We start from the raw sequence: 57,479 nt of genomic DNA, 5'->3' as shown, positions 1-57,479 counted from the left end.
CCTGCGGCGAGTCTGAGGTCGCGAGTAGCCAGCAAGGCCGGTCGCCCCCGAAGGTGCGGTCTGAGATCGCTGATGCGCCCCCTGGCAGGGCGTGCGAGCCTCCTTCAAGGCCCTGACGCCGATGCTCGACTGGTATCACGTACCTTCAACGCTCCCGATGGAGCCAGAGATGCGAAAAGGGGCACATGTTCGAACGACGTCGCCGAACCGTTGACAGTCGGCCGATCTACCTGATTTCAGCCGCCGGACTGCCGAACTACGGCGATGAGATACTCACTCGCGTATGGCTGGACTGGTTGGCCAAGAACCACCCCGATGTCCCCGTCTGGCTCGACTGCCCAGAGCCCGGGCGAGCCAATCACCTCTTCGCGGGCGTACATCCGAGATTGACAACGACAAACACTCTGTGGCACCTCGCTTTCGGCCGTCACGGCATGCCTCTGGCCGACAGCGCTGAGTACGTGGCGCAGGTCGTGGTGGACTTAGGCTCACCGAGGCTGGATCTGGGACTTCTCCAGCTCCGTGAGATGCGATCCGTGCATCTGCTCGGAGGTGGCTACATGAACTCGGTATGGGAAAATCACCTGCTGCTTCTGCCCGCTCTTGTCGCGCTCAAGCAGCACTTTCAAGTGCCGATTTATGCAACAGGTCAGGGTGTGTTGCCGCTGAGCGCCGAGGCTCAGTCCGCCGTGCATGGGTGGGTGGCGGATTTCGACGTCTTCGAAACAAGGGACGTGCCTAGCGCAGAGGCTTCTGGCGGAACTCCAGGTGTCGACGATGCCTTCCTCGCGTTCACCAATGCGCGTGACCTGTACTCGAAGACGGAGACGCCGGACGTCATGCTGCTCATCCAGGGCGACTTCGTCGACGAAGATGCGACGGAGGGACTGGTCGATGCTGCCGAACAGTTCGTGCGCGCGCACGCACGCGGACCGATCGGGCTGGTGGAATCCATCCCTCCCGATGATTCGTGGATCCTGCCGCGTCTTCGAGAGCGCGGGCTCGAGGTGAACTTCTACCCGTTCACGCGGCTTTGGCTCGAAGGCCTCCCTGCGAGAGCTGGGCAGGTGTGGCTGACTACACGGTTCCATTTTCATCTTCTCGCTGCGGCTGCGGGCGCCCGCGGTGCGGTGATCGAGCTTGAGGCGGACTACTACGGAATCAAGCATGGCTCGCTCAGGGATCTAGGAACGGGCTGGTCCTCCACGAGCGATATCTCGACGTCCGGATCCCTTGAGCCAGGCCTGAACGAGAACTTTCCGAAGAGGAAGCAACAGCTGGCCCGTCGCAAGGCATCGCTGGCGCGGCGGATATATCCCGGCCACTGAGGATTCTCTTGCGGGGAGCGCAGCTGGTTCGGGTTGAGACGGCCGTTTACTAAGCTGAATGACCTGAGCGATCGTGTCTTTTCGCTCGGAGTTTGGAAGTAACCATGACCAAGCGGGCACTTATCACCGGTATCACCGGTCAGGATGGCTCGTACCTCGCTGAGCTGTTGCTGGCGAAGGGCTACGAGGTCCACGGCCTGATCCGCCGGGCATCGACCTTCAACACGTCGCGCATCGATCACCTTTACGTGGACCCGCATGACCCGAACGCGAAGCTGTTCCTGCATTACGGCGACCTGAGTGACGGTGTGCGTCTGGTGACGCTGATGGCCGAGATCAACCCTGATGAGGTTTATAACCTGGCCGCTCAGTCTCACGTGCGGGTGTCGTTCGATGAGCCGGAGCACACCGCCGACACCACCGGCACCGGTACGATTCGCCTGTTGGAGGCGGTCCGCCTCTCGGGTATCCGTACCCGGTTCTATCAGGCATCCTCCTCCGAACTCTACGGCGCTACGCAGCCGCCGCAGTCGGAGTCCACACCGTTTTATCCGCGGTCGCCTTATGCGGCGGCGAAGCTGTATAGCTACTGGATCACGAAGAACTATCGCGAGGCGTACGGCATGTTCGCGGTGAACGGGATCCTGTTCAACCACGAGTCCCCCCGGCGTGGCGAGACGTTCGTGACACGCAAGATCTCCCGCGCGGTCGCACGGATCAAGGCCGGGGTGCAGAAAGACATCTACCTCGGCAACCTTGACGCGGTCCGTGACTGGGGGTACGCGGCGGAGTACGTCGAGGGGATGTGGCGAATGCTGCAGGTCGACGAGCCGGAGGACTTCGTCCTCGCTACCGGGGTGGGTTTGACCATCCGCGATTTCTTGGAGACCTCTTTCGGTCATGTCGGGTTGGACTGGCAGGAGTTCGTGAAGTTCGACGAGCGGTACCTGCGCCCCACCGAGGTCGACGCGTTGATCGGCGACCCGTCCAAGGCGGCCGAGAAGCTCGGGTGGACGGCGACGATCGATGGGAACGAATTGGCGAAGCTGATGGTTGACGCCGACGTGGAAGCGCTGGAAAAGGGTCCCGAGTGGATCGATACCGTCACCCTCGGCTCCTGGAACTCCGAACCCGCCCTGGTACTGAAGTGACCACCGCTGTGGACGGGGTGCAGTACACCCCGGGGGAACTCGACCGGGACGCGACGTTCTATGTCGCCGGGCATCGTGGGCTTGTCGGCTCCGCGATCGTCCGCAAACTCGAAGCCTCGGGGTTTGAGAACATCGTCGGGAAACCGTCCGCGGAGCTGGATCTGAAGGACCGCGACGCGGTCTTCGGCTACATGGCGGAGATCAAACCGAAGTATGTGGTGCTCGCCGCGGCGAAGGTCGGCGGAATCCTGGCGAACAGCACCTACCCGGTCGATTTCCTCAGCGACAACATGCGCATCCAGGTCAACGTCCTCGACGCGGCCCTCGCCAACGACGTCGAACGGGTGCTGTTCCTGGGCTCGTCGTGCATCTACCCGAAGTTCGCTGCCCAGCCCATCCGTGAGGACTCGCTGTTGACGGGGCACCTGGAGGAGACCAACGACGCCTACGCGATCGCGAAGATCGCCGGTATCCTGCACACCCAAGCGGTGCGACGGCAGTACGGATTGCCGTGGATCTCGGCCATGCCGACCAACCTCTACGGCCCGAACGACAACTTCTCCCCGAAGGGCTCCCACGTCCTCCCAGCATTGATCCGCCGCTACGACGAAGCCGCCGCGTCCGGCGCACCCACCGTCACCAACTGGGGCACCGGCACCCCACGGCGCGAGTTCCTCCACGCCGACGACATGGCCGACGCATGCCTGCACCTGCTCGAACACTACGACGGACCCGACCAAGTCAACGTCGGCACCGGATCCGACGTCACCATCGCCGAAATCGCCGCCACCATCGCCACCGTCGTCGGATACCAGGGCCAGACCGAATGGGACACCTCCAAGCCCGACGGAACCCCGCAGAAACTCCTCGACGTCTCCAAACTCGCCGAAGCCGGCTGGACCTCCAAGATCACCCTTCAAGAGGGGCTCGAACGCACCGTCGCCTGGTACCGCCAACACGTCGGAACCTTGCGAGAGTAGAAGCGAGCCTCCGGGCTGCGGATGAAGCAGACAGCTGACGTGAACAGATCCATCGTCGTCGCGGTCGTGTGTACTGGGTTCCTCATCGGGACGATTGCGGGGTGTGCCGCTCCCGGCCAGGAAGGGATCGGGCACCTGGCTTCGCGGTCACCCGAAGCCGAGACATCCACGCCTTCTGCATCAACACAAGAGCGGACTCGTGTGGTCATCGTCGGCGATTCGAACTCCACCGGATTCCGCGGGACGCTGGGAGCAGGCATGGCAGAAGGCGCAGCGTGGGGCGCCCAGTTGCCGAGTGACCGGTTCACTGTGGTCGGAGGCTGGGCGGTCGACGGTGCAACAACCGCGTCGATGGCGGAGGGCGTGTCGCACGCCGCTGGCGCAGATCAACTTGTCATCATGGCGGGGACGAATGACTTGGCTGTGGGCGTGCCGATCGAAGAGATCAAGCGCAACGTGCTCGAGATCTCCAATCGGGTCAGCGCGCGCGACGTGCTTCTGGTCGCGATCCCCCCGTTGAACTTCCTTCCGGCCGAGGCGATGCAGTTCAATCAGTCGTTGTCCACCATGGCAGCAGAGCACGATTGGGGGTACGTCGACCCCTGGGTCGAGCTTCGCGAGACGGACGGAACCTGGTCTGCTCCGTTCCTGACCGACGGCGTTCACACGTCCGACGAGGGCTACGCGGCCGCCGGGCGAGCAATCGCGGGCCACCTCGAGGCTGTCCGGGCTGCGGGCTGATCCTGGAGGCTCACAGCGGCCGGTCCCGTGCGGAGGACTGACGAGGATGCGGCATAACGATCGCTCTCCGTCCCCCAAGTAGAATCGTTCCCGTGACCACAGCCGCCGTCGGCGCCCCCGGATCGCCCCGGCGCTACCTGCACTCGCTGTGGTTGCTGTCGGCGCGCGACCTGAAGGTCCGGTACTCGACGAGTGCGCTCGGCTACCTCTGGTCGGTCCTCGATCCGCTCGTCATGAGCGCGATCTACTGGTTCGTGTTCACCCAGATCTTCGAGCGCTCGGTGGGCCACGAGCCGTACATCGTCTTCTTGATCACGGCGCTGCTCCCCTGGGTGTGGTTCAACTCCGCCGTCTCCGACTTCACGCGGGCGTTCAACAAGGACGCTCGCCTCGTGCGTTCGACGGCCATCCCGCGATCGATCTGGGTGAATCGCATCGTGCTATCGAAGGGGATCGAGTTCCTTTGCTCCCTTCCCATCCTCGCTCTGTTCGTCACCGTCGCGGCCTTCGGCGGTACGCCGGTGCAACTCAACTGGGGTCTGCTGCTGTTCCCCGTCGCGATGCTGCTCCAGACAGTCCTTCTCATCGGCCTGGGTCTGCTTGTCGCCCCGCTCTGTGTCATCTGGACCGACCTCGAGCGGACCACCAAGCTGATCCTGCGGGCGCTGTTCTACGCCTCACCCGTGATCTACGGCGTGTCAGACCTCCCGGGTGCGGCCGAGACGCTCGCCGCGTTCAATCCGCTCGCCGGCATCTTCGCCCTCTACCGAGTGGGCTTCTTTCCGGAGGAGTTCGACCTCTGGGTGATAGCGATCGGCGCCGTCATGACCTTCGGGTTCCTCGCGGCAGGCATCCTCGTGTTCCGTCGCCTCGAGCGTCCGATGCTGAAGGAGCTGTGATGGGCGCCGAACTTGCGATCGAGGTCCGCGACCTCGGGGTGCGCTTCCGCCGCAACCGGCGAGGGCGACGCAGCGTGAAGGACCTCTTCTCCGATTCCTCCCGTCGATCCAAGCCCGACGAGTTCTGGGCGCTTCGCAACGTCAGCTTCGATGTGAAGCCCGGAGAATCGATCGGGGTCGTCGGCCGGAATGGTCAGGGCAAATCGACGCTGCTCAAACTCGTCGCCGGGGTGCTGCTCCCCGATGAGGGCAAGGTCACCGTCCACGGCGGGGTTGCTCCCCTGATCGAGATCACCGGCGGATTCGTCGGCGATCTCACCGTGCGCGAGAATGTGCGTCTCACGTCGGGACTGCATGGGATGTCGAAAGCCGAAGTGTCACGCCGGTTCGACGGCATCATCGACTTCGCCGAACTCGCTGACTTCGTCGATACCCCGTACAAGCATCTCAGCAACGGCATGAAGGTGCGACTCGCCTTCTCAGTGGTATCGCAGCTCGAGGAGCCGATCCTCCTCGTAGACGAGGTCCTAGCGGTCGGCGACAAGGCGTTCCGAGAGAAGTGCTATCGCCGCATCGACGAACTGCTGGCCGACGGGCGGACCCTGTTCTTCGTGTCGCACAGCGAGCGTGACCTGCGCAGGTTCTGCACCCGCGGCCTTTACCTCGACAAGCACCGACTCGCCATGGACGCGCCAATCGGCGAGGTGCTCGATCAGTACAATTCCGATCACCCTGCGGGGGTATGAGAGCGTTTCGTCTCGCTTCGCTCGCTCAACGACCGGGGAACCGGGCGCTCAACGACCGGTCGTCGCAACTTCGAGCGGCGGCATCGGCTGCCACGCAGCATCCTTCGCGATCTTCCGTCCGTCACGCAGACCGCGGAACAGGTTCGACGTGCCGCGCACCGTCCGCTCGACGAAGAGCAGGCGGATCAGCTCCTTGCCGAAAGTGAGTGCCGTGCCGAGGGCGAAAGGCACGCGCCGGTACACCCCGAGGGACTGGTAGTAGCGCTTGATGATCGCGCGGTTGCGCATGATGTAGTAGCGGTACGCGTTGCTCGACGCGTTCATGTGGCGGATGCCCATGTCCCACTGCTTGATCTCGCGCGTGCGGCGCAGCACGAACTCGTCGACGATCACCGACTGGGTCTTGCGCGAGGCGAGCCAGCCGTAGGTCTGGTCGTCCCAGTAGATGAAGAAGCGGGGATCGGGCAGGCCGATCTGCTTCACGATGTCGCGGTGGATGAACATGCCCTCGAAGCATCCCGAGTTCATCGGCTTGTAGCCGGAGGAATCGAAGGATGCCGGGGCGAAGGGGATCGGAATGCCCATGCGCTCGGCGATGCGGTACTGCCAGTAGAACTCGCTGCCGTCGTAGTCGTAGCGGCGGCCTTGGATGCTCTTGAACCGCGGCGCCCACTTGCCCATTTTCGCCAGGCCGTCGTCGATGACCTCGACGTCGTCGTCCATGAGCCAGATCCATTCGGAGCCGAGTTCATATGCGACCCGCATGCCCTCGCTGAATCCGCCCGAGCCGCCGGTGTTCGTCTCCATACGGCGGTAGACGAGTTCGGTGCTGCCGAGGCGCTCGCGATACGACTCGACGACATCGGTGGTGTCGTCGGTCGATGCGTTGTCGATCACCACGACGTGGCCGGGCTTCGGATCCATCACGACGATGCTGCCGAGCAGGCGCGTCAGCAGCCCCGAGCGGTTGTACGTGACGATCGCGATGGTGGCGGTCGCCGGGTCGAACTCGGCGTCGGATGGAACGTGTGTCACGGGGTGATCTCCGGGAACGGGGCAACGGGCGCCGAGGCGTCGGGCCGGAGAGTAGCCTACCCTGCCTCACCGTCCGGTCACTGGGATGCGCTTTGGGCGCGCAACGGAGCGCGGGGCACTTTTCAGATCGAGCCGATATCTTGTAGCACGAGCCGTCACCGGTCCGGTTTCCACTCTGTCGTAGCGGGATCGGGAGACCGTGGCAGTGAAACCGTGCCCCAGAGGAGGCCGCTGTGCGCAGAGTGCTTGTCACAGGGGGCGCCGGCTTCATGGGCTCGAACTTCGTACGCTATTTGATCGATCACACCGACGACCACGTCACGGTTCTCGACCGGCTCACGTACGCGGCGAACCGTGGCTCACTCGACGGCGTGCCCGACGAAAGGTTGATCTTCGTTCAGGGTGATGTCGGGGATGCCGCGGCCGTCGATGAGTTGTTCGCTGGTTCCGATGCCGTCGTCCACTTCGCCGCGGAGTCCCACAACGACAACTCCCTCAACGATCCACGCTCCTTCCTCGATACGAACGTCGTCGGCACATACACACTTCTCGAGGCAGCGCGAAGGCACGGGACGCGACTGCATCATGTCTCCACGGATGAGGTCTTCGGCGATCTTGAACTGAACGATGCGGCGAAGTTCACCGAGTCCAGCCCGTACAACCCCTCAAGCCCGTACTCCGCGACCAAAGCCAGTTCAGACCTTCTGGTGCGCGCGTGGAGACGGTCGTTCGGCGTCCGAGCAACGATCTCGAACTGCTCGAACAACTACGGGCCCTACCAACACGTTGAGAAGTTCATCCCGCGTCAGATCACCAATGTCCTCCGCGGACTCCGACCCAAGCTGTATGGCCGGGGTGAGAATGTGCGGGATTGGATCCATGTGGACGACCACTCGTCCGCGGTACTAAGGATCCTTGAGAATGGCGAGATTGGCGAGACCTACCTGATCGGCGCGGACGGTGAACGCAGTAACAGGGAGGTCGTAGAGATGATCTTGGAAGTGATGGGTCAGCCCCTGGACGCCTACGACCTTGTGAGCGATCGCGCCGGGCACGACCTCCGGTACGCGGTCGACTCGACGAAGCTGCGCGAGGAGTTCGACTGGGCGCCGAGGTATCGGGACTTCGAAGCCGGCCTCCGCGCGACGATCGATTGGTATCGCGACAACGAGTGGTGGTGGGCGCCTGCGAAGGACGCCACCGAAGCGCTCTACGCCGCCAGAGGCCAAGTATGACGGCCTTTGAGGCGTCGCTTCCATTCAACCCGGAGCCAGTTTCGGGGCAAGACCCGCGATCGCGCGTCCTCGCCTGAGCTAATCCGTGCCGCCGTCGGGTCCCTGAGCGCGAGGCGGCACGTCGCCGGGGCGCACGAAGCCCGGCACATGCGGCAAGCCGGGGCCACCGGCATCCGTTCGCCCTCCGATGCTCTCGCGCCACGACCGGGACTGTCCGGCGCGGACGGCGCACAGCACGAGCATCATCCAGCCGAGGCCTGCCAGGGTGAAGCTCTCGAACATCGAGTCGGCGAGCAGTGCGACAAGCATGAGCGGCGTCCACGCGTACACGACTGAGCGACGCTCGCTCGCGGCAAGCCACGAGCGCACCAGCGCGAGGCCCGCCAGCCCAACGAACAGCACGAGGCCGACCCACCCGAGCTGCAGCAGCACATCGAAGAACGCGTTCAGTCCGGTGGCGTGCGACGCGTCGAGCCAATAGTTGAGCGCGATGAAGGGGTAGTCGCGCGTCGACCACGGGCCGTACCATCCCCAACCCTGCAAGGGGCGCGGTCGTCCGAGATCGACCATCATGTTCCACAGGTCGACGCGCATCGACAGGTCGCTGCCGGCCCCGAGCAGGGCGATGATCGGATGCCGCGCCGCATAGCCGACGAACACCCCGACGACCACGACCCCGCCGAGCGCCAGCTGCAGTCCCGCCCTGCGCTCTGGGCGGGTGTGCCGTACCCACGCCAGCGCCGCGACGGCGAGGCCCACGCCGACCGCGAGGACGAAGACCGTGGGGGAGTCGCTGAAGGCCGCGAGCCCGCCCGCGAGCACGACCGAGGCCACCGACAGCCCCGGGCGCACGGACTGCGTCCGGTACTCGATGAGGAACGTGATCAGGGCCAGCACCGCGACGAACCCGAGCATGTTGCGGGTGCCGAAGATGCCCTGGATCGGACCGAGCTGCGCCAGGTTGCCCTGCACACCAAGAAAGCCGAAGGGCAAGTCCAGCAGGATGCCTGACAGGACCTCCACGCCGAGCGAGACCGCCAGCAGCACCCGGAGCACGTCGCCGAGGGCGCGCACGGTCTGCAGCGTGTCGCGGATGTGCCCGATCACGACGGCGAGGAAGGCGAGCGTGGCCGCGGAGACCCAGCTCCACCACGACGTCGCCGGGTCCTCGCTCCAGAAGACGCTCGCCAGTGCCCAGGCAAGGAAGGCGAGGACCGTGGTCGGCACGAGTCGCAGCAGCGAGATCTCCTGCCAGCGCGCCGCCAGTACCGCGAGGCCGAGCACGGCAAGACCCGCGACGACGGTGATGTAGGTCACGCGACCGGCGAGCTGCTCGATGGCGTACGACGAGAACACCGCCCCCAGGACGGCGAGCGTGTAGGCACGGGCGAACGATGCCGAGGCCAGCAGCGTGACCAGCCAGCCGTGGGGTGGGGTCTGGGCCTGCGAGCTCATGGCGCCTGCTTCGACGGTGTTTCGTCTCTCCCGGCGCGATCGCCGACGAGGTGCGGTTCGTCGACGGCAGACGACTGCTCTCCGAGCTCGATCGCGGCGCTCTGCTCGGCCGGCCCGACGCCGACATGAGGAGACTGCTTGATCTTGGCGCCGAGCATGACGACGAACAGCCACCCCCACAACAGCAGGGGGGTGGATTCGGCAAGGCCCTGCACGAGCAGGATCGCCCCGACGAGCGTCGGCAGCAGGGTCAGCGGAGAGTAGGGCCGGTCCGCCCGCAGATCCCAGCGAGGGCGGTCGACGGCGAAGAACCACGACCGCCACACGAAGGCGAGGTACACGGTGGCGATCAGTACGACGCCGATGATCCCCAGCTGCATCGACACGTCGATCCACATGTTGTGCGCCTGGAGCACCGTCTGCCCGTGATCGACGACCCAGCGGTCGAAGGCCGGGTCCCAGGGCGCCCAGGGCGTCGCGAAGCCCCATCCCACCCACGGGTGCTCGGCGGTGCGCCCGAGCACGGCCTGCCAGATCGCTTCGCGTCCGGTGAGGTCGGAGCTGCGCCCGAGCGCGGCGAAGATCGTGTCGCGCAACAGCCAGAGGCTGAGCAGTCCGCCGGCCCCGACCGCGGCGTACGCGATGTAGTACTTGGTGCGCTCGCCGGGCCGGCGTGCGCGCCGCATCAGCAGCACCGTGGCGAGCACGACCACCACGGCGGCAGCGGCGAGGATTGCCGTCGCGGACGACGCCCTCACGAAGAGGAAGGCCGACAGCGCGATCCAGGCGTACAGCAGCCCCGGCCGGGGCGCACGGGCGGCGATGCGGATACCGAACACGACGATCGCCAGCAATGCGACGGGTCCGAGCAGGTTCGCGTTGCCCATGACGCCCTGGATGCGCTCGGGCCAGTCGAACAGGTTGTCGCGCGACCAGTACTCGATCGGGTCGTGATCGGCGCCCTCCGCGGGCAGGACGAAGCCGGGGAGTAGCGGCCCTCGCACGAAAACCGACACCGCCAGCTCGAAGAGCAGCGACAGCGCCATGACCCACTTGAGGGCGGATGCCACAGCCCGGACGAGTTCGCGCCACGTCAGGACGGTCCCGATGAAGAGCGCCTGGATCGTGGTGAGGTACAGCAGCAGCAGAGTGATCGCCGTCGTGCTGGGCCACGCCGACCACAGAATCGACAGCGTCGCCCACACGACGTAGGTCACGGCGAACCATGGCAGACGGCGCCACTGCACGGGCGGGCGCAGGATGATCCACAGCACGACCGAGAGCACGCCGGCGCCGATGGTGATGGCGGCCGCGACGGGCGTGCCGAACGCGTGCACCCACGCGACGCCCGATAGCGACATGAACAGCACGAAGATGCACCAGCCGCGCAACAGCAGATGGCCGGTCTTCTCACGGACCGGGGGCGTGGGCGGTGCCGACGCCGGGTGCTTAGAGTGGACGGCCATCGCCATCAGGTTACCCCGGCAAGCCCCGGCAAACCGGGGTGAAGAGGCCGATGATCCACGGGCCGCGTCATTAGGCTGGGCGGATGCTGATCCCCCTTGCCAACGACCCTCGCGACTACGCGTGGGGCTCGACGTCGTTGATCGCGGAGCTGGAGGGCAGGGAGCCGTCCGGGCGCGCCGAGGCCGAGGTCTGGTTCGGAGACCACCCCGGCGATCCGGCCGAGACACCGGACGGCCGCACACTCGACCGGTGGATCGCCGACGATGGCGCCGAGGCGGGAGTCGCGGAACCGCTGCCGTACCTGCTGAAACTGCTCGCCGCGGCATCCGCTCTGTCGATCCAGGCTCATCCCTCCAAGGCGCAGGCTGAGGCGGGATTCGCCCGTGAAGAGGCGGCCGGCATCCCGCGCGATGCCGCTGACCGCACGTACCGGGACGCGAACCACAAGCCCGAGCTCATCGTCGCGCTGAGCGACACCTTCCGCGCGCTCGCGGGACTGCGCGACCTCGCCGCCACGCGGCGCCTCGTCGCCGAGCTGGGTTCGCGGGCACAGCCGCTCGCGGACCGGTTGGCAGGCCCAGCCTCGCTCGGCGCCGTGATCGAATGGCTCCTGTCGGACGGGACCGACACGGCCCGCGAGGTGATCGCAGCGGCGGTCGCGGCGGAGTCGGACGAGTTCGCCGCCGAGCTGGAGCTGACGCGCACGCTGGATGCCGCCTTCCCGGGCGATCCCGGCATCGTCGTCGCTCTGCTCATGAACCTCGTGACGCTGCGCCGTGGTGAAGGCCTGTTCGTACCGGCGGGTGTGCTGCACGCCTACCTCGAAGGACTCGGGGTCGAGCTGATGGCGGCGAGCGACAACGTGCTCCGGGGCGGCCTGACGCCGAAGCACGTCGACGCCGCCGAGCTCGTGGGTCTGCTCGACGACACCCCGGGCCTTCCGCCGCTGCTGACGGCGGCCGAGGTCGGCCCCGGCGTGGCACGCTACGACGTGCCGGTCTCGGACTTCGCGCTGCTTCGGGTGGATGCCCGGACGGATGCCACGGCCACGGTGGCCGTTGCCGGACCGGCGATCGCGCTTGCCACGGCCGGTCTCGTGACCGTCACCGGTGCGGCGTCCGGAACGACGGCCGAGCTCGCGCCGGGCCGTGCGGTGCTGGTGACCCCCGACGAAGGGGAGCTCCGCGTGACCGGCGCCGGCGAGCTCTTCGTCGCGTTGCCGGGAGCCTGAGCGTCGTTTCTCATCGGACCGTTATCGCGCACGACACGCCGTCGGCGCGTCGCGAAGGTTCAAGAACCGGTTGAGGCTTTAGTATCTGCGACTTGACCTTCGCGAACTACACGAGTGTAATTACCCGTACACGCACCAGCGTGGAGCAGGGTTCACGGGGGGTGAGAACGACATGACGGTGACGCAATTCCGTTCCGGCGTTCCCGACGACTGGTTCGTCGATCCGGTTCAACTGGGGGTTCCGGGGGTTCGTCGCAACACCGGAGCGGATGACGACAATCCGCTCTCATGGCAGACAGACGCCTTGTGCGCGCAGACCGATCCGGAGGCGTTCTTCCCCGAGAAGGGCGGCTCCACGCGCGATGCCAAGCGCATCTGCACGTCGTGCGACGTCCGCGACCAGTGTCTCGAATACGCGCTGCAAAACGACGAGCGCTTCGGGATCTGGGGCGGGCTCAGCGAACGCGAGCGTCGCAAGCTGAAGCGCCGCGCCGGTTGACCGCTCGCGCGACGATCGTCCGCCCGATCCGGCGGACCCGGCGCGTGCGCACCGAACCGCGGGGCGCGCGCACCTAGGCTGACGACGTCATGCCCCCAATCACGTCCGACGCTGGCACGTCCGACGCAGCCACGCCTCACGCCGCCGCGTCCGATCTCGCCGCACCCGACCCCGCCGTGTCGGGAGTCGCGGTGTCGGCTTCGGTGCCGGGCGCTGAGGGGTTCCGTGCGAGGCTCGACCTGGCGCCTTCGCCCACAGTCGTGGCGACGGCATCCCCTTCGCACCGCGTGCACGCCGTCGTGGTCGTGCGGCCGGACGGGCGCGCCCCGGCGGCCTTTCATCTCAAGCGGACGCTCGCGTCGCTCCAGGAGCAGACACGCCGGCCGGACGCCCTCACGATCGTGCTGTGCGGCGGCGACGAGCGCCTGGCCGACATCGTCGCCGGGGCGGGGGCAGACTTCGTGGTGAACGCCGCCGCCTCGACGGGATTCGCGGCGGCGACCGCCCTGGCATCGCCCGAGGCCAGCCGGCACGAAGCGGTGTGGCTGCTCGCGCAGGACACCGCTCCCGAGCCCGACGCCCTCGCACGCTTGGCGGGTGCGCTCGAGCTTTCGCCCTCGGTCGCGTTCGTGGCTCCGAAGCTGGTGCGGTGGGACGATCGCTCTGAGATCGTCTCGCTCGGCATCGGGATGACGCGCTACGGGCGCACCGTGGGGCTCGCCGACGGCGAACTCGATCAGGGCCAGCACGATGCTCGCGAGGACGTCCTCGGCACGGATGTGCGCGGCATCCTGGTTCGCGGCGACGCCTGGAGCGAGCTCGCGGGGCTCGACCGCGGCCTCGCGGGAGCCGATGAAGGTCTCGACCTGGGGGTGCGCGCGCGGCTTGCGGGTGCACGGGTATCGCTTGTGCCCGCGGCGCTCGTGGCGGTCGCCGGCGACGGCGCCGCCGGACTGCCCGCACCGAACACCCCGCAGCGCAGGCGCCGGATCGTCTACGCCGAGCGCGTCGCCCAGCTGCACCGGCGGCTGGCGTACGCGCCACTCGGCGCGTTGCCGCTGCATTGGCTCTCACTGCTCCCGCTTGCACTGTGGCGGACGGTCGTCGATCTGGTGCGCAAGCAGCCCGTTCGCATCGGCCCTGAGTGGGCTGCGGCGGTCGTCGTGTTCGTGCGGCTCATCGCCATCGGCCGGGCCCGGCGCCGCATCGCGGTCACCAAGCGCGTGCCGTGGGCACAACTGGCGCCCCTGCGGATCTCGCAGAGCGAGCTGCGGGAGCGGCTCGACGACGAGCCCGAGATCGCACTCGGCGGACACCGCCGCGGCGACCTGCATTTCTTCTCCGGCGGTGGCGCGTGGCTCGTGCTCGGCGCGCTCGTGGTGTCGGTTGCCTCGTTCCCCGCCCTGCTGGCGTGGCCGGTGCTCGGTGGGGGCGCGCTCCAGCCACTGGCGAACACGGTCGGATGGCTCTGGGATGAGGCGGCCTTCGGGCAGCGGTCGCTGGGGCTGGACACGGTAGGGCCCGCCGACCCGTTCGCGTCGGTCATCGCCGTGATCGGCACCCTCGCACCGTGGGACCCGTCGAGGGCGCTGGTCGTGCTGTGGCTCCTCGCGCTTCCGCTCGCGGCCCTCGGGGGTTGGCTCGCTGCGACGCGCGTCACCGAGCGCCCCCTGCTGCGGCTGCTCGGCGGCGCCACGTGGGCGCTGGCGCCCACCTTCGTGGTGGCGCTGTCGCAGGGCCGGCCGACGGCGGTCATCCTCCACCTGCTGCTGCCCTGGCTGTTCTTCGCGGGGTCGGTCGCGCATCGCTCGTGGTCGGGCGCAGGGGCCGCATCGATCCTGCTGGCCGCCGTCGTCGCCACCGCTCCGTCGCTCGCCCCCGCGCTCGCGGTGATCTGGCTGCTGGCCATCCTCCTGGCCGTCGTTCTCCGCGCCGGGCGGGGAGTGGCGCGCCTGATCTGGACAGTCATCCCCTCGATCGCCCTTTCGCTGCCGCTGATCTGGAATGCCGTGGCGAACGGTCGCCCCTGGGGCCTGCTGGCCGATCCCGGGGTGCCGTGGGCCGGCCCGCAGGTCGGCACCGACTCCGCGGGCCGCGCGCTGCTCGCGGCCGGCATCCCCACCCCGGATCTCGCGGGCTGGACGACACTGATTCCCGAGGGACCGACGTGGTGGGTTCCGCTGCTGACGGCCCCCATCGCCCTGCTCGCGCTGGCCGCACCGCTCACCCAGCGGTGGGCGGTCGGTACCGCCCTGCTGGTCGTCACGGCGCTCGGGATGGGCACGGCATTCGCCGCCGTCGGCATCTCAGTCGCTTTCTCGCAGTCCATCCCGGTCGCCATCTGGCCGGGTGCCGGACTCAGCCTGGCGTGGCTCGGCGCGGTCGGCGGTGCCCTGGTGACGCTCGACGCAGGATTGGCGCCGCGGGTCGCGTTCATACGGGGGATCGCCACCGTGGTGGTGCTCGCCGCCGTCGCGGCGCTCGCCGTGCCGTCGCTGACGGCGATGACGCGCCGCACCGCGACCATCGCGAACGGCCCCGAGAGCACGCTCCCGGCTTTCGTCGCGGCGCAGGGCCGCGACGATCCCGACGTCGGCACCATCGTGCTCACCCCGCAGGGCGAGGGTGGCGTCTCTGCCATCGTGGTGTGGGGAGCCAGCGAAACACTGGGCGGGCAGACCACGATGCTCTCGACGCGCACGCGACCGACGGCGCAGGACGCCGCGGTGGCGGAGCTGGCTGCAGACCTGGTCAGCTCATCGGCCGACGATGTCGTCGCCGGCCTCGCCGAGGTGGGCGTCAGCTTCATCCTCCTGGCGCCCGCGATGCCGACCGAGACGGATGCCGCGCGCACCATGCGGCTGTCGGCCTCGACCGCGCTGAACCAGCGCGACACGCTCGACAGCGTGGGCGACACGACTAAGGGCGAGCTGTGGCGTGTCATCGGCGAGGTGGCGCCGAGGCCGCGGGAAGCTGCATCCGTCGTCACCACCGCCCGGCTGATCGCCATCGGCCAGTTGATCGTGCTCGGCATCGCGCTGCTGCTCGCCGTTCCGACCGCAGCGTCGCGCCGCGAGGCGCGCCGCACGCCCCGCGTGGTGGGGCCGCACTGGCAGGAGGGGCAATGAGCGATCGGAGAGTGTTCCGGTGGGCGACGACGAGCGCGCGTCTGCTCGTGGGGACCATCGTGTCGATTGCGGCGGTCATCACGGTCGTGACGGCGATCTCGCTGCCCTGGCCGACGGTGTCGCGAGAACCGGTGAGCGTGTCGGCGATGCCGGCGCCCGCCGCGTCGACCGTCGCGTGCGACGGTCCGCTGCTGTCGCTCGGACGCGATCCGCTGGATGCGGCATCCCTGACCGCCGCCGCACCCCAGAGCATGACAACCGGTGTGACCTCGGACGCACCTGAGCCGCAGGAGCAGGTGCTCGAGGCGGCCGTCGGCTCGGGCAGGGACGGACCCGTCGCCTTCACGGCGCTGCCGCTCGAGCGCAAGCGCGTCGATGTCGCCGCCGCCGGAGCCTCCACGGTGTCGGCCGACGACCTCGCGGGGTTCGCAGCCTCGGCATGTCGTCCGCCGTTGCTCGAGTCGTGGCTGGTCGGGGGGTCGGGAACGACCGGTGCCTCCGACCTGGTGCTGCTGGCGAACCCCGGCACCGTGGCGGCCACGGTGGAGCTCACCCTGTTCGGGGCAGCCGGTGAGCAAGCGCCGCCTGGCGGCTCGGTGATCGTGCCCCCGGGCACCCAGCGGGTGGTGCCGCTGGCCGGTATCGCACTCGATGAGGCCAGTCCCGTCATCCGCGCCACCGCGACGGGAGCGCCGGTGCACGCCTCGCTGCAGACCAGCATCACACGTACCCTCACACCCGGCGGCGTCGACCAGGTGGGGGCTGTGCCACAGCCCGAGCTGCAGCAGACGATCGCGGGTGTCACCGTCACGGGCGCGCCCGGCGTCGAGGGCGCGTCCGACGCCGCCACCGTGCTGCGGGTCCTTGCGCCGTCCGCCGACACCACTGTGCGCGTGACTGTCACCGCCACGGGCCGCGCCGAGCCCGCGCTGCAGCCGGAGGAGGTTGCACTCAGCGCCGGACAGCCGGTCGAGATCTCGTTGCCGGGACTGCCCGTCGGCTCGTACACCGTCGACGTCGCCGCTGACGTGCCGATCGTGTCCGGCGTGTGGCAGGCGACGGGGTTCGACGAGGGCGACGACTTCGCCTGGTACACGCCATCGCCCGAGGTGGCGGTGCCGAGCCTGTTCGCCGCCCCGGCGGGACCCCCGCCGACGTTGACCGTCGTGAATCCGGCGGACGAGGCGGCGACGGTCACCATCACCTCCGAAGACGGCGCCTACCGGCTCGAGCTGACCGTGCCGGCGCGCGGAACGATGACGGCGCGCCTTTCGCCGCGGACGGTCTACCTTCTCGAGCCGGACGCCCCGGTCCGGGCAGCGCTGTCGCTGACCGGTGACGGCGCCCTGGCCGGCATCCCGCTGTGGCCCGCGGATGCCGCGACGCCTGAGATCGTGGTGTACCCGTAGCGTCCACATAGGGCGGGCGGCTGCGTCAGAAGAAGCGGAAGCGCTCCGGGCCGAGATCCCACGGGTCGCGGTCGAGGTACTCGGCCGCCGCGCGGAACACCGCGCTCTCGATCATCATGCGGCGGTGCAGTTCGTCGTTGCGGTGCAGATGGCTCAGCCGCTCGATAGGCAGCCGGTAGAGGATGATGCGCTTGGCATCGCGCAGCACCGTCCACCGCGGGATGCCGTCACCGTCGGTCGCGGCCGGCATGTCGGCCACTTCGAACCGAACGTCGCGCAGGTCGTCCCACGCCGAGCGCAGGAACTCCGCCGCCGCGCCGACCGCGATGTCGAAGCGATCGACCCGCGTGTCGAGCGGGGGGAGCGGTGGGCGCACCACCGGGCTGCGGCCTTCGCGGCCGTGGCGGCCGTGGCGCGGGACGCGCCGGACGGCCCGCTCGCTCATCCGGGTGCGACGCCAAGCCATGCCCCCATCCTAGGTCTGTCGGACTCCTCGGTACCGAGACGTCGCAAATGGCCGTCCTCAGCGAGACACACCGGCCGTTCGCGACGTCTCGGCGGCCGGCATGGGCGAGGGGACGGCGGCTGGGGCGCGTGGCTCGGGCGGGACGGGGAGCGTGCGGCGCGGCATCCGTCGCGGCGGTGCGCCGGGCGGTAGCGTCGACCCGATGCGCGAGAGAGTCTGCTCCAAGGTCGGCTGTGCCCGTGAGGCCGTGTCGACCCTCACCTACGACTACGGCGACCAGATGGCGGCCCTCGGCCCCCTCGGTGCGGTGGGCGATCCGCATGCCCACGACCTGTGCGCCATCCACACCGACCGACTGTCCGTGCCCAAGGGCTGGGTGGTCGTGCGTCACGAGACGATGCGCGCCTGACTCCACCCGGTTCCGCGTGGGAGAATGGGCGGATGCCGACCCCCACTGCCGCTGCCATGACCGGCGCTCACCCGACCAACGCGCCCGCCGCGGCATCCGTCTCAGCCTTCGAGTACGAGGTCGCAGACCTCTCGCTCGCCGAAGCGGGCCGGCACCAGCTGCGGCTGGCCGAGAACGAGATGCCGGGACTCATGGCCCTGCGCGAGGAGTTCGGCCCGTCGCAGCCGCTGAAGGGCGCCCGCATCGCCGGGTCGCTGCACATGACGGTGCAGACGGCGGTGCTCATCGAGACGCTCGTGGCCCTGGGTGCGCAGGTGCGCTGGGCCAGCTGCAACATCTTCTCGACGCAGGACGAGGCTGCCGCGGCGGTCGTGGTGGGTCCTGCAGGCACCGTGGACGCGCCCGCGGGCGTGCCGGTGTTCGCGTGGAAGGGCGAGACCCTCGAGGAGTACTGGCGCCTCGCCGACCGCATCTTCGACTGGTCGGCCGAGGGCTTCGACGGTCCGAACATGATCCTCGACGACGGTGGTGACGCGACCCTGCTGGTGCACAAGGGCGTCGAGTTCGAGAAGGCCGGGTCGATTCCGGATGCCGCGGCCGACGACTCCGCCGAGTACCGCATCGTCCTCGACACGCTGCGGGCTTCGTTCGCCCGCGATCCGCAGCGCTTCACCCGCATGGCGGCGGGGCTGCTCGGGGTCACGGAAGAGACCACCACGGGCGTCCACCGCCTGTACGAGCTCGCGGCATCCGGGGATCTTCTCTTCCCCGCCATCAACGTCAACGACTCGGTCACCAAGTCCAAGTTCGACAACACCTACGGCATCCGCCACTCCCTACCCGACGGCCTCAACCGCGCCACCGACGTGCTGATCGGCGGCAAGGTCGTGTTCGTCGCCGGCTACGGAGACGTGGGCAAGGGTGCCGCCGAGGCGCTGCGCGGACAGGGCGCACGCGTGATCGTCGGCGAGGTCGACCCCATCTGCGCCCTGCAGGCGGCGATGGACGGGTTCCAGGTCGCGCGCCTCGATGACCTGGCCGGCCAGGTCGACATCGTCGTGACGGGCACGGGCAACACGCGTGTCGTCACGGCCGAGCACCTGCTCGCCCTCAAGCACCTCGCGATCGTCGCCAACGTCGGCCACTTCGACGACGAGATCGACATGGCCGGGCTCGCCGCGATTCCGGGAGCGGAACGGGTCGAGATCAAGCCCCAGGTGCACGAGTGGCGCTTGCCCACGGGCCGCAGCGTGCTGGTTCTCAGCGAGGGACGCCTGATGAACCTCGGCAACGCCACGGGGCATCCGTCGTTCGTCATGAGCGCGTCGTTCACGAACCAGGTGCTCGCCCAGATCGAGCTGTTCACCAAGCGCGAGGCCTACCCCATCGGCGTGTACACCCTGCCGAAGACGCTGGACGAGAAGGTCGCGCGCCTTCACCTCGCGGCGCTCGGCGTGGAGCTCACGACCCTCACCGACGAGCAGGCCGCCTACATCGGCGTCCCTGTCGAGGGTCCCTACAAGCTCGACCACTACCGCTACTGAGGTTTCGCCGGCGGGCGCCCCTTCGGGTCAGCGGGTGGGGAAGCCGCGCGGCGGGGCTGACACCGGGGCGGCGAGGGCCTCGGTGCGGGCGGCCTCGAGCTGCAGTGCGCGCAGCTCGCGCTCGCGGCGCACCGCGACGACGGCGATGAGGAATGTCTCGGGGTCGACCGCGGGTACCGGTGAGACGTGCTCGGCGGCTTCGCCGGCGAGGGATGCCGCGACTCGGGCGCGCGCCGAAGGCTCCATGTTCGCGGCCGACCGGGCGAACTGCGCGAGTCGCCGCGACAGCCGCTCCGGCAGGCGGGCGACGTCGGCCACCGCCGCCCACTCGACGAGCATCGGCGGGACCCCGAGCGCCGGGTCGGGCAGCTTCGGAGTGCGGGTGCGTTCGGAGTAGGTGCCGGCCAGCAGGTCGCCGAGACGCTGCGAGCGGGGCGTGAAGGCGCCCACCAGAGCGGCGACTGCGCCGATGGTGAACCACAGCTCGAAGACGCCGACCAGCGCGCGGATGAACGCGTGACGGAACCCCGCGGCGCCGCCGTCCGTGCGGACGATGCGGCCGCCGACGGCGAGCTTGCCGAGGCTGCGGCCGTGGGTCGTGGCCTCGACGACGGTCGGGACCACGACGGTCACGAGCACGATGACCACGATCGTGAGGATGGGGAACACCGCCTCGCTCACCACGCCGAGGCCGATCAGCCACGAGGTCACGAACACGAACAGCAGGATCAGCCCGACGCCGAGCAGCATGTCGATGAACACCCCGAGGGCGCGCATGAAGAACCCGAGCGGCTGCACGTCGAGGGCGACGGCTTCGCCGGTGAGTACCTCGTCCTGGTGGATGTCGACGATGGCGGGGCGATCGGAGGCCATGGCTACAGTTAATCGCATGGACCTCGACGCGCTGACCGCCGCTCGCCGAGCGGAGTGGGCGCGCCTGGACGAACTGAGCCGTTCGCGGCAGCTGTCCGGCGCCGAGGTCGACGAGCTGGTGGCCCGGTACCGGGCGGCATCGGCCGACCTCGCCGATGCCAAGACCTCGATCGGCCGCAGCGTTCAGGGCGACCACATCTCGACGATGCTCGCGCGGGCGCGGTTGCGCCTGACCGGGGCGCCGGAGAACGTCCTGCGTCAGATTCCGCGATTCTTCGTACTGCAGCTGCCGGCCGCGCTCTACCGCGTGCGCTGGCTGACTCTCGCGATCGCCCTCGGATTCGTCGCCGTCGCGACGGTGGTGGCGCTGTGGGTGGCGGGTGATCCCGCGCTCGTGGCGAGCCTGGGCAGCCGCGCGCAGCTCGAGCAGTACGCCGAGAACGAGTTCACCGACTACTACAGCGAGAACCCCGCCGCGGTCTTCGCCGGCACGGTGTGGACCAACAACGCCTGGATCGCCGCACAGTGCGTGTTGTTCGGCGTGACGGGGATCTGGCCGGTCATGGTCCTGGTGCAGAACGCGGTGGGCGTGGGTACCGCCGCGGCCGTCATGGTGGCGTTCGAGCGTGGCGACGTCTTCGTGCTGTACATCCTGCCCCACGGGCTGCTCGAGCTCACGAGCATCTTCGTCGCAGGCGCCGCGGGACTGCAGATCTTCTGGGCGTGGGTGGCTCCCGGTCCCCGCACGCGCGGCGAAGCGCTCGCCGCGGCCGGCCGGTCGCTGGCGACGATCGCGATCGGCCTGGTGATCGCGCTCGGCGTCTCGGGTCTCATCGAAGGCTTCGTGACCGCCCAGCCCTGGCCGTGGCCGCTCAAGATCGGCATCGGGGCGACGGCGCTCGGGCTCTTCCTGGCATACATGCTGATCGTGGGTCGCCGGGCGCACCGCCTGGGCGAGACCGGCGACCTCACCGAGTACGAGGCCGGCACGCCGACTCTCGTGGCGGGCTAGCGTGAGCCCGCGTCGCCGCTGAGCTCGCGGCATCCGTCGCCCTCGCGTGTCGCGCCCCTCTCCCGTTCACTTGCCCTGTTTGTACGCGATACCGGCGCGTCGACGTACATTCAGGGCAAGTGAACCGGCAGTTGTTTTGAATGACTCAAAACAACGGGTAGGCTGGGGGTATGACGAGCAGCCCCGCGATCGACGCGCACAGCGCGGACGCGGTCGAGAGGTTGCGCGGGGCGGGGCTGCGGGTCACCGAGCCCCGGCGAGCCGTCGTGGATGCACTCGGCAGCCGGCCGCACGCCAGCGCCGACGAGCTGTACGAGGTCGTCGCGCGCACGGTCCCCGGCACGAGCCTGCAATCGGTGTACAACGCGCTCGGTGACTTCGTCGACGCCGGGCTGGTGCGGCGCATCGAGCCGGCTGGCAGGCCCGGACTGTTCGAGCTGCGCGTCGACGACAACCACCATCACCTGGTGTGCTCCGAGTGCGGCGCCGTCGAGGACGTGGACTGCGTGACGGGGGATGCCCCGTGCCTGACGCCGTCCGACGCGCGCGGCTTCGTCGTGCACTCCGCCGAGGTGACGTTCTGGGGTGTGTGCCCCTCGTGCGCCACGGCCGCGGCATCCCGCCCCGCCTCTTGATCTCTGACGACCCACGGACCACCTGTCAAGGAAGGACGACATGACTGACAGCAACGAAACGATCCCCGAGATCGGCGAAGAGGCGAGCGGTGCCGACCAGGCGGTCACGCCGATCGACACGCCCGTCGACGAGCGCGCCGACGGCGAGACCCGGCCCCGCCCGAACGACGCCGACGCGTGCCCCGTGATCCACGGCGGCCAGCCGCACCCCACCACCGGCAGCGCCAACCGCGTGTGGTGGCCGAACCAGCTGAACCTCAAGATCCTCGCGAAGAACCCCGCCGTCGCGAATCCGCTCGGCGAGGACTTCGACTACAAGGCGGCCTTCGAGAAGCTCGACCTGGCCGAGGTGAAGAAGGACATCGAGTCCACCCTCACCACCTCGCAGCCGTGGTGGCCCGCCGACTTCGGTCACTACGGTCCCCTCATGATCCGCATGGCGTGGCACAGCGCGGGCACGTACCGCATCACGGACGGCCGTGGCGGCGGCGGCGCCGGCCAGCAGCGCTTCGCGCCGCTGAACAGCTGGCCCGACAACGTCAACCTCGACAAGGCGCGCCGCGTCCTGTGGCCGGTCAAGAAGAAGTACGGCCAGAGCCTGTCGTGGGCCGATCTCATGATCCTCGCCGGCAACGTCGCGCTCGAGTCGATGGGCTTCAAGACCCTGGGCTTCGGCGGCGGCCGCGCCGACGTGTGGGAGCCGGACGACGACGTGTACTGGGGTCCCGAGACCGAATGGCTCGGCGACGACCGCTACTCGGGGGATCGCGAGCTGGAGAAGCCGCTCGCAGCGGTGCAGATGGGTCTCATCTACGTCAATCCGGAGGGCCCCAACGGCAACCCCGACCCGCTCGCCTCGGCGCGCGACATCCGCGAGACCTTCGGGCGGATGGCGATGAACGATGAGGAGACGGTCGCGCTGATCGCCGGTGGCCACACCTTCGGCAAGACGCACGGCGCCGCCCCCGACACGAACGTCGAAGACAACCCGGAGGCCGCCGGTCTGGAGCAGCAGGGCCTGGGCTGGAAGAACAACCACGCCTCGGGCAAGGGCGACGACACCATCACGTCGGGCCTCGAGGTGACGTGGACCTACCACCCCACGCGCTGGGACAACGAGTTCCTGCACATCCTGTACGCGTACGACTGGGAGCTCATGGAGAGCCCCGCCGGCGGTCATCAGTGGCGCCCGAAGCACGGCGCCGGTGCCGACATGGTGCCGCTCGCGCACGACCCCGCGCAGCGTCGTGAGCCCCGCATGCTCACGAGCGACATCGCCCTGCGCACCGACCCCGAGTACGCGAAGATCACGCGCCGCTTCCTCGAGCACCCGGATGAGTTCGCCGACGCGTTCGCCCGCGCATGGTTCAAGCTGACCCACCGCGACATGGGTCCGATCGAGCGCTACCTGGGCCCCGAGGTTCCGCAGGAAGAGCTCATCTGGCAAGACCGCGTCCCCGCGGTCGACCACGAGCTCATCGACGCCGACGACGCAGCCGCCCTCAAGGCGCAGATCCTCGGCGCCGGGCTCACGACCGCTCAGCTCGTCTCGACCACGTGGGCGGCGGCATCCACCTTCCGCGGCAGCGACAAGCGTGGCGGCGTGAACGGCGCCCGCATCCGCCTCGAGCCGCAGAAGGACTGGCAGGTCAACCGTCCGACCGAGCTGGCCACCGTGCTGTCGGCGCTGGAGGGCATCCAGGCGTCGTTCAACGAGGGCCGCACCGACGGCAAGAAGGTGTCGCTGGCCGACCTCATCGTGCTCGCCGGCAACGCGGCGGTCGAGCAGGCGGCGAAGGCCGCCGGTGTCGACGCCGAGGTGGTCTTCCATCCGGGCCGCACCGACGCCACTCAGGAGCAGACCGACACCCTGTCGTTCCACTTCCTCGAGCCGGTCGCCGACGGATTCCGCAACTACTACGGTCCGAAGGCGTTCCTGCCGCAGGAGCACCACCTCATCGACAAGGCGAACCTGCTGACCCTCAGCGCGCCCGAGATGACGGTGCTCGTCGGCGGTCTGCGCGTGCTCGGTGCGAACTGGGACGGCGCGCAGTACGGCGTCTTCACCGACCGGCCGGGCGTGCTCACGAACGACTTCTTCGTGAACCTGCTCGATCTCGGCAAGACATGGAAGCCGCTGGACCCGGGCTCGCAGGCGTTCGAGGCGACCGAAGACGGCACGGGCGAGGTCTTCGGCCGGGGCACGCGTGTCGACCTGCTGTTCGGCTCGAACTCGGAGCTGCGCGCCGTGGCCGAGGTGTACGCCAGCGACGACGCGAACGAGAAGTTCGTGCGCGACTTCGTCGAGGCATGGGGCAAGGTCACCGAACTGGACCGCTTCGACCTGGTCTGAGCGAGTCCCGACGGCAACGACGAGAGCGGCCCGCCCCGATTCCGGGGCGGGCCGCTCTGCGTCGTGGTGGGGTCAGCGGGCGTCGGGAACCCGTGCCTCGGCGCGGGCCGGCGGCACCGAGCCCTTCGCCTCGAACAGCGCGCGGTGCAGGACGCCGCCGAGGATTCCGCCGATGATCGGGAACACGATGAACACCCATACCTGCGACAGCGGACCCTCCCCGCCATAGATCGCCGCGGCGATCGATCGCGCGGGGTTGACCGACGTGTTGTCGATCGGGATCGAGATGAGGTGGATGAGGGTCAGCGTCAGGCCGATCGCGAGCGGCGCCAGCGCGGCGGTGCCGCGCGAGGGGTGCGTCACACCGAGGATGATCAGCACGAAGATGGCCGTCAGCAGGATCTCGGCGACGACGACCGCCCAGAACCCGAACCCGCCGGGCGACAGCTCGCCGAACCCGTTCGAGGCGAACCCGCCGTCCTGGGCGGTGGCCAGCCAGCCGTCGGGCCCGAACACGCCGATGAGCACGATGACGGTGGTGGCCAGCGCCCCGCCGATCAGCTGCGCGATGATGTATCCGACACTGTCCTTCCACGCGAAGCGACCGGATGCTGCGAGCCCCAGCGTGACGGCCGGGTTGAAGTGACCGCCTGAGACCGGACCCCACGCGTAGGCGCCGACCAGGACCGTCAGGCCGAAGGCCAGCGCGACGCCCACGAAGCCGACGCCGAGCGGATTTCCCTCCGACCCGGCGGGGAACGAGGCAGCGAACAGGGCAGTGCCCACGCCCCCGAGCACGAGCAGAAACGTACCCAGTGCCTCAGCCACGAGCTTGGTCGCCGTACTCGGCAGGGTGTTGGTATCCGACATGGCGGACTCCTTTCCTCGTCGCGAGGGTATCGGCATGTTCAGACGATTCCCAGGAAACGCGTGCGGAGTGTCCGCGGATTACCCGCCATCGCTCCCAGGTTTCACTCGCTGTTCAGGCATTCGTCGCCGAGATCGACGTCACAGGCGGCCGGCCGCCTTGAGCGCGAGGTAACGGTCGGCGATCCTCGGGGGCAGGGCCTCCGGGGTGTCGGCGATCGCCTCGGCGCCTGCCCGGCCGATCGCCGCAGCGACGATGGCGGCGTCGCGTGACGAGCGCTCGACGGCCGCGGCGTGGTACACCTCAGCAGCGTCGGGTCTCTCGGGGAGCACGGGCTTCTCGTCGGTCACGGTCCCGACCAGCACGTGCGCCCGTTGCGTGAGCGCGCTGAGCGAGCCGAGGAATCCGCGCGCCGCCTCGGCGGCATCCTGCGCCGTCATCAGCACCACGAGCGATGGCCGCGACGCGAGGGCGCCGAGCTGCGCGAACGCGGCGTCCCAGTCCGTGTCGATCAGTTGCGGCTCGACCGGAGCCATCGCATCCACCAGGGCGGGCAGCAGACCGGGTCCGTCCACGCGCGTCACCCGCGCGCGGACGACGCGGTCGAACATCAGCAGGTGCACGTGGTCGCCGGCCCGCGCCGCCAGCGCGGCGAGCAGCAGCGCCGCTTCCATCGCGGCATCCATCCGCACGCCGTCGGCGACGCGAGCGGCCGCGGTCCGTCCGGTGTCGATCACGATCACGACGTGACGGTCGCGCTCGGGGCGCCACGTGCGCAGCATCGTGGTGCCCGCGCGTGCCGTCGCACGCCAGTCGATCGAGCGCACGTCATCGCCGCGGACATACTCGCGCAGGCTGTCGAACTCGGTCCCCTGCCCGCGAACCTGGACGCTGGTGTTGCCGTCGAGTTCGCGCAGCCGCGCGAGGCGCGAGGGCAGGTGGCGCCGCGCCGTGAACGGCGGCAGCACGCGGATCGTGCCGGGGGCGTCGATGCGCGCCTGTCGTCCGGCGAGCCGCAGGGGTCCGTCGGAGCGCACCACGACGAAGCGGCTGGCCAGCTCGCCGCGGCGGCGGGGGAGGAGCGGGATGCCGAAACGCCGGCTCTCACCGGGTGGGATGACGATCGCCGGCCGGTCGGTCGGGGCGCCGGCGGTGGGCTGCCACGCGTCGCGGAACCGACCCCGCAGCGTGCGTGCGCCGTCGTTGCGGATCACGATGTCTGCCAGGACGGGCTGCCCGAGCAGAACCCGCCGGGGCAGCTTCCTCTCGATGCTGATGCGGCGCGGATCCGGTGCTGCCGCAGCGTCGGCGAGGGTCGCCGCCGCGCACAGCAACGCCCACGCCGCGGCGCTCAGCCACGGGTTCACGCCGGCGATCGAGAGCAGCGCGACGGGCACCGCGCCGAGGGCGACGAGGAGCGGGACGCGACCGGTGACGTACATCGAGGTCAGATGGGGACGCGAGTCTGCTGCAGCACGGACCCGAGGACCGCGTCCACCGAGACACCTTCGAGCTCGGCGTCCGGCCGCAGACGGATGCGGTGGCGCCACGTCGGCACCAGCATGGTCTGCACGTGGTCCGGCGTGATCGCGGGATATCCGCCGAGCCATGCCCATGCCTTCGAGGCCGCGAGCAGCGCCGTGGCCGCGCGCGGGCTGACCCCGAGCTGCACCGACGGGCTGCGCCGCGTGGCCTGCGCGAGATCGACGACGTAGCCCAGCACGTCGTCCGAGACGGCGACGGATGCCGCTGCCCGCTGCGCGGCGCGGATCTCATCGGCCGTCGCCGCCCGCACAAGGCCCGCGGCGGCGAGGTCGCGGGGGTCGAACCCGCTCGCGTGGCGGCGGAGCACCGCGAGCTCGGCCTCGCGCGCCGGAACCTCGACGACCAGCTTGAGCAGGAATCGATCCAGTTGCGCCTCGGGCAGCGTGTACGTGCCCTCGTGCTCGATCGGGTTCTGGGTCGCCGCGACGAGGAACGGGTCGGGGAGGGCTCGCGTGACACCGTCAGAGGACACCTGCCGCTCCTCCATGGCCTCCAGGAGCGCCGCCTGCGTCTTGGGTGGTGTGCGGTTGATCTCGTCGGCCAGCACGATGTTCGTGAACACGGGCCCCTCGCGGAACTCGAACTCGCCGGTCTTCGCGTCGTAGACGAGCGATCCCGACACGTCGCCCGGCATCAGGTCGGGCGTGAACTGCACGCGCTTGGTGTCGAGCCCGAGCGCGGTGCTGAACGCGCGCACGAGCAGCGTCTTGGCGACGCCCGGCACACCCTCCAGCAGCACATGCCCCCGAGCAAGGAGTGCGATGAGCAGTCCCGTCACCGTGCCGTCCTGGCCGATGACGGCCTTGCCCACCTCGGCACGGACGCGATTCATCGCCTCGCGCAGCTCGGCATCATCGGGTGCGACCGTCGTCGCGGGGGAGGGGTCGGTCATCTCGGATTCCTTTCCGGGCGGACGGCCGCATGCACGGCGTCCTCGAGGTGTCGGAGGCGGGCGCTCAGCTCGACGAGGTCGGCGTCGCTGCGTGGGATGTCTTCTATCAGGATGCCGCGCACGGCGCCGCGATCCAGTCCGGTGCGTCCTGCTGCCGCGTCGGCGATCTCGGGAGCGGACGCCCCTGGGCCGAGCCCGAGCAGTCGCGCGAGGCGCTCGAGGGCGCCGAGGCGCAGCTGATCCGCGGCGTGGACGGCGTCGCGCGAACGGGCGTACAGGCGTGCCCGACCCTCCGTGGTCTCCGATACCCGCACCATCACCGGCAGCCTTTCGGCCACGAGCGGGCCGAAGCGCCTGCCGCGCCAGATGCCCGCCGCGAGGCCCGCGATCAGCAGCAGGACGATCACCGGGCTCACCCACGGCGGCGTGAGCTCGCCGAGCGAAGGGTCGGTGTTCTCGAGGTCGGTGTCGCCGAGGCCCGGCACATACCAGACGACGAGCGGATGGCGTCCCATGAGGCTGGCCGCCAGTGCGGCGTTGCCGTTGTCGGCGAGATACTCGTTGGAGAACAGCGCGCGGCCGTCGACGGCGGTGACTCGACCATCGCCACCGTATGCGCCGACGAGGAGACCATGCCCCCCGTCCACGGGATAGCACGCCGTCACGCCGTCGGCGTCTTCGACATCGAAGATCGAGCCCGGTTCGACCGGGCCGGAGCGCTCGGCATCCGGGAGATCGCACGCGGGAGCGACCGTTCCGACAGGAGCGACGCCGGCGGGGCTCGCACCGGGCAGGAAGAGATCGAGCGTCCGCGCCCGGGGGTCGATGAGCACGATGTCGGTGGCGTCGGCGGCGAGCATCTCGACCGCGTCGTCCGACAGAGCGGGGGTGTCGGGCAGGATCAGCGTCGCGGTGCCGTCGGACAGCGCTCGTGCCGCGGCATCCCGATCCCGCACGATCTCGACCTCGACACCGCGGTCTCGGAGGATCTCGGCGATCGCACGGGTGCCTGTCGGGCCCGCGGATGCGGGATCGAGCGCTCCGCGCGCGGCCCATTCGTTCGCCGCCGTGATCGCCGCGCCGACGCCGCCGATCACCACGAGCGCGACGCCGATCGCGATCCACGCTGCGACCCGGCGACCGCGCCTCGGCGAGGCGGTTTCGACCTCGACGGGCGCGGCGGCGCTCACGAGGCCACCTCCTGCCGCTCACGCGCCGCCGGACGCGAGCTCGCGACCACATCGTCGACCTCGGCGACCAGCCGGTAGAGCTCGGGCGTGCCCGGACGACGCAAGTACCTAACGTCGTCGAAAGCGGCCGCGGCCTCCTCGAGACGGGCCGCGTGCTGCGGGAAGGCGCCGGCCGCTGCGCGCGCGAACCCGTGGACGGTGGCACCAGGTGGTGGGTCGACGACCCCCCGCTCGAGGCATCCGCGTGCGAGGGCCCGGAACCGCAGGACGACGGCCGGCTCCCACTCTCCGGCGCGCGCGTGGGCCGCCGCGGCAGCGCGCAGCTCGCTCGCCGAGCGGTGCTCGCTCTCTCCGAACAGCAGGGGGGCCGACCGGGGTGCCCGCCGCGTCGCGCGCGGCAGGCCCCACACCAGGAACGCCGCGACGATGACCCCGACCACGACGACGGCCGCCACGACCGCGAACGCCGAGGCCCAGCCGCCCGAGACCTCGGGCGAGAGCAGCGATGCGATGAAGTCGCCGATCGCGCGCGCGATGCGGTCGAACGGGGTCGGCTCCGCGATGTCGTAGACCGGGTCGGACAGCTCTCGCTCGGCCCAATCGCGCCCTTCCTCGCCATCCGGTGTGAGGGGCGGCACGCCGTCGGCGCGGTGGACGATCTCGCGCACGAACTCCGGCACGGCGGTGGTCAGCCCCACGGCGACTGTCGGTCGGTGCCGTCGGAGGGGGCGCCCGGAGCGGTCCATGCCGTCGGCGCGGGAGCCTGGTCCTCGGCTTCGGGTGCCGCGGCGTCACCCGCTGGCGCGGCCGGAGCCTGCGGTGCCGCTGTCGCCGGAGCGGGAGGCTGTGCCGGTGCCGGAGCGGGAGCCGTTGCCGGTGCCGGAGCGGGAGCCGGTGCCGGTGCTGCATACTGCGGCTGGGTGGCGTACGGCGGCTGGGTGGCGTACGGCGGCTGGGTGGCGTACGGCGGCTGCCCGGGAGGGGGCGACCCGGCATGGCCGGGCTGGCTCGGATACGCGCCCTGCCCCGCGTACGCAGGCTGCCCCGGGTACGCAGGCTGCCCCGGGTACGGGGGCTGTGCCGGGTAGGCGCCGGGAGCCGCGTACGCACCCGTGGGCCAGCCGCGCGGCGCGACGACACGGCCGATGTGCTCGCGGTACGGGTCGCCCAGGTCCCCGGCTCCGGCATCCCGCTTCTCCATGTACGTGAGCAGGTCGAGGTCGAGTCCCTCGCGGCGCATGCGGCAGTCGATGTAGATGATGGCCGTCGCCGTGGCCTGCACCACGATCGCCACAGACTGCAGCAGCAGCGTCAGCACCTGTGTCAGCAGGCCGGTGGCGAGGATCGCGATGATGGCACTGGGCTCGGGGTCCCCGGTCGGCGCGATGACGGTCGTCAGCCCCATCGACAGGAACCCAAGGGGAATGCTCACCACCTGCGCGACGGCGCCGAAGATCACCGAGATCACGAGGATGATGCCCAGGGCAGGCCAGAACCTCCCGCGCGTGAGCGTCCACGAGCGCTTGAGCGCCTGAACGATCGTCGCGTGCTCGATGATGATCGTCGCCGGTACGAGCAGCAGCTTGATCATGAGCCACCACGTCAGCGGAATCGCAGCGAGGATCAGCAGGATCGAGAGGACGATCGCAGCCGGCGGGGCGACGACGGCGATGCCGATCATTCCGAGCACCACGAGCACGATGACCGCGATGATCGCCAGGATGACGAGCACCGAGTAGCCGATGAGCCGCCACACGATGGGCTTGATCTGGCGCCACAGCTGGCCGAGTGTGAGCTTCTCGGCGAGGGCGGCGTGGGTCACCTCGACCACGACGATGCCCTGCACGATGACGCTCAGGGCCCCGGCGGCGAGGCCGAGCACGATGCCTGTCACGGCAGTGAGGGCGATCGATCCGGCGAGCACCGTCTCGTACTCGTCGGTGCCGGGCTGCAGGGTGTCGAGGCGGGAGAACGACGCGAACGAGACGCCGAGCACGGCCGCCAGCACGACGAGGTACGCCAGGGTCTGCACGATCAGCGCGAAGCCGAGCAGCACGCGGGGATTCTGGCGCAGGGCGGCGAACGAGCGGCCGAGGATCGTGCCGAACGTCAGTGGGTGGAGCGGGATGATCCCCGGGCGGGATGCCGGCGTCCAGGCCGGGTACGCGGTCACGGTGTTCCCCTCTCCGTCGCGCCCGCCTCGATCCGCGGAGCGGTGCCCGGGGGGCGGGCCGGACCCCTATCGTTTCATATCAGCCGCATGCCCCGCCCCGGCCGTTCGGCGCCGTCTCGGCCTGTGCTCGGCCTGTGCTCAGGCCGCGTCGACTACTCTGTGTGGAGCGCATGGGGACGGCGCTGCCGTGACCCCGTGGCGGGACGTAAAGGAACGAACGCGCGCGATGACTTCACGCATCCTGGTGGTCGACGACGACACCGCTCTGGCCGAGATGATCGGCATCGTGCTGCGCACCGAGGGATTCGAGCCCGTGTTCTGCGCCGACGGCACGCAGGCCGTGGACGCCTGGCGCACCGAGAAGCCCGACCTGATCCTTCTGGATCTGATGCTTCCGGGCATGGACGGCATCGAGATCTGCACCAGCATCCGGGCCGAGTCCGGCATCCCCATCATCATGCTCACCGCCCGCACCGACACCGCCGACGTCGTGAAGGGGCTGGAGTCCGGAGCCGACGACTACATCGTCAAGCCCTTCAACCCGAAGGAGCTAGTGGCGCGCATCCGCACGCGTCTGCGCCCGGCGACACCCCAGGGCAACGACACCCTGCGCATCGGCGACCTGACCGTGGACGTGGCCGCGCACGAGGTGCGTCGTGACGATGAGCCGATCGCGCTCACGCCGCTGGAGTTCGAGCTGCTGGTGGCGCTTGCCTCGAAGCCGCAGCAGGTGTTCTCCCGCGAAATGCTGCTCGAACAGGTCTGGGGCTATCACTACAAGGCCGACACCCGACTGGTGAACGTGCACGTGCAGCGCCTGCGCGCCAAGGTCGAGCAGGACCCCGACAACCCCAGAATCGTCACGACCGTGCGCGGTGTGGGCTACCGCGCCGGCGCCGTGGTCTGAGGCGCTCATGGCAGCCCCGACCACCGGGGTCACGGCGACCCGGACGCCGCTGAAGGGCTGGCGGCTCTGGCGTGCGTGGCCGGGCAACATCGCCACGCTGTGGCGCCGGTCGCTGCGCTTCCGGACCCTGGTGGCGACGCTGGGCCTGACGGCCGTGGCGGTGATCATCGCGTGCGTGTGGATGGCGCTGGCGATTCAGAACGACCTGTTCGACTCCCGCAAGGATCAGGTGCTCTCGGACGCCGCGCAGGCCAGAAGCGCCGCGCAGGTGACACTGGACGCCGCCGTGCAGAGCGACGGCGTGCAGTTGCAGAATGTCATGGCGCTGGCGACACGGACCCTCACCGACCAGTCCTCCAGCGACCTGCTGGCCGTCTTCCGCATCGGACCGCCGGTGCCCAACGCCCCGCAGGACTTCAGCATCGGCAGCTTCGAGCCCGGCGACGAGGTCCTGACCGAAGCGATGCGCACGAGCGTTCGCGCCAACCCGGAGCGGCAGATCTGGCAGTCCGTGGCGCTGCCCACCGGCGACGGCGACACCACCCCGGGAATCATGGTCGGCCAGCAGCTGACCGTGCCGGGCGTTGCGTCGTACGAGCTGTATCTCGGCTACGACCTCGCCAACGCGCCGCAGACACTCGGGTTCGTCCAGGGCACGCTGTGGGTGGTGGGCATCGGCCTGGTCCTGCTCATCGGCGCCATCGCCTGGTTCGTCCTGAGGTCGGTGACCACGCCGATCAGCGAAGCCGCCGATACCAGCGCGCAGCTGGCCGCCGGCGAGCTGGGCGTGCGGCTGCCGGTGCGCGGCGAGGACGAACTGGCGACGCTCGGCCGATCTTTCAACGCGATGGCCGACAGCATCGAGTCGCAGATCAAGGAACTCGCCGAGCTGTCGCTCGTGCAGCAGCGCTTCGTCTCCGACGTGTCGCATGAGCTGCGCACGCCACTGACCACGATCCGACTGGCCGCCGACATGATCAACGACCAGCGCGACGATTTCGATCCCGCCACCGCACGTGCCGCCGAGCTGCTCAACGCGCAGGTGCAGCGGTTCGAGCTGCTGCTGACGGACCTCCTCGAGATCAGTCGCTACGACGCCGGCTCCGTGCAGCTCGACCTCGAGCCGACGAGCCTGGCGCACCTCGCCGAGGACGTCATCGCATCGATGGAGCAGCTGGCGGAGCAGCACGGCAGCGACGTGAGGCTGGTGGCGCCGGGCGGGTACTCACCGGTCGAGATGGACCCTCGCCGTGTGCGGCGGGTCGTGCGCAATCTGCTGGGCAATGCCATCGAGCACGGGGAGGGCCGTCCCATCGTGGTGACGGTCGACAGTAACCAGCATGCCGTGGCCATCGGAGTACGTGACTTCGGCCTGGGCATGAAGCCCGAGGACGTCGAGCGCGTCTTCGACCGGTTCTGGCGCGCCGATCCCTCGCGGACCCGCACGATCGGCGGCACCGGCCTCGGGCTGTCGATCGCCCTCGGCGACGCGAAACTGCACGGCGGGGAGCTGGCCGTGTGGTCCGGTCTCGGACGCGGCACGCACTTCGTCCTCACCCTGCCGCGTCGCGGCATACCGCTGCAGGGAGCGTCGCCCATCGCGATCGACCCGGGCGACGACTCCATCGCCGGAGTGGAGGATCTCGGGCTCACCCAGCCGATCGATCTGCCGCGGCCGGGCAACGGGCAACCGCCGTCCAGCGCCGCGACCGGGGCGACGGATGCTCCGACCCGCGGAGGTGTGTCATGACAAGGCATGGACGGCGGATGAGCCACGGCATCCTCGCGATCCTTCTCGCGTGCTGCGCCGTGGTGCTGAGCGCCTGCGCGGGCTTCGCGACGGGCGGGCCGATCAACTACGGCCTCGGGAACGACGAGGTCGACGACGAGGCCCAGAACGTGGCGTTCCTTCCGGACCGGCCCCAGCCCGGGGCCTCGCCCGCGCAGATCGTCGAGGGGTTCATCAACGCGGGGACCGGCCCCGGTGTCGACGGCGACTGGGCGCGGGCGCGGGAGTTCCTCGCGCCGAGCTTCCAGGACGATTGGGCTCCCGAGGCCGGGGTCACCGTCGACGTCTTCGCCACCCGCGGCTACACCGAGACCGAGGAGGGTGCGGTCGACTTCACGCTCGATGCCGTCGCCTCGGTCGACGACCGGGGCGCGTACGAGCGCGCCGAGCTGAGCGCGCGCACGCTTCCGTTCACTCTCGCGAGGCAGGCCGACGGTGAATGGCGCATCACCGACGCACCTGACGGCGTCGTGCTGGACCGCGACCGGTTCCCGAGCGTGTTCCACCGGTTCTCGGTGATGTACTTCGACCCGACGTTCGAGTACCTCGTGCCGGACGTGCGGTGGTTCCCCACCACGAACGCAGAGGCCAGCATCACGCACGCGCTCGTGAACCAGCCGCCGAGCGAGTGGCTCGAGGCATCCGTCGTGACGGCCTTCCCCGAGAACGTCACCGCGGTGCCGGCGGTGCTCATGGACGACCGAGTGGCTCAGGTCGAACTGTCGGTCGAGGCGCTCGCCGCCCCGCAGAACGTCCTCGATCGCATGCTCGCCCAGCTCGAGGCGAGCCTCGCCACGGCCGGTGTGATGGATGTCGTGATGAACGTCGACGCGACTCCCGTGGCCGCCGAGCCGGCCGAGACACGCTCGACGCGTGTGCCCGGTGCGCCGCTCGTGCTCAACGACGAAGGCTTCGGCTTCCTCACCGGCGGTGAGATCGACCCGATACCCGGGCTCTCACAGGCGGTCGTGTCCGCAGCTCCGCTGGCCGTGCAGGTCGGTCCCGACCGCGACCTGGCAGCGGCGCGACTGGCGTCCGGAGCCGTCGCTCGATTGAGCGCCGAACGTGGCGATCCCGAACTGGTCGACACTCGCGCGGGACTGATCGATCCCACCATCGACCCGTTCGGCATCGTCTGGAGCGTGCCGCGGGACCAGCCATCAGCGCTGCGCGCCACGCTGCCGTCCGGTGAGCCGGTGGAGGTCGCCGACGCCTGGCCTGAGGCCAGCGCGATCGCCGCGATGTCGATCTCGCGAGACGGTACGCGGATTGCCGCCGCCGTCACTGCGGGCGGGCGGACCATGCTGTGGGTGGCCGGGGTCGTGCGTGATGACGGCGTGCCGGTCCGGCTCGGGGTGCCGGTGCCGCTGGCCACGGTCGGCGGCCCCGCGCTCGGGGTGACCTGGATCGACAACATCAGCGTCGGAGTGCTGGCCACCGCCGATGACGGATCGATCGTGCTCGAGCAGGTCGTGGGCGGGCCGACGTCGTCGAGCACCGCACCCGAGGCGATCTCGTCGATCGCGGGCGGTACCGGCGTATCGAGCCTCCGCCTGCGCGCGGACGACGGCACGCTCTTCGTCAAGCGCGGGGTCACCTGGCAGCCCACGGCCACGGGAGTGCGGGTGCTGGCGACGCAGCAGGGCGCGCCCCAGTAGGGCTCCGATCGCACCGCCTCCTCCCCAACACGGGCGGCGGCGTCGGCTCTCCACCGATCGCGCGATCATCCGTATGCGGCTTGGGCACCGCCGCGAGGGTGGGGCCATGCCCACTCACGTCTCTGACACCGTCCGCTCCGCGTGTGCCGAGGCGCTCGCCCTGCTGTTGCCTGTCTGGTGCGCCGGCTGTGACGAGCCCGATGTCCCGCTGTGCGAGCGGTGCCTCCTCGCCCTTACGTCCGAACCACACCACCGTCTTATACACGCCGGTGGCGGGTCGTTCGCGGTTTGGAGCGGCCTGCGGTTCGAGGCGGTGCCGGCCCGGGTACTGCGCGCACTCAAAGAGGACGGACGCACCGGCCTCGCGAAGGCTCTGGCGCCGGCATTGCTGACGGCGCTGCGCGCCGCGGGTGCGGACGCGGAGGCGACGCTGGTCGCGATGCCGACTTCACGCGCGTCCTTCCGGCGCCGCGGCTACCGCGTGCCGGATCTGATCGCCCGGCGGGCCGGACTGCGCGTTCAGCCGCTGCTGCAGCACACGCGCCGAGTCAGCGATCAGCGACGGCTGGGCCGCGACGCAAGGCAGCGCAACGTCGAGGGGAGCTTGCGCGCGAGGGATGCCGCCGGTCGGCGTGTCATCGTGCTCGACGACGTCGTGACGACCGGGGCGAGCCTCGCCGAGGCCGTGCGCGCGCTGCGGGATGCCGGAGCGGAAGTGGTCGCCGCGGTGACCGTCGCCGCAACCCCGCGCCACAAAGCACGGGAGGGTGAACCACATCCGGCCGCATTCCAAACTCACAGGTGACAGAGTCCGAACGCGCGGCTACGGTGGGGCACACACAAGGCGACTGATGGTCTGCCGTCCGCTTTCTCCCGATTGGGCCGGTGGACCGGAACTAGGAGGTCAGGGATGGAAACCAGCATCGTCGGCGTGGGAGTGGGGATCACGGATCGCTTCCGAACCGTTGTCGAAGAGAAGGCCACCCGCATCGAGCACCTCGCGCCGCGAGCGCAACGCGTGGACATCAAGGTCACTCACCGGGCCTATCACAACGGGCGCATCGAGGATGACACCGTCGAGCTCACCGTCAACGGCCGAGGGCCGGTCATTCGCGCGGAAGCGACGGACGGAGACAAATTCACAGCCCTCGATCTCGCCGTCGACAAGCTGTGCGAACAGCTGCGTCGCGCCAAAGACAAGCGTGTCGACGCCCGCAACCACCCCCGCGGGGCCAAGTACGAGAAGGAGCGCGGCACGATCGAGGGCATCGATCTGCAGCCGGCCTCCGTCGAAGTGCTCCGCGCCGTCGCGACGGGAGAGATCCCGGTCGTCGGGGGCAGCGAAGCCGAAGAGGGCTACACCCCTGTCGTCATCCGTACGAAGCAGTTCGAGCCGGAGTGGATGTCGGTCGAAGAGGCCGTCGACCGCATGGAGCTCGTCGGCCACGACTTCTTCCTGTTCATCGACGCCGCCACCGACCACCCCAGCGTGGTCTATCGGCGCAAGGGGTGGGACTACGGTGTCATCTCGCTGACGACGCAGGCCCAGCCGCAGGAGCTCGCCTCCTGACGGCGCACTGACACACCTCGGGCGCGGCCGGTTGCGGCCGCGCCCGAGGTGCGTCTGGCGTCAGATGCCACCGGAGACCGCGCCTGCCGGCGGCGTCCGCCAGTCCGCGGGTCAGTCCATGAATCCGTCGAGGAGGCTTCCGATCACGAGGCCGCCGAGGATGCCGCCCATGAGGTCGCCGCCGCCGCCGCGACGGCCGCCGCCCCAGCCTGCTTGCTGCCCGTAACCGGGGCCGCCCCACTGGTCGGGCTGCGGACGAGCGGCATCGATGTCTCGCTGTGCCAGCTGCAGACCCTCGCTGGCCAGGAACGCCGAGCGTCGCGCCATCGCGAACGCCTGCTCCCGATGATCCTCGTCGATGGTGGTGACTGCCGCCGCCGAGGTGCCGAGGTACCGGTCCAGATCAGCGCGCACCCGCTCCGCTTCGGCGAGCCGCGTCCGCGCGTCGGCCCCGATCCAGCCCCGGTGCCCCGCGATCACGTCACGGGCGACGGCGAGCTGGCGGTCGGCGTCGTCGATCGCGTGGCGCACGTGCTCCAGCGGCGGGAGCGGGCGGGCCGCGCGCTCGCGCGCAGTGGCGATCGCGGCATCCAGCGCCGAGTTGGCCTCGCGCAGCCGCGTGAGCTGCTCGAACGGATCGGTGTTGACTCCGGCCGCCGGAAGGGCTGCCAGAGCGGCCTGCAGCTCGCCGATCGCCTTGCTGACCGCCGGCGTCTGCGGTTCGCGCAGCGCGACCACGAGGTCGTCGCGGGAGTCCTCGACGATTGCGGCGAGCGTCGACTCCGCCCGCAGCGCCTCGACTTCGAACGTCTCGACGGCGTCGAGCAGGGTCTCGGCCCGCCGCACCGACTCGGTCGCCGCCTCGAGCGCCATGTTGGCCTGCTCGCGCTGGCCGGCGTCCCGCCGACGCTCGGCGACGCCCGCGCTGTGCTCGGCGAAGCCCAGCAGCTGCTCGGCCTCGGCGGGATTCTGGACGACCTGTGACAGCGCGTGCGAGGAGTAGCGCGCCCCCAGGCGCTCGACGGTGGAGCGTGCGTCGGGCACCCGCAGGCGCAGGCGCGCGGCATCCGCCCGCACTCTGGCGATGATCTCGGGAGCCCGGCGAGCGCGCTCGATCCGCTCCGCCAGCGCCGTCGTTCGATCATCGAGCAGTTGCTCGGCCCACTCGCAGAGCTGGGCGATGCGCGCGTTGCGGGTGCGCAACTCTTCCGGGGTGTCGGGGATCTCGTCGTGGTTCAGCTGGTGCAGGTGGAAGGCCTCCTGCAGATGGGTCCGCACCGCGTCGAGCGCCTCGCGCAGCTCCTTCGTGGCGTTCGGGCCGAGTTCTGCCTCGGCGAAGACCAGCTCGTCGGTGGTTACCCGGATGCGCTCGTCCGCCGCGACGAGCGAGTTCTGCGCTTGGCGCGCGAGGTCCGCGTCCTGTGCGGTCAGTTCTTCCTGCTCACGTTTGCGCTTGCCCCAGAATCCGGCCATGGATCGATCCTACGGGCGCGGCTGGGAGCAAGCTGTCGGCTGTGGACGCTGACGGCCGGCGTTCGCGCAGAGCGTCCTGCCGGTCGCCGTCGAGTCGTATCAGAGGTCGCGTGGTGCGAGCCGCGTGTCGGTTTGCTGCGGAGCTGCTGCCGGAGCCCGGGCCGGCGTGGGCCGGCACCCGGCCGCAGAATCGGATCCGCAGGAGCGGAAGCCGCCGGCGACACGCCGCCAACCCGCGGTCGCGACCGGCGTGTCGGCCCAGCGATCCGCACGTGCGGATCCGATTCTGTGTACGCGCGGGCCGCGAGATGCAAAGGAGGGACGGATGCCTCAGCCGTCGGTGCGCTTGTGCCGGGGCTTGCGGGTGTCGTTGTTGCCGAAGCTCCGGTCCTCGCGCGGCGCCCGGCCACCGGCATCCGTTCGCCGCTGCGGGCGTCCGGTGTCGGGGCGGATGTCGATCAGGCGTCCCGAGATGCGCGTGTCGGACAGGCGCGCCAGGGTGTCGCTCGAGAGGTTCGCGGGCAGCTCGACCAGCGAGAATTCCGGCTTGATGTCGATGGCGCCGAAGTCGTCGCGGCGCAGGCCGCCTTCGTTGGCGAGTGCGCCGACGATCTGACGCGGCTCGACACGGTGGCGGCGGCCGACGGCGATGCGGTACATCGCGAAGCCTTCGCGCGCCTGGCGGTCGCGGCGGTCGCCTCGGGCCGCACCGGGTCCGCGGTCGTCCCGGCCGGAGCGATCGTCGCGGTCGCGCACCGGACGCTCGCGGCGCTGCGGCTCGGGGTCGGGCTCGAGAAGGAGCGGCGTCTCGCCCTGTGCGACGATCGCCAGAGCCGCCGCGACGTCGACCTCGGGCACGTCGTGGTTGCGGACGTAGTGCGCGACGATGTCGCGGAAGACCTCGATCTGACCCGATTCGCCGAGGGCAGCCGAGATCCGGTCGTCGAAGCGCGCGAGGCGGGTCTCGTTGACCTCGTCGACGCTCGGCAGCTGCATCTGGGTCAGCTGCTGGCGCGTTGCCCGTTCGATCGCGTTCACGAGCCCCCGCTCGCGCGGTGTGACGAAGCTGATGGCTTCGCCCGAACGGCCGGCGCGGCCGGTGCGGCCGATGCGGTGCACGTACGACTCGGTGTCGGTCGGGATGTCGAAGTTCACCACGTGCGAGATGCGCTCGACGTCGAGGCCTCGAGCGGCGACATCCGTCGCCACCAGGATGTCGAGCTTGCCCGACTTCAGCTGGTTGACGGTCTTCTCGCGCTGCGGCTGGGCGATGTCGCCGTTGATCGCGGCGGCCGAGTAGCCGCGTGCACGGAGCTTCTCGGCGATCTCTTCGGTGACGATCTTGGTGCGGCCGAAGACGATCATGCCGTCGAAGTTCTCGACTTCGAGGATGCGCGTGAGGGCGTCCATCTTCTGCTGCCACTGCACGATGAGGTACCGCTGCGTGGTCGTCGCCGACGTCGTCGTCTTGGTCTTGACCGTGATCTCTTCGGGGTCGTTGAGGTACTGCTGCGACATGCGTCGGATCGTCGCGGGCATGGTCGCGGAGAACAGCGCGACCTGCTTGGTGCTGGGGGTGTCGGCGAGGATGGTCTCGACGTCTTCGGCGAAGCCCATCTTGAGCATCTCGTCGGCCTCATCGAGCACGAGGTACTTCAGCTCGGAGAGATCGAGCGTGCCCTTCTCGAGGTGATCGATGATGCGGCCGGGCGTGCCCACGACGATGTGCACACCGCGGCGCAGCGCCGAAAGCTGCACGCCGTAGCCCTGCCCTCCGTAGACAGGAAGGACGTGCACGCCCTTGAGGTGCCCGGCGTACTTCTCGAACGCCTCGCACACCTGCAGTGCGAGCTCGCGCGTAGGGGCGAGGATGAGAGCCTGCGGCGTCTTCTGCGACAGGTCGAGACGATCGATGATCGGCAGCGCGAAAGCGGCGGTCTTGCCCGTGCCCGTCTGAGCGAGGCCGACGACGTCGCGGCCTGCGAGCAGCGGCGGAATCGTCGCCGCCTGAATGGCGGAGGGGGTTTCGTAGCCGATCTCGCGCAGCGCCTTGAGAACCGGTTCGCCGAGGGCCAGATCTGAGAATGTCATCGCTGCGGGCTCGACAGGAGCCTCTGCCTCGATGGAAGTATCCGTGGAAGTCACGCTTAAGGGTAGTGCGTACCGCCTGTGAGGCGACAGGACGCCTCGCCGTCCGGCATCCCGTCGGTTCACGTGTCTGCCTGCTTCGGGCAAGAGAGCTGGGAAGTGCCCGGCCGGCCGGCCGGCGCGGTCAGCGGGGGATGACGCTCTGGGCGGCGAGTTCGGTGATGTCGATGGGCTGCGTCGGGGGCAGATGGATGGCGGCGGGATCGATGGCGGGGATGTCGGGGCTCATGGCGCGTCCTTTCGATGGGTTCACTGGGTACATGTCCGGCAAGGGCCGATTCGTCTCACGTGATCGCCGTGCGACGGGTGAGATCCGGATGCCGCGGCGGCACGAGCCACGAAACCGCCGCGATCGCGAGCGGGAGGCCGATGGCCAGGGCAGTGATGAGCCACCACGGAACGTCACCTAGGTGCAGAGAACCGCCCGATTGAATGGCGAACCCGATCGGGGGCAGAACTCCGGCGAGCGCGCCGGCCAGCGTGCCGAACCCGGCGATGATGAGGCCCTGCCAGAATCCGATACGCCGGCGCATGGACCTAGTTGCTCCGATAGCGGCGAGCGTCGCGTCGTCGGGGCGGCGCTCGAACCGTGCGAGCCCGAGCGCGACGGCACTCGCGCCCAGCACGAGTACCGAGACGGCGGTGAGCAACGGAACCATCCACACGGCATCACTCGGCGGCCCCTGCTCAACGTGCGGCGAGAGGATGTAGGCGTTCGTGCTGAGGGCTTCCGCATGCGACTGCATCCGGTCGCGCTGGCGCTGGCTCAGCGGCTCCGTGGTCGAGGCCATCACTCGATCCGGCACGAGGGTCATGCCGAGGCGCTCCGCGGTTGCTGGTGCGATCGCGATGCTGATGGGCTGAAGCGGCGCATCGACCACGATGGCGTCGAGCCGCTCCCGGTTCAGCGGGTCGGCGTAAGGAGGCGAGTCTGGGTGGGGGTGAAAGACATTGTCGGGCATCCGTCCTTCGTACTGATCGACGCCCCAGTACGTCTCGACCGTGATCGCCGCGCCGTACACGAAGCGCGCGTCCGGCACGATCGCCGCGCCCGCCCGGTATGCGGCGAGGTCGGATGCCGACAGCTCGGCGCCGATCGCGGTATCGATGTCGTCGGGTGCGATGACCGAGATGGGGTTGCCGGGGTCCTCGCCCATCGACTGGAAGGAACCGCTCTCCGGGTCGAGCAGGTACGACCCGGGCAGGATCCCGAGGGTGAACGTGAGATCATCTGGGACCTCGTCGACGCTCGCATACGACCATGCGCGCGGCTGACGCGACACGACGGCGACCTCTCCTGCCCCTGCGTCGCGCGCGAGCTGCGCTGCGGCGGCCGCCGCTTCCTCGGCGTCATCGGTAGCGAGCACGCCGGTCGTCGTCCCGGGGCCAGGCCAGAAAGCCACCGCGATGCTGCCGACCGGAGCCTGATAGAACCAATTGCGTGCGGTCTGAGCGGTCTGCATCGAGGACTGTCCCAGTGCGAAGACTCCGATGAACACGGCCGCCGCGATCGCTGCGAACGCGGGGACAGTGCGTGACGCATTGGCCGCGGCATCCCGGGACGCGAGCTTGGCCACGGTGCCCACGCGCGACAGGCCGTGCGAACAGACCCACAGCAGCCACCTGCCCGATATCAGGATGCCGAACTGCGCGAGGATCGGCCCGACGACAATGCCGTACGGGGGGATGTACCGCATCGGCGAGTCGTATCCGAACGCGTCGGTCGCGTTGATGGTCGCGACCGTGAAGGCACTCACCATCGTGATCACCACACCGAGGAGGAGCAGGATGGAGCCCCACACCGGACGCGAGGCGACCGGTTGCTGCGGGCGTCGCGCGCCGCGCAGCGCATGGAGCACATCGGTCCGCGCGATGCGACGCGCAGGCATCCACGCCGAGACGGTACCCACCACGACCGCGAACACGAGGATTGCGACAAGCAGTTCCCACGGCACGTGGAAGCCCCAGAACTGCGTCGCGCTGCCATCGGAGGTCAGAGCCAGGACGAGCGCCGCGATGCCGACGCCGGACAGCACGCCGACGGCGCCACCGACAACACCGAGAGACGTGCCCTGAAGGAGGATCGTGCGCGAGAGATCGCGCCGGTCTGCGCCCACGCTTGCGGCGATAGCGAGGGCACGCTGCTGGCGGCGGGCGGTGACGGCGAACGCGGCACCCGCGAGCATGACGACGACATAGCCGGAGAAGAGCCCTGCCACCGTCAGCATGAGCACGAGCGGCCACATCGTCGACCACCAGTCCATCGGCGCCGAGGAGGCGAAGTACTCGTTCTCGAAAGCCGGCGGATCCAGGAGGACGGAGCGCGAGAGTGCGACGACCCCGCCTTCTTCGTTGAGTGTCTGGACATCCCCCCAAGTCAATTCGCGCTCAGGCAGGTACCAGCGGGTCGCGCCTCCGACGAGGTCACGCGCCGACTCGGGGAGGAACAGCGCCGAGTCGGAATCGGCGAGAGCAGCCGCGTCCAGCGTGCCGCTCACGGTGAAGGTCGACGTTCCGCCCGTCATCTGAAGTTCGTCGCCGATCTCGATACCGAGACGATCCAGGGCCGCGGGCGTCACCATCGCTTGGCGAGATGTCGTGGGACGGGCGCCGTCAACGAGGTCGTAGGCGCCGGCGAATCGGGGATCCCACGCCGGGCCTGCCCACGCGGGCACAGATGTTGATCCGTCAGGGGTTTCGACGACCGCACTTCCCGAGGTCAGCGTGAGCACTTCGGTGCCGGCGGGCAGTATTGCCGTCGGATCCTCCAGCGGTTCCCCCTCGGGAATCGACATCACTCCGTCATCCGTGGTGGCATACCCGGTCCACGCCGGCTCGATCGGCACTTGCCAGAACCCGGCGTTGGGCACCCCTGCCGGCTCAATCCATGCCTCCATCTGCCCGAGCTCGGCCGCGACCTCCTCCTCGGGAGTCGGCATGAGACTGGCCGAGTACACGACGAACCCCGCCATCCCCGCGATCGGCAATCCGACGAGCGTCGCGACGAGAGCGCTCGATGCCCGTGCGCGGCGCACCTGGCGGCGCGCCAGCCGCGCTGCGACGCGCCACCGTGACCATCCGCCGCCGCGCCGGGACCCGGCATCCGCCCCCTTCTTCTTGCCCCTTCGCGTCGTCTCGGCAGGTGCCTCGAGAAGCTCGGTCATCGCGCGGCCAGCAGCGTGTCGGCGCCGTCGCGACGCGACTCGTCGACGATGCGACCGTCGCGCAGGAACACGATGCGGTCGGCGAAGGCCGCGTGGCGGGCCTCGTGAGTGACGAGGATGCCGGCGGCCCCGGCATCCACCCGCGCGCGCAGCATTTTGAGCACCATCTCGCCGGTCACCGAGTCCAGCGCACCAGTCGGCTCGTCGGCGAGGATCAGACGCCGACCGCCGACCACGGCGCGCGCGATCGCGACGCGCTGCTGCTGGCCACCGGAGATGTCGTCAGGATAGGCGTCGGCCTTGTCGGCGAGCCCGACGGATGCCAAGGCGTCGCGGCCGGCCCGACGCGCCACCCGGGCGGAGAAGCCGTCGAGCTCGAGTGGGAGGATCACGTTCTCGAGGGCGGTCAGCGTGGGGATGAGATTGAAGTCCTGGAAGACGAAACCGAGCGAGCGGCGCCGCAGCCGGGCCAGTTCGCGCGGCGACTGCTCGCTGAGGAACGATCCCTCGATAACGACCTCGCCCGTGGTCGGCGTCGCCAGACCGCCCGCGATTGTAAGCAGCGTCGACTTGCCCGAGCCGGACGGCCCCATGACAGCGACCAGCTCGCCCTGCCGCACCTCGAAGTCGACCCCCGACAGCGCCGAGACGGCGGTCTCGCCGTGGCCGTACTGCTGCGTCACACCGATGAGCCGCAGCACCGTATCGGTTACGCGGATGCCTCGGCCTTCGCGGGGCGGCCGCGCTTGGGTTTGTCGGTCGACAGTTGGAGGGTCATCGCGTGCTCGGGGTGCAGCGCGAGGCGCTGCTCGGTGTGGTCGAGCCAGCGCACCTCGGCCTCAGCCGCGAAGATCATCGAGTCGACGACGAGCGACCACGCAAGCTCTTCCGGCCCGTCGGGATTCGCCCCGGCGTACTTCGCGCGATTGAGCTCCTGCAGCTGTGCGAGCGAGGCCCGCCGCTGCGTCTGGATGATCCCCGCGACGTCCACACCCGGCAGGGTGGCAGCGACGGCGAGCTTGATCGCGAGCTCATCGCGGGTTCCGTGTCCCCGCTGGACGGGGGAGTCCAGCCACACGCGGACCTCGGCGGTTCCGGCATCCGTGATCTGCCAGTACACGTGCCCGTGCTCATCGACGTCGCCCTTCTCGACGAGCCCATCGCGCTCGAGGCGGTCGAGGGTGTTGTAGATCTGGCCGACGTTCAGCGGCCACGTGGAGCCGGTGCGACGGTCGAACTCCGTCCGCAGCTGATAGCCGTAGCAGGGGGCCTGGTCGAGGATCGCGAGCAGGCTCTGACGTACCGACATCCGGATCTCCTTCGGTGCATACCGGGTATATAGTTGCCGAGTATATACATACCGGGAAATTGTTGGATGCTGCGACCCGCGGCGATGCCGCAGTCCGGCTCAGTCGATCGGGGTCAGCTCGTCGAGCGCCTCGGTCACGCCGGGCTTCGGGACGTTGCATCCATCGACCGGATACGCGGGTCGGATCGCCCGGCCGTCGGCGTCGACGAGCCAGACATCGGGCACGATCACGCCGATCGCCGTGCACGGCCCGGGCCATTTCGGGTCGTTCGGCACGGCGAACGCCGCCAGGAGCGGCGAGAGATCGCCCTCGAGCAGGCGCGGTTCGGCCTGCTCGGGCGCAGGAGCCGGATCTGCCGCGGGCGGCGGAGTCTGAGCGAGCTGCTCCGGGGTGATCAGCTCCAGCGGCGGGTCGGGCCTGGGTGCGAGCTCGAGCACGGGGTCGCACACATAGACCGCGACAGGCTCGAAGTCCCCGGGCACGGAGCCCCAGCCGACATCCCACTCGGCGGAGCAGTCCACCGCAGCGACTGCCTGCGACGGCGGCGGCACCGGCACGGCCTCAGGGTGGGAGGCGCAAGCCGTCACGCCGAGCGCGAACGCAGCGATCAGCGCGATGCGCCAGGCCACCAGCATCCCTCGCTGACGTGCACCCCCCATCCCTCCATGCTGTCCTCACCCAGCCCACGCCAAGGTCACGGGTGGATAACATAGGCAGGTATGCCTGGGCCCAGCGCCCCGGCGGCACCGGCGCCCACCGCGCCACCCGACAGATGGAGACACTCCGTGGCCAACCCCCTCGAGAAACTGCTTCGCGCCGGCGAGGGTCGCATCCTCCGGCGGCTCCAGCAGGTCGTGAAGGCCGTGAACGCCCTCGAAGAGGACTACGAGCACCTGTCCGACGAAGAGCTCCGGGGCGAGACCGCCGAACTGCGCGCCCGCTTCGAAGCCGGCGAGACGCTCGACCAGCTCATGCCCGAGGCGTTCGCCGCCGTCCGCGAGGCCGCCAAGCGCACACTCGGCCAGCGCGCGTACGACGTGCAGCTCATGGGTGGCGCAGCCCTGCACCTCGGCAACATCGCCGAGATGAAGACCGGTGAAGGAAAGACGCTCACGGGCGCGTTCCCGGTCTACCTGAACGCCATCGCCGGTAAGGGCGTGCACGTCATCACCGTCAACGACTACCTCGCGTCGTACCAGTCGGAGCTGATGGGGCGCATCTACCGGGCGCTCGGCATGACCACCGGCAACATCGTCGCCGGTCAGACCCCCGAGGTTCGCCGCCAGCAGTACAACGCCGACATCACGTACGGCACGAACAACGAGTTCGGCTTCGACTACCTGCGCGACAACATGGCGTGGCGCAAGGAAGACCTCGTGCAGCGCGGGCACTTCTTCGCGATCGTCGACGAGGTCGACTCGATCCTCATCGACGAGGCCCGCACGCCGCTCATCATCTCGGGGCCGTCGTCGGGGGAGGCGAACCGCTGGTTCGTCGAGTTCGCCAAGATCGCCAAGACCCTCGAGGTGGGCATCGACTACGAGGTCGATGAGAAGAAGCGCACCATCGGCGTCCTCGAGCCCGGCATCGAGAAGGTCGAGGACTACCTCGGCATCGAGAACCTGTATGAGTCGGCGAACACGCCCCTCATCTCATTCCTCAACAACTCCATCAAGGCGCTCGCGCTCTTCAAGCGCGACAGCGACTACGTCGTCATGAACGACGAGGTGATGATCGTCGACGAGCACACCGGCCGCATCCTGGTCGGGCGCCGCTACAACGAGGGCATCCACCAGGCGATCGAGGCCAAGGAGGCCGTGCCGGTCAAGGCCGAGAACCAGACGCTGGCCACTGTCACGCTGCAGAACTACTTCCGCCTCTACGAGAAGCTCGCCGGCATGACAGGAACCGCCGAGACCGAGGCGGCCGAGTTCATGTCGACCTACAAGCTCGGCGTCGTGTCCATCCCGACGAACAAGCCGATGATCCGCAAGGACATGCCCGACCTCGTCTACAAGAACGAAGAGGCCAAGTTCGCGCAGGTCGTCGAAGACATCGCGACGCGCCACCAGGCGGGTCAGCCGGTGCTGGTCGGCACCGTCAGCGTCGAGAAGAGCGAGTACCTCTCGCGGCTGCTGGCGAAGAAGGGCATCAAGCACGAGGTCCTCAACGCCAAGAACCACGCACGCGAGGCCGAGATCGTCGCCCGTGCTGGGCGCCTGGGCGCCGTGACCGTCGCGACCAACATGGCCGGTCGAGGCACCGACATCATGCTCGGCGGAAACGCCGAGTTCCTCGCTGTACAGGAGATGAAGGCGAAGGGGCTCGACCCCGTCGAGACGCCCGAAGACTACGAGGCCGCGTGGGATGGCGTCTACGAGGCGGTCCGCGACCGTGTCGCCGAGGAGGCCACAAAGGTGGTCGAGGCCGGCGGCCTGTATGTGCTCGGCACCGAGCGCCACGAATCGCGCCGCATCGACAACCAGCTGCGCGGGCGGTCGGGTCGTCAGGGCGATCCCGGCGAGAGCCGCTTCTACCTGTCGCTGACCGACGACCTGATGCGCCTGTTCCAGTCGGGGGCCGCCGAGGCGATCCTGGCGCGCACGAACTTCCCCGACGACGTCGCGATCGAATCCGGCATGGTCTCGCGGGCGATCAAGTCGGCGCAGAGCCAGGTCGAGGCGCGCAACGCCGAGATCCGCAAGAACGTGCTGAAGTACGACGACGTCCTCAACCGCCAGCGCGAGGCGATCTACTCCGACCGTCGCCACATCCTGCAGGGCGATGACATCGCCGGTCGCGTGCAGCACTTCATCGAAGATGCCATCAACGCCGTCATCGACGACCACACCGGGTCGGGTCACAGCGAGAACTGGGACTTCGACGCGCTGTGGACCGAGCTGAAGACCCTGTACCCGGTGGGCGTGACCATCGACGAGGTCGTGGCCGAGGCAGCCGGCCGCCGCGGCGGCATCACGTCCGAGGGCCTCAAGCGCGAGATCCTTTCGGACGCCCGCATCGCATACGACAACCGCGAAGAGACGCTCGGCACCGCGGCCACCCGCGAGCTCGAACGCCGCGTGGTGCTGCAGGTGCTCGACCGCCGCTGGCGCGACCACCTCTACGAGATGGACTACCTCAAGGACGGCATCGGCCTGCGGGCCATGGCCCAGCGCGACCCGCTGATCGAGTACCAGCGCGAGGGCTACCAGATGTTCCAGGCGATGATGGGCCAGATCAAGGAGGAGTCGGTCGGCTACCTCTACAACCTCGAGGTCGAGGTGCGTCGCGCCGGCGAAGGCGAGGCGGCCCAGGTCGAGGCGAAGGGTCTCGGAGCCGAGCAGGTCGAAGGTCAGCGCCTGCAGTACTCGGCATCCAACGACGCCGGAGAGGTCGAGGTGCGCAACGACCGCGGCCAGGTCCAGCAGGCCGCGACCACGCGTCTGCGCCAGGCTGCGGCCGCTGCGGCACAAGCGCCCGCGCAGGCTGCTGTCCAGGCCGCGCCCGCGGCCGAGGCGCAGCGCGGTGCGTTCGGACAGCGGACGGATGCTGCCGCCCAGGCGCCGCAGCAGGCCCCGCAGAACCGGGCCCAGCGGCGCGCGGCCGAGCAGCGCAAGAAGTAGGCGGGCGGTCCGCCGGTCGCATCGAGATCAGGTGATCTCACCGAGGTAGGACGATCTGACGCGAAACGTCCTGCGCTGGTGAGATCACCTGATGCCGTGACAGGGTGCCCGGGCCACGGGCGGTCGATTGGACCCTGCCCCGCGCGGATATCCTGAGGCGATGAGTCCTCTCCGTTCTCTCGACCAGTCCAGCAAGCTCAAGAACGTTCTCTACGAGATCCGTGGGCAGGCACTGGCCGAGGCTGACCGGCTCGAGAACGAGGGGCACTCGATCCTCAAGCTGAACACGGGCAACCCGGCGGTGTTCGGGTTCGAGGCGCCGTTCCAGATCGTGCGCGACATGATCGAGGCGGTCCCGCATGCGCACGGCTACAGCGACAGCAAGGGCATCATGCCGGCTCGGCGAGCGGTGGTGTCGCGGTATGAGCAGGTGCCGGGGTTCCCGCAGTTCGACCCCGACGACGTGTACCTCGGCAACGGCGTGTCGGAACTCATCACGATGACGATGCAGGCGCTCCTCGACGAGGGCGACGAGGTGCTCATTCCGGCGCCGGACTACCCGCTGTGGACGGCGATGACGAGCCTCGCCGACGGCACGCCGGTGCACTACCGCTGCGACAACGAAAATGGCTGGCAGCCCGACCTCGAAGACATCCGTTCCAAGATCACTCCGCGCACCAAGGCGATTGTCGTGATCAATCCGAACAACCCGACCGGTGCGGTCTACACGCGGGAAGTGCTGCAGGGGATCGTCGAGATCGCGCGCGAGCACTCGCTGCTGCTGCTCGCGGACGAGATCTACGATCGGATCCTCTATGACGAGGCGCAGCACGTGCCCCTTGCCACGCTCGCGCCAGACCTGCTGTGCCTGACGTTCAACGGTCTGTCCAAGACCTACCGGGTGGCCGGGTTCCGCTCGGGCTGGCTCGTCATCACGGGGCCCAAGAGGCACGCCGCCGGCTTTCTCGAGGGCATCCAGCTGCTGGCCTCCACGCGACTGTGCCCGAACGTGCCGGCGCAGTATGCCGTGCAGGCCGCGCTCTCGGGGGTGCAGTCGATCGAGGCGCTCGTGGCTCCGGCGGGGCGCCTTCACGAGCAGCGGGATGCCGCATGGGAAGGGCTCGAGCGCATTCCCGGCGTCACCTGCACCAAGCCGCAGGGGGCGCTCTACGCCTTCCCGCGACTGGACCCTGAGGTCTATGAGATCCGGGACGACGCCAAGCTGGTCTACGACTTCCTCGTCGCCGAGCACGTGCTGCTGGTGCAGGGGACAGGCTTCAACTGGCCGACCCCCGACCACCTTCGGATCGTGACGCTTCCCGAGGCGCGCGTGCTCTCCGAGGCGGTCGAACGACTGGGCAACTTCCTGGCGTCATATAAACAATGACGTCATGTGAGGGTGGCCGATGTCCGTGTCAACCCCTTCCGTGGATGCGCACCAATTCATAGCCTCCCGTCATGGCCATTCAACTGAATCAGCCCGCTCTGCGTCACGCACGCGCGCTCATCCGCCAAGGAAAGGTCGTCCGCGACGAGCGGGACGACTGGTCGGAAGCCGCGCCCACGGCCGATGAGGAGAACGACTTCATCGAACGTGAAGGCTGGACGGAGTTCTCGCACTGGCATCTCGGCGTCGATCGTCGTGAGAACCCCGAGACCAAGCAGGCGTACTCGTTCCCCGTCGGGGACTTCCGCCGGGTGCATCGCGCGGGGGTCATCTCAGCGGAGAGCCGCGCGGGACAGTACGACCACTACGAGATCCGCGATGCGCTCAAGGCGCTTCTGCGGCTGATCGACGACGAGGACAAGTGACGATCGGGCCGGCCACGACGCTGGGGTCGGCCCGCTCGTCGGTCGGAGGCCGCAGCGATCGCTAGAGCAATGCCAGGGACGTCGCGCGCCAGCGCCCGTCCATGCCCTCGAGGCGCATGGCCACCGCGCGGGTGCGCGCGGGCCCCTGCACGATGACCACTGCTTCGATGACGCCATCGGCGGGGGAGGACTCGCGCACCGAGAGGATCGCGTGAGACGGGCGCTTCGCCGGCATGCCGCGTGCGCTGCGTGCACGGGTGGCGAGATTGGCGCGCGTGACGAGCTTGCGGTACGGGTCCTCCGTGAGCCAGCGCGCGAGCTGATCGACTTCGCGCACTCCCGCAAGAACCTCGAGGACGCCCCGCGTCAGGTTCCGCACGAACGGCTCGGGATCGGGGAGAGCGGTGGACGCTGTGCGTTGCGGGGCGAAGAACTCGGAGAGTTCCGCGCCGCGCGTCGTATGGGGGACTCGGACGGAGCCTGCGGGCGACGTTGCCATGAGTGCCTATCTCGACAGTGGGGGATGTCTCCGAGACAGTACAACATACGGCGAACTCTCAGGAAAATCCCCAACCGGCTTCCTGTGGATAACTCCGTGGCCCCGCGCGGAGATTTGCCCTAGCCTCGCTGAGTGCGCTGGGACCGGTTCTTCGACGACCTCGAGGATCAGCTCGCCTCCGAATGGGAGGCCGAGCGGGCTGCCCTGGACACCGAAGCCGAGCGGTTGCGCTTGTCGCGGGTCGCGCTCGTCGAACGACTCACGTTGCTCGCGGTGGGCGATGCGAGCAGGGCCGGCGCCCTGTTCGAGTTCGCCGACGGCACGACGCTGCGCGCGGTCGTGACCGGCGTGGGTGCGGACTGGGCAGCCCTCGTGCCCGAGCAGGGACGTACCGGCGCCGTCATCGCTCCCCTGTGGGCCATCGTTGCGATCGGGATGCCGCATGCCGACCTGCTGCGAACGGCCCGACCGGCGCCGTCACGGACGGCTCTCGCCGAGCGCCTCACGTTCGGCTTCGTGCTGCGCGACCTGGTTCGCCGGCGTGCCGGCGTCGCGGTGCACCTGTCATCGGGGCGAGCACTGACCGGCACGATCGATCGCGCCGGCGTCGACCACTTCGATCTCGCTCTCCACGACCCCGGTGCCGCGCGCCGGGCAGAAGCCGTGTCGGGCTACCGGATCGTGCCGTTCTCGGCGGTCGCATGGATCCGGGCCGACGAATCACCCACGCTCTCCTGACGAAAGCGGCGCGCTTCATCGAGGAAGCGGCGCGGCAGAGCCGGTGGGCGATGCCGCCCGTGGAGCTCAGTCGGGGTTGCGGACCCGTCCGGTGCCCCACAGCTCGGGAAAGCTCGCGTTCTGCGACTGTCGCCACAGGGCCATGCGACGCGCCTCCTCGGCCTGCTCGTCGAGATACTCCGACACGCTCGCTCCGTCGATCCGCCAACGTGCCGGTGCCCCGACGCGCATTCCGCGCAGCCGGCCCTCCTGAACCAGCGCCATGACCTCGTCGACCGACACACCGAGCACCTCGCCCACCTGCGCGGGCGCGAGGAGACGCACGTCGGATGTCGGGTCTTCGGGCATGCCCCCATTATGACCCCGACCTCACCGGCAAGGCCGTGCGCGGAGGGTGCTGTGGATAACGCCGGACGCCGTCTCGGAAGGTGGGCGACGATGGGAGGCATGACCGTGAGCGATCCCGTCCGCACTCCTCGCCGCGCCTTCTGGGGCGACGCCCGCTTCTTTCTCGGCATCCTGCTGATCGTCGCCTCGGTCGCCGGGGTCTGGCTGGTCGTCGCGGCAGCGCGCAACACCGTCCCGGTGTACGCCGCGACACGCACGATCGTGCCCGGCGAGGCGATCTCGGCCGACGACGTGCGCGTTGTGGATGTCGCGCTGGGGACTCTCGCCGATCGCTACCTGACGCCCGACGCCCTCGCCGACGGATCCGTCGCGACGCGCACCATCGACGAGGGCGAACTCGTGCCCACGGCCGCCATCGGCACGGCCGACTCCGCGCGCACCACCAGCGTGGTCGTGCGCAGTGCCGTCGACGTGCCGGCGTCGGTATCGGCGGGAACGGTCGTGGAGGTGTGGTCGGCGCCGCTGCTCGAGCAGGGCCGATACGACGCCCCGCGGATCTTGGTCGCCGATGCCACGGTCGTCTCGGTCACACGCGACGAGTCGATGATCGGCGGTGGCTCGGCCGCGCTCGAACTGGTGATCCCGCGGGCCGACGTCGCGAGCACCCTGGCCGCCATGGCGGACGATTCCGCGCTGTCGGTGGTGCCCACGGCGGGCGCGGGCTCGTGAAGGTCGTCATCGCCGTCGACCGTGCCGGCGGCCTCGTCGAGGGGCTGCAGCGCGAGGGGATCGACGTCATCGCGGAGCTGGCGGCATCCGCTCTCGCCACGGCGGTGGACGACCGGATGCTGGGCGGTGAGGCCGAGACCGTGCTGCAGGCGGTGGCCGAGGCCGACGCGGTCATCGTCGAGGTCTCGCGTGCCACCATGTCGTCCATGGTCGTAGCGCTGTGCGATCGTGCCGGAACGCGCATCGTGCCGTTGTGCGCCGATGAGGCCGGTCGGCGCGTCGCGGCGGCCTGCGGTCTCGAGACGCCGCTCTCGCGCGACGCCGAGCCGTGGCGCATCGCCGACGCGCTCGCCGCCGCCCCGCAGCACGGTGTGGCAACACCCGCCGACCGCCCGCAGCCGCGAGTGATCGTGGTGTGGGGACCGGCCGGCGCGCCCGGGCGCTCGACCGTGGCGACCGAGCTCGCCGTCGAGCTCGCCCGCGGCGGCCGGCACGTGGCGCTCGTCGACGCCGACACGCACGCCCCGTCGCTCGCGCTGACACTCGGTCTCGCCGACGAGGGACCGGGATTCGCGGCCGCATGCCGTCAGGCGGAGCTCGGCGGCCTCGACGGACGCGAGCTGACGCGGATCGCCCTGCCCCTCGGCCGCAGCGGGGTCGATGTGCTGACCGGGCTCAACCGTCCGTCGAGGTGGCCCGAGCTCAGCGAGCGGCGGGTGACGGCCGCCCTCGCCGCCTGTCGGGCCTGGGCCGACTACACGGTCGTGGACGTCGCCGCCCCCCTCGAACGCGACGAAGAGATCATGAGCGATCTCGAGGGCCCCCGCCGCAACGCCGCGACCCTCGCGGCCCTGCGCGCCGCAGACCTCGTGGTCGCCGTCGCGGGAGCCGATCCGCTGGGGGTCGCACGGTTCCTGCGTGCGCACGCCGACCTTCGGGCCATCGTGGGTGCGACACCGGTCGCGGTCGTCGCCAACTGTCTGCGCCCGGGTGCGCTCGGCATCGACGCGCGTGGCCAGGTGCGGCGCACGCTGGACCGCTTCGGCGGCGTGGGCGACGTCTGGTTCCTGCCGCAGGATCCCCGGTCCGCCGACGCGGCCCTGCTCTCGGCGCGACCGATCGCGGAAGTGGCGCCGAAGTCGCCGCTCACGCTCGCCGTCCGCCGATTCGCCGGTGAAGCGGTCGTCGCGCCGCCGGAGGCGGGGCGGTCCGCCCGACGACGCGATGCCTCGGACGCGTCACCGGCGAAGCGACCCGGAGCACGGCGCCCCCGGCGCCCCCGGGACGCGCCGGCGCCGTCGGACGCCGGGCGATCCCACGATGCGCGCGCCCTAGGCTAGGGGAGTGTCGACCCTCAGCGATCTCGTCTACGCCCAGGGCCGTTCGAGCGAAGAAGACGTCGAATGGCTCCACCGACTCGCCGGCGACGGTCAGCTCCTCGCCGATCTGGCGTTCGCCGACATCGTGCTCTGGGTCCCGACATCCGACGACTCCTTCGTCGCGGTCGCACACACGCGTCCGAGCGGCGCGGCCACGCTGTTCTATCGCGACATCGTGGGCGACCGCGTGCGCCCGCAGTGGCGCACGCAGGTACGCGACGCGTTCCAGGCCGCGAAGATCGTCGACTCGGCCTCACCCGACTGGTTCGAAGAGACACCGACGCGCGTCCGCGCCGTTCCCGTCGTCCGCGGGCGGAGCGCTCAGACCCAGACCATCGGCGTGCTGACCCGCCACACGAACCTCGGTGAGGCGCGCACGCCGTCGCGTCAGCAGATCACATTCAACGACTGCGCCGACGACATCTTCGGGATGGTCGCCTCGGGTGAGTTCCCCGACTTGACCGCTCCCACCTCGCCGCGTCGCGGCGCGCCGCGGGCCTCGGACGGCCTCATCCGCCTCGACGTCGACGGAGTCACGACCTTCGCCAGTCCGAACGCGCTCTCAGCGTTCAACCGGCTCGGCTTCGAGGACGAGCTCGAGGGCGAGTCGCTGGTCGAGGTCGTCACGCGGATCCTGCCCGCAACGCGCCAGTTCGACGAGTCGCTCCCGGTCGTCGTGACGGGGCGGGCGCCGTGGCGCACCGACCTCGAGTCGCGTGGCGTGACCGTGTCGCTTCGCACCATTCCGCTGCGCGACCACGGCACCCGCATCGGTGCGATCGTGCTGTGCCGCGATGTCACCGAGATCCGCCACCAGGAGCAGGAGCTCATCACCAAGGACGCGACGATCCGCGAGATCCACCACCGCGTCAAGAACAACCTCCAGACGGTGGCGTCGCTGCTGCGCATCCAGGCGCGCCGCTCCCACTCCGAGGAGGCGCGCGACGCGCTCACCCAGGCGATGCGACGCGTGTCGGCGATCGCCGTCGTCCATGACACGCTCTCGGAGGGCCTGGCGCAGAACGTGGACTTCGACGAGGTCTTCGCGCGCGTGCTGAAGCTCGTCGCCGAGGTGGCAGCCGCGCCCAACACGCGAGCCCGCACCCACTCGAGCGGCACGTTCGGGACGCTGCCGAGCGAATACGCAACCCCTCTCGCGCTCGCGCTGACCGAGCTCGTCACCAACGCGGTCGAGCACGGACTGGCTGGTCAGGAGGGCGACGTCGAGATCGTCGCGGACCGCTCCGACGATCGGCTGGAGGTGCGCGTCCGCGACACCGGCTCGGGGCTGCCCGAGGGGCAGGTGGGCCGCGGGCTCGGCACGCAGATCGTTCGTACCCTCATCCAGGGCGAGCTGGGCGGCACCATCGACTGGCACACGATCATGGGCAGCGGCACCGAGGTCACGATCGACATCCCGTTGCGCTACATCGAGCGGGCCAAGCAATGAAAGAAGCGGATGCCGGGAGTCCCGGCATCCGCTTCGTTCGTAGGTTGTCAGCTGGCCCGTCGGGCCCGCGCGGCGCGGCGCTTGAGCGCGCGACGCTCGTCTTCGGACAGCCCGCCCCACACGCCGGAGTCCTGACCGGACTCGAGGGCGTACTGGAGGCAGATCTCGGTCACCGTGCAACGCGCGCACACCGATTTCGCCTTCTCGATCTGGTCGACCGCCGGACCGGTGTTCCCTACGGGGAAGAACAGTTCGGGGTCGACGGTAAGGCAGGCGGCTTTGTCGCGCCAGTCCATGGTGATGCTCCTTGATGCGGTGGTGGAGATGAGGGCCGGTTCGGGTCCGATACCCTGTGGGAAGTGCGAGACTTGCTCGCCCCACGTCGCTGTGGGAGCACACGGCTTCACCAATCGTCCCATAGCGGTTTACCTGAATCAAGGGTTGGCCGGCGGGTTCCTGTGGTAATTGCTGAGTGTTCTCCCAGCGGCATGGAGGATTCACACAAACCGCCCCGCCGGGTGGGAAGGAGTCGACGGAGAATGCGGACAAACGTGTCCGGACGGGTCGCCGCGGTCCTGGTAGCCCTCGAAGGACTGGGCATCGTCGCGCTCGCCGTCTGGCAGATCGTCGCCCTGGTCTCGGGCGACACCGGCTCCATCGAAAGCGCGATCGCGCTGGTCGTCCTCACCGTGGTGGGCGCCGCGGCGGTGCTCGCGTTCGCCGTCGCGGTGTGGCGGAAGCTGTCGTGGGGCCGCTCCGGCGCAATCGTCACGCAGCTGCTGATCCTCGCGGTCGCGCTGGGCGCAGCGACCGGGGCCTACGCCGACCCGGCGATCGCCCTCGTGCTCGCGGTGCCCGCGGTCGTGGCGCTCGTCCTGCTGGTGCTCGCGGTCCGCGAAGCATCCTCCGGCGCGCGCGGCTGAGGGGGCCGGCTACACGCCTACGAGCGTGCGGACGCGGGCGACGTGCCCGGTCGCCTTCACGTTGTAGAGCGCCTGGTCGATCGTCCCGTCCTCGTCGATCACGAACGTCGAGCGGATGACGCCCATCACGGTCTTGCCGTAGTTCATCTTCTCGCCCCACACGCCGTAGGCCTCGTGCACCGCGTGGTCGGGGTCGCTCAGAAGGTCGTACGTCAGCCCGTCACGCTCTCGGAAGCGACGGAGCTTCTCGGGCTCGTCGCGCGAGACCCCGAGCACGGTGTAGCCTGCGGCCTGCAGCGGCGCGAGGCTGTCGCGGAAGTCACAGGCCTCGGTGGTGCAGCCGGGCGTCATCGCCTCCGGGTAGAAGAACAGGATCACGCGGCGACCGCGCAGATCCTTCAGCGTCACGGGACGCTCGTCCTGGTCGACAAGGGAGAAGTCGGGGGCGGGGGAACCGGGTTCGAGGTGCGTCGTAGTCACCGCTCCAGCCTAGGCCGCGGCTGCGCCCCGTGAGGCCTGCGGGTCAGTGACGCTCGGTGAAGGTCTCGAGCAGGCGCTGCAGCGACTCCAGCCTCGCAGGACCGCCCGGGCCGAGACGGCCCGCTTCGACCGCTTCGGTGATGGCGCAGTCCGGCGCGTCGGCGCGGTGGGTGCATCCGCGAGGGCAGTCCTCGGCGACCTCGGCGAGATCGGTG

51 protein-coding genes (1 of these 51 cut by a window edge) are annotated in these 57,479 nt (G+C 69.5%); 29 read left to right on the top strand and 22 right to left on the bottom strand.

All coding sequences use genetic code 11. From position 1 onward, the window contains the following. The first annotated feature begins 185 nt into the window (after positions 1-185). From K0817_RS13195 to K0817_RS13170, 6 genes are all read left to right on the top strand, one after another. Complete coding sequence (locus tag K0817_RS13195) at positions 186-1,328, top strand: polysaccharide pyruvyl transferase family protein (protein WP_219981959.1); 1,143 nt, start codon at positions 186-188, stop codon at positions 1,326-1,328. A gap of 104 nt (positions 1,329-1,432) precedes the next feature. Beyond that, on the top strand, positions 1,433-2,479 hold the full coding sequence (gmd, locus tag K0817_RS13190) for a GDP-mannose 4,6-dehydratase (protein ID WP_219981958.1): 1,047 nt from the start codon (positions 1,433-1,435) through the stop codon (positions 2,477-2,479). Next, complete coding sequence (locus K0817_RS13185) at positions 2,476-3,459, top strand: GDP-L-fucose synthase (RefSeq protein ID WP_253735377.1); 984 nt, start codon at positions 2,476-2,478, stop codon at positions 3,457-3,459. The genes gmd and K0817_RS13185 overlap by 4 nt, the downstream gene beginning before the upstream one ends. A 21-nt stretch (positions 3,460-3,480) precedes the next feature. Further along, positions 3,481-4,200, top strand: coding sequence for an SGNH/GDSL hydrolase family protein (locus tag K0817_RS13180; RefSeq protein ID WP_301339929.1), 720 nt, complete (start codon positions 3,481-3,483; stop codon positions 4,198-4,200). A gap of 92 nt (positions 4,201-4,292) precedes the next feature. Continuing rightward, the gene (locus K0817_RS13175; protein WP_219981955.1) at positions 4,293-5,099 is read left to right on the top strand and encodes an ABC transporter permease; all 807 of its coding nucleotides are present in this window, start codon (positions 4,293-4,295) and stop codon (positions 5,097-5,099) included. Beyond that, a complete protein-coding gene (locus K0817_RS13170) occupies positions 5,099-5,845 on the top strand; it encodes an ABC transporter ATP-binding protein (protein WP_219982000.1) in 747 nt (248 codons plus the stop codon). Before K0817_RS13175 ends, K0817_RS13170 begins: the two co-directional genes overlap by 1 nt. Before the next feature lie 48 nt (positions 5,846-5,893). On the opposite strand, the gene K0817_RS13165 is transcribed toward K0817_RS13170, so the two are convergent. Beyond that, on the bottom strand, positions 5,894-6,880 hold the full coding sequence (locus K0817_RS13165; protein WP_219981954.1) for a glycosyltransferase: 987 nt from the start codon (positions 6,878-6,880) through the stop codon (positions 5,894-5,896). Between the two features lie 233 nt (positions 6,881-7,113). On the opposite strand from K0817_RS13165, the gene rfbB reads away from it, so the two are divergent. After that, positions 7,114-8,115 carry a dTDP-glucose 4,6-dehydratase gene (rfbB, locus tag K0817_RS13160; RefSeq protein ID WP_219981953.1) on the top strand — a complete coding sequence of 334 codons (1,002 nt, stop codon included), beginning with the start codon at positions 7,114-7,116 and terminating at the stop codon, positions 8,113-8,115. Positions 8,116-8,193: 78 nt separating this feature from the next. Here the strand turns inward: rfbB and K0817_RS13155 are convergent, their stop codons facing one another. Both K0817_RS13155 and K0817_RS13150 read right to left on the bottom strand, forming a co-directional pair. Beyond that, a complete protein-coding gene (locus K0817_RS13155) occupies positions 8,194-9,570 on the bottom strand; it encodes an O-antigen ligase (RefSeq protein ID WP_219981952.1) in 1,377 nt (458 codons plus the stop codon). Then, complete coding sequence (locus K0817_RS13150) at positions 9,567-11,036, bottom strand: O-antigen ligase (RefSeq protein WP_219981951.1); 1,470 nt, start codon at positions 11,034-11,036, stop codon at positions 9,567-9,569. Before K0817_RS13150 ends, K0817_RS13155 begins: the two co-directional genes overlap by 4 nt. An 83-nt stretch (positions 11,037-11,119) precedes the next feature. Between K0817_RS13150 and manA the strand changes: the two genes are divergently transcribed. From manA to K0817_RS13130, 4 genes are all read left to right on the top strand, one after another. After that, positions 11,120-12,268 (top strand): mannose-6-phosphate isomerase, class I, encoded by a 1,149-nt coding sequence (gene manA, locus K0817_RS13145; RefSeq protein ID WP_219981950.1) that lies wholly within the window; start codon positions 11,120-11,122, stop codon positions 12,266-12,268. Between the two features lie 172 nt (positions 12,269-12,440). After that, positions 12,441-12,767, top strand: coding sequence for a WhiB family transcriptional regulator (locus K0817_RS13140; RefSeq protein WP_219981949.1), 327 nt, complete (start codon positions 12,441-12,443; stop codon positions 12,765-12,767). A gap of 89 nt (positions 12,768-12,856) precedes the next feature. Continuing rightward, the gene (locus K0817_RS13135; RefSeq protein WP_253735375.1) at positions 12,857-15,895 is read left to right on the top strand and encodes a glycosyltransferase; all 3,039 of its coding nucleotides are present in this window, start codon (positions 12,857-12,859) and stop codon (positions 15,893-15,895) included. Beyond that, positions 15,892-17,304: a DUF5719 family protein gene (locus tag K0817_RS13130; RefSeq protein WP_219981948.1), complete on the top strand. Its 1,413-nt coding sequence runs from the start codon at positions 15,892-15,894 to the stop codon at positions 17,302-17,304. Before K0817_RS13135 ends, K0817_RS13130 begins: the two co-directional genes overlap by 4 nt. 25 nt (positions 17,305-17,329) lie before the next feature. Here the strand turns inward: K0817_RS13130 and K0817_RS13125 are convergent, their stop codons facing one another. Then, positions 17,330-17,770, bottom strand: coding sequence for a metallopeptidase family protein (locus K0817_RS13125; protein ID WP_219981947.1), 441 nt, complete (start codon positions 17,768-17,770; stop codon positions 17,330-17,332). Positions 17,771-17,972: 202 nt separating this feature from the next. On the opposite strand from K0817_RS13125, the gene K0817_RS13120 reads away from it, so the two are divergent. Further along, entirely contained in the window at positions 17,973-18,179 is a 207-nt protein-coding gene (locus K0817_RS13120) for a DUF3499 family protein (protein ID WP_168912382.1), read from the top strand. Positions 18,180-18,235: 56 nt separating this feature from the next. Next, the gene (gene ahcY / locus K0817_RS13115) at positions 18,236-19,723 is read left to right on the top strand and encodes an adenosylhomocysteinase (RefSeq protein ID WP_219981998.1); all 1,488 of its coding nucleotides are present in this window, start codon (positions 18,236-18,238) and stop codon (positions 19,721-19,723) included. Between the two features lie 27 nt (positions 19,724-19,750). Here the strand turns inward: ahcY and K0817_RS13110 are convergent, their stop codons facing one another. Continuing rightward, a complete protein-coding gene (locus K0817_RS13110) occupies positions 19,751-20,596 on the bottom strand; it encodes an RDD family protein (protein WP_219981946.1) in 846 nt (281 codons plus the stop codon). 16 nt (positions 20,597-20,612) lie between these two features. On the opposite strand from K0817_RS13110, the gene K0817_RS13105 reads away from it, so the two are divergent. The 3 genes from K0817_RS13105 to katG all read left to right on the top strand — a co-directional run bounded on the left by K0817_RS13105 (position 20,613) and on the right by katG (position 24,596). Then, positions 20,613-21,608 (top strand): stage II sporulation protein M, encoded by a 996-nt coding sequence (locus K0817_RS13105; protein ID WP_219981945.1) that lies wholly within the window; start codon positions 20,613-20,615, stop codon positions 21,606-21,608. Positions 21,609-21,778: 170 nt separating this feature from the next. Beyond that, positions 21,779-22,243 (top strand): Fur family transcriptional regulator, encoded by a 465-nt coding sequence (locus K0817_RS13100; protein WP_219981944.1) that lies wholly within the window; start codon positions 21,779-21,781, stop codon positions 22,241-22,243. A 40-nt stretch (positions 22,244-22,283) separates the two neighbouring features. Next, positions 22,284-24,596, top strand: a complete 2,313-nt coding sequence (gene katG / locus K0817_RS13095) for a catalase/peroxidase HPI (RefSeq protein WP_219981943.1) — start codon at positions 22,284-22,286, stop codon at positions 24,594-24,596. 72 nt (positions 24,597-24,668) lie between these two features. On the opposite strand, the gene aqpZ is transcribed toward katG, so the two are convergent. The 6 genes from aqpZ to K0817_RS13065 all read right to left on the bottom strand — a co-directional run bounded on the left by aqpZ (position 24,669) and on the right by K0817_RS13065 (position 31,264). Beyond that, a complete protein-coding gene (gene aqpZ / locus K0817_RS13090; protein ID WP_219981942.1) occupies positions 24,669-25,466 on the bottom strand; it encodes an aquaporin Z in 798 nt (265 codons plus the stop codon). Between the two features lie 138 nt (positions 25,467-25,604). Continuing rightward, positions 25,605-26,906 (bottom strand): DUF58 domain-containing protein, encoded by a 1,302-nt coding sequence (locus K0817_RS13085; RefSeq protein WP_219981941.1) that lies wholly within the window; start codon positions 26,904-26,906, stop codon positions 25,605-25,607. Positions 26,907-26,911: 5 nt separating this feature from the next. Next, on the bottom strand, positions 26,912-27,901 hold the full coding sequence (locus tag K0817_RS13080) for a MoxR family ATPase (RefSeq protein WP_219981940.1): 990 nt from the start codon (positions 27,899-27,901) through the stop codon (positions 26,912-26,914). After that, positions 27,898-29,091, bottom strand: a complete 1,194-nt coding sequence (locus K0817_RS13075) for a DUF4350 domain-containing protein (RefSeq protein ID WP_219981939.1) — start codon at positions 29,089-29,091, stop codon at positions 27,898-27,900. The genes K0817_RS13080 and K0817_RS13075 overlap by 4 nt, the downstream gene beginning before the upstream one ends. Further along, positions 29,088-29,789 (bottom strand): DUF4129 domain-containing protein, encoded by a 702-nt coding sequence (locus K0817_RS13070; RefSeq protein WP_219981938.1) that lies wholly within the window; start codon positions 29,787-29,789, stop codon positions 29,088-29,090. The genes K0817_RS13075 and K0817_RS13070 overlap by 4 nt, the downstream gene beginning before the upstream one ends. Further along, positions 29,780-31,264 (bottom strand): glycerophosphoryl diester phosphodiesterase membrane domain-containing protein, encoded by a 1,485-nt coding sequence (locus tag K0817_RS13065; protein ID WP_219981937.1) that lies wholly within the window; start codon positions 31,262-31,264, stop codon positions 29,780-29,782. Before K0817_RS13065 ends, K0817_RS13070 begins: the two co-directional genes overlap by 10 nt. A gap of 226 nt (positions 31,265-31,490) precedes the next feature. Here K0817_RS13065 and mtrA point away from each other — a divergent pair, with 226 nt between their 5' ends. The 5 genes from mtrA to hpf all read left to right on the top strand — a co-directional run bounded on the left by mtrA (position 31,491) and on the right by hpf (position 37,188). Beyond that, complete coding sequence (gene mtrA / locus K0817_RS13060) at positions 31,491-32,171, top strand: MtrAB system response regulator MtrA (RefSeq protein WP_219981936.1); 681 nt, start codon at positions 31,491-31,493, stop codon at positions 32,169-32,171. Between the two features lie 7 nt (positions 32,172-32,178). After that, positions 32,179-33,921 (top strand): MtrAB system histidine kinase MtrB, encoded by a 1,743-nt coding sequence (gene mtrB, locus K0817_RS13055; protein WP_219981935.1) that lies wholly within the window; start codon positions 32,179-32,181, stop codon positions 33,919-33,921. Between the two features lie 17 nt (positions 33,922-33,938). After that, a complete protein-coding gene (locus tag K0817_RS13050; protein ID WP_253735374.1) occupies positions 33,939-35,618 on the top strand; it encodes a GerMN domain-containing protein in 1,680 nt (559 codons plus the stop codon). A 106-nt stretch (positions 35,619-35,724) separates the two neighbouring features. Beyond that, on the top strand, positions 35,725-36,423 hold the full coding sequence (locus K0817_RS13045; RefSeq protein ID WP_219981933.1) for a ComF family protein: 699 nt from the start codon (positions 35,725-35,727) through the stop codon (positions 36,421-36,423). Positions 36,424-36,528: 105 nt separating this feature from the next. Beyond that, complete coding sequence (gene hpf / locus K0817_RS13040) at positions 36,529-37,188, top strand: ribosome hibernation-promoting factor, HPF/YfiA family (RefSeq protein WP_219981932.1); 660 nt, start codon at positions 36,529-36,531, stop codon at positions 37,186-37,188. A gap of 111 nt (positions 37,189-37,299) precedes the next feature. Here hpf and K0817_RS13035 read toward each other — a convergent pair whose 3' ends face one another. The 6 genes from K0817_RS13035 to K0817_RS13010 all read right to left on the bottom strand — a co-directional run bounded on the left by K0817_RS13035 (position 37,300) and on the right by K0817_RS13010 (position 45,942). Beyond that, positions 37,300-38,661, bottom strand: coding sequence for a hypothetical protein (locus K0817_RS13035; protein ID WP_219981931.1), 1,362 nt, complete (start codon positions 38,659-38,661; stop codon positions 37,300-37,302). Between the two features lie 330 nt (positions 38,662-38,991). Further along, positions 38,992-40,752 carry a DEAD/DEAH box helicase gene (locus K0817_RS13030; protein ID WP_219981930.1) on the bottom strand — a complete coding sequence of 587 codons (1,761 nt, stop codon included), beginning with the start codon at positions 40,750-40,752 and terminating at the stop codon, positions 38,992-38,994. Positions 40,753-41,093: 341 nt separating this feature from the next. Continuing rightward, on the bottom strand, positions 41,094-43,973 hold the full coding sequence (locus K0817_RS13025; RefSeq protein ID WP_219981929.1) for an FtsX-like permease family protein: 2,880 nt from the start codon (positions 43,971-43,973) through the stop codon (positions 41,094-41,096). After that, a complete protein-coding gene (locus tag K0817_RS13020; RefSeq protein WP_253735373.1) occupies positions 43,970-44,656 on the bottom strand; it encodes an ABC transporter ATP-binding protein in 687 nt (228 codons plus the stop codon). The genes K0817_RS13025 and K0817_RS13020 overlap by 4 nt, the downstream gene beginning before the upstream one ends. A gap of 26 nt (positions 44,657-44,682) precedes the next feature. Then, complete coding sequence (locus tag K0817_RS13015; protein WP_219981928.1) at positions 44,683-45,282, bottom strand: PadR family transcriptional regulator; 600 nt, start codon at positions 45,280-45,282, stop codon at positions 44,683-44,685. A 99-nt stretch (positions 45,283-45,381) separates the two neighbouring features. Continuing rightward, positions 45,382-45,942, bottom strand: coding sequence for a hypothetical protein (locus K0817_RS13010; RefSeq protein ID WP_219981927.1), 561 nt, complete (start codon positions 45,940-45,942; stop codon positions 45,382-45,384). 126 nt (positions 45,943-46,068) lie between these two features. On the opposite strand from K0817_RS13010, the gene secA reads away from it, so the two are divergent. From secA to K0817_RS12995, 3 genes are all read left to right on the top strand, one after another. Continuing rightward, on the top strand, positions 46,069-48,906 hold the full coding sequence (secA, locus tag K0817_RS13005) for a preprotein translocase subunit SecA (protein WP_219981926.1): 2,838 nt from the start codon (positions 46,069-46,071) through the stop codon (positions 48,904-48,906). A 160-nt stretch (positions 48,907-49,066) separates the two neighbouring features. Next, complete coding sequence (locus K0817_RS13000; RefSeq protein WP_219981925.1) at positions 49,067-50,293, top strand: pyridoxal phosphate-dependent aminotransferase; 1,227 nt, start codon at positions 49,067-49,069, stop codon at positions 50,291-50,293. 71 nt (positions 50,294-50,364) lie between these two features. After that, positions 50,365-50,718, top strand: coding sequence for a hypothetical protein (locus K0817_RS12995; protein ID WP_219981924.1), 354 nt, complete (start codon positions 50,365-50,367; stop codon positions 50,716-50,718). 61 nt (positions 50,719-50,779) lie between these two features. Here K0817_RS12995 and K0817_RS12990 read toward each other — a convergent pair whose 3' ends face one another. Next, a complete protein-coding gene (locus tag K0817_RS12990; protein WP_219981923.1) occupies positions 50,780-51,217 on the bottom strand; it encodes an Rv3235 family protein in 438 nt (145 codons plus the stop codon). 132 nt (positions 51,218-51,349) lie between these two features. On the opposite strand from K0817_RS12990, the gene K0817_RS12985 reads away from it, so the two are divergent. Further along, positions 51,350-51,955 (top strand): hypothetical protein, encoded by a 606-nt coding sequence (locus K0817_RS12985; RefSeq protein WP_219981922.1) that lies wholly within the window; start codon positions 51,350-51,352, stop codon positions 51,953-51,955. Positions 51,956-52,021: 66 nt separating this feature from the next. Here the strand turns inward: K0817_RS12985 and K0817_RS12980 are convergent, their stop codons facing one another. Further along, complete coding sequence (locus K0817_RS12980; protein ID WP_219981921.1) at positions 52,022-52,303, bottom strand: helix-turn-helix domain-containing protein; 282 nt, start codon at positions 52,301-52,303, stop codon at positions 52,022-52,024. 99 nt (positions 52,304-52,402) lie between these two features. Here K0817_RS12980 and K0817_RS12975 point away from each other — a divergent pair, with 99 nt between their 5' ends. From K0817_RS12975 to K0817_RS12965, 3 genes are read left to right on the top strand one after another with little or no spacing between them, the layout of a single operon-like run. Next, on the top strand, positions 52,403-53,032 hold the full coding sequence (locus tag K0817_RS12975; protein WP_219981920.1) for an SAF domain-containing protein: 630 nt from the start codon (positions 52,403-52,405) through the stop codon (positions 53,030-53,032). Then, positions 53,029-54,372, top strand: a complete 1,344-nt coding sequence (locus tag K0817_RS12970; protein WP_219981919.1) for a P-loop NTPase — start codon at positions 53,029-53,031, stop codon at positions 54,370-54,372. The genes K0817_RS12975 and K0817_RS12970 overlap by 4 nt, the downstream gene beginning before the upstream one ends. A gap of 4 nt (positions 54,373-54,376) precedes the next feature. Next, positions 54,377-55,861: a PAS domain-containing sensor histidine kinase gene (locus K0817_RS12965; protein ID WP_219981918.1), complete on the top strand. Its 1,485-nt coding sequence runs from the start codon at positions 54,377-54,379 to the stop codon at positions 55,859-55,861. 47 nt (positions 55,862-55,908) lie between these two features. Here the strand turns inward: K0817_RS12965 and K0817_RS12960 are convergent, their stop codons facing one another. Next, on the bottom strand, positions 55,909-56,157 hold the full coding sequence (locus tag K0817_RS12960) for a WhiB family transcriptional regulator (protein WP_019182239.1): 249 nt from the start codon (positions 56,155-56,157) through the stop codon (positions 55,909-55,911). A 243-nt stretch (positions 56,158-56,400) separates the two neighbouring features. Between K0817_RS12960 and K0817_RS12955 the strand changes: the two genes are divergently transcribed. Continuing rightward, a complete protein-coding gene (locus tag K0817_RS12955) occupies positions 56,401-56,784 on the top strand; it encodes a histidine kinase (protein WP_219981917.1) in 384 nt (127 codons plus the stop codon). Positions 56,785-56,793: 9 nt separating this feature from the next. Here the strand turns inward: K0817_RS12955 and bcp are convergent, their stop codons facing one another. Together bcp and rsgA are read right to left on the bottom strand one after the other, a co-directional pair. Further along, on the bottom strand, positions 56,794-57,264 hold the full coding sequence (bcp, locus tag K0817_RS12950; protein ID WP_219981916.1) for a thioredoxin-dependent thiol peroxidase: 471 nt from the start codon (positions 57,262-57,264) through the stop codon (positions 56,794-56,796). Between the two features lie 43 nt (positions 57,265-57,307). Then, on the bottom strand, positions 57,308-57,479 hold the final stretch of the coding sequence (gene rsgA, locus K0817_RS12945; protein ID WP_219981915.1) for a ribosome small subunit-dependent GTPase A. Its footprint extends 875 nt past the window's final position; only the last 172 of its 1,047 coding nucleotides appear in the window; its start codon lies off the right edge, out of view; its stop codon occupies positions 57,308-57,310.

Source organism: Microbacterium sp. HD4P20 (genome assembly GCF_019449275.2).
GTDB lineage: Bacteria > Actinomycetota > Actinomycetes > Actinomycetales > Microbacteriaceae > Microbacterium.
Note: the sequence above shows the minus strand (reverse complement) of the source record. Positions and strands in the feature narration are given on the sequence as shown.

Coding starts and splice junctions, on each gene's coding strand:
- K0817_RS13015 (WP_219981928.1), bottom strand. CDS start 45,282: ATGTCGGTACGTCAGAGCCTGCTCGCGATCCTCGACCAGGCCCCCTGC.
- mtrA (WP_219981936.1), top strand. CDS start 31,491: ATGACTTCACGCATCCTGGTGGTCGACGACGACACCGCTCTGGCCGAG.
- K0817_RS13035 (WP_219981931.1), bottom strand. CDS start 38,661: ATGGCCGGATTCTGGGGCAAGCGCAAACGTGAGCAGGAAGAACTGACC.
- K0817_RS12960 (WP_019182239.1), bottom strand. CDS start 56,157: ATGGACTGGCGCGACAAAGCCGCCTGCCTTACCGTCGACCCCGAACTG.
- hpf (WP_219981932.1), top strand. CDS start 36,529: ATGGAAACCAGCATCGTCGGCGTGGGAGTGGGGATCACGGATCGCTTC.
- ahcY (WP_219981998.1), top strand. CDS start 18,236: ATGACCGGCGCTCACCCGACCAACGCGCCCGCCGCGGCATCCGTCTCA.
- K0817_RS13150 (WP_219981951.1), bottom strand. CDS start 11,036: ATGGCCGTCCACTCTAAGCACCCGGCGTCGGCACCGCCCACGCCCCCG.
- K0817_RS13030 (WP_219981930.1), bottom strand. CDS start 40,752: ATGACATTCTCAGATCTGGCCCTCGGCGAACCGGTTCTCAAGGCGCTG.
- K0817_RS13125 (WP_219981947.1), bottom strand. CDS start 17,770: ATGGCTTGGCGTCGCACCCGGATGAGCGAGCGGGCCGTCCGGCGCGTC.
- K0817_RS13050 (WP_253735374.1), top strand. CDS start 33,939: ATGAGCCACGGCATCCTCGCGATCCTTCTCGCGTGCTGCGCCGTGGTG.
- aqpZ (WP_219981942.1), bottom strand. CDS start 25,466: ATGTCGGATACCAACACCCTGCCGAGTACGGCGACCAAGCTCGTGGCT.
- K0817_RS13195 (WP_219981959.1), top strand. CDS start 186: ATGTTCGAACGACGTCGCCGAACCGTTGACAGTCGGCCGATCTACCTG.
- K0817_RS12975 (WP_219981920.1), top strand. CDS start 52,403: ATGACCGTGAGCGATCCCGTCCGCACTCCTCGCCGCGCCTTCTGGGGC.
- K0817_RS13025 (WP_219981929.1), bottom strand. CDS start 43,973: ATGACCGAGCTTCTCGAGGCACCTGCCGAGACGACGCGAAGGGGCAAG.
- mtrB (WP_219981935.1), top strand. CDS start 32,179: ATGGCAGCCCCGACCACCGGGGTCACGGCGACCCGGACGCCGCTGAAG.
- K0817_RS13155 (WP_219981952.1), bottom strand. CDS start 9,570: ATGAGCTCGCAGGCCCAGACCCCACCCCACGGCTGGCTGGTCACGCTG.
- K0817_RS13135 (WP_253735375.1), top strand. CDS start 12,857: ATGCCCCCAATCACGTCCGACGCTGGCACGTCCGACGCAGCCACGCCT.
- K0817_RS13010 (WP_219981927.1), bottom strand. CDS start 45,942: ATGGGGGGTGCACGTCAGCGAGGGATGCTGGTGGCCTGGCGCATCGCG.
- K0817_RS13130 (WP_219981948.1), top strand. CDS start 15,892: ATGAGCGATCGGAGAGTGTTCCGGTGGGCGACGACGAGCGCGCGTCTG.
- K0817_RS13100 (WP_219981944.1), top strand. CDS start 21,779: ATGACGAGCAGCCCCGCGATCGACGCGCACAGCGCGGACGCGGTCGAG.
- K0817_RS12995 (WP_219981924.1), top strand. CDS start 50,365: ATGGCCATTCAACTGAATCAGCCCGCTCTGCGTCACGCACGCGCGCTC.
- katG (WP_219981943.1), top strand. CDS start 22,284: ATGACTGACAGCAACGAAACGATCCCCGAGATCGGCGAAGAGGCGAGC.
- K0817_RS13110 (WP_219981946.1), bottom strand. CDS start 20,596: ATGGCCTCCGATCGCCCCGCCATCGTCGACATCCACCAGGACGAGGTA.
- K0817_RS13105 (WP_219981945.1), top strand. CDS start 20,613: ATGGACCTCGACGCGCTGACCGCCGCTCGCCGAGCGGAGTGGGCGCGC.
- K0817_RS13180 (WP_301339929.1), top strand. CDS start 3,481: ATGAAGCAGACAGCTGACGTGAACAGATCCATCGTCGTCGCGGTCGTG.
- manA (WP_219981950.1), top strand. CDS start 11,120: ATGCTGATCCCCCTTGCCAACGACCCTCGCGACTACGCGTGGGGCTCG.
- gmd (WP_219981958.1), top strand. CDS start 1,433: ATGACCAAGCGGGCACTTATCACCGGTATCACCGGTCAGGATGGCTCG.
- K0817_RS13170 (WP_219982000.1), top strand. CDS start 5,099: ATGGGCGCCGAACTTGCGATCGAGGTCCGCGACCTCGGGGTGCGCTTC.
- K0817_RS12990 (WP_219981923.1), bottom strand. CDS start 51,217: ATGGCAACGTCGCCCGCAGGCTCCGTCCGAGTCCCCCATACGACGCGC.
- K0817_RS13045 (WP_219981933.1), top strand. CDS start 35,725: ATGCCCACTCACGTCTCTGACACCGTCCGCTCCGCGTGTGCCGAGGCG.
- K0817_RS13085 (WP_219981941.1), bottom strand. CDS start 26,906: ATGTACGTCACCGGTCGCGTCCCGCTCCTCGTCGCCCTCGGCGCGGTG.
- K0817_RS13080 (WP_219981940.1), bottom strand. CDS start 27,901: ATGACCGACCCCTCCCCCGCGACGACGGTCGCACCCGATGATGCCGAG.
- K0817_RS12980 (WP_219981921.1), bottom strand. CDS start 52,303: ATGCCCGAAGACCCGACATCCGACGTGCGTCTCCTCGCGCCCGCGCAG.
- K0817_RS13000 (WP_219981925.1), top strand. CDS start 49,067: ATGAGTCCTCTCCGTTCTCTCGACCAGTCCAGCAAGCTCAAGAACGTT.
- K0817_RS13140 (WP_219981949.1), top strand. CDS start 12,441: ATGACGGTGACGCAATTCCGTTCCGGCGTTCCCGACGACTGGTTCGTC.
- K0817_RS13120 (WP_168912382.1), top strand. CDS start 17,973: ATGCGCGAGAGAGTCTGCTCCAAGGTCGGCTGTGCCCGTGAGGCCGTG.
- K0817_RS12955 (WP_219981917.1), top strand. CDS start 56,401: ATGCGGACAAACGTGTCCGGACGGGTCGCCGCGGTCCTGGTAGCCCTC.